The 56645-nt window shown below is 44.0% G+C and carries 60 protein-coding genes, 9 tRNA genes, 5 rRNA genes, 2 pseudogenes and 2 other annotated features (2 of these 78 running past the window's edge); all 76 genes and pseudogenes read right to left on the bottom strand.

All coding sequences use genetic code 11. The annotated features are described in order from the left end of the window. On the bottom strand, window positions 1–791 hold the 5' portion of the coding sequence (locus P3L57_RS00865; protein WP_059291699.1) for a DNA-directed RNA polymerase subunit alpha. The gene continues 154 nt to the left of window position 1, outside the view; 791 of the gene's 945 nt are visible here — the first part of the coding sequence; it begins with the start codon at window positions 789–791; its stop codon lies beyond the left edge, outside the window. Window positions 792–967: 176 nt separating this feature from the next. Continuing rightward, window positions 968–1363, bottom strand: coding sequence for a 30S ribosomal protein S11 (gene rpsK / locus P3L57_RS00860; protein ID WP_010332782.1), 396 nt, complete (start codon window positions 1361–1363; stop codon window positions 968–970). Window positions 1364–1383: 20 nt separating this feature from the next. Continuing rightward, window positions 1384–1749 (bottom strand): 30S ribosomal protein S13, encoded by a 366-nt coding sequence (gene rpsM / locus P3L57_RS00855; protein WP_003156545.1) that lies wholly within the window; start codon window positions 1747–1749, stop codon window positions 1384–1386. 22 nt (window positions 1750–1771) lie between these two features. After that, window positions 1772–1885 (bottom strand): 50S ribosomal protein L36, encoded by a 114-nt coding sequence (gene rpmJ, locus P3L57_RS00850; protein WP_003156543.1) that lies wholly within the window; start codon window positions 1883–1885, stop codon window positions 1772–1774. 33 nt (window positions 1886–1918) lie between these two features. After that, on the bottom strand, window positions 1919–2137 hold the full coding sequence (gene infA / locus P3L57_RS00845; RefSeq protein ID WP_003156508.1) for a translation initiation factor IF-1: 219 nt from the start codon (window positions 2135–2137) through the stop codon (window positions 1919–1921). Then, a pseudogene (locus P3L57_RS00840) lies at window positions 2115–2394 on the bottom strand (KOW domain-containing RNA-binding protein). The gene infA and the pseudogene P3L57_RS00840 overlap by 23 nt, the downstream one beginning before the upstream one ends. A 64-nt stretch (window positions 2395–2458) precedes the next feature. Beyond that, complete coding sequence (gene map, locus P3L57_RS00835) at window positions 2459–3205, bottom strand: type I methionyl aminopeptidase (protein WP_044153406.1); 747 nt, start codon at window positions 3203–3205, stop codon at window positions 2459–2461. After that, the gene (locus P3L57_RS00830) at window positions 3202–3855 is read right to left on the bottom strand and encodes an adenylate kinase (RefSeq protein ID WP_010332780.1); all 654 of its coding nucleotides are present in this window, start codon (window positions 3853–3855) and stop codon (window positions 3202–3204) included. Before P3L57_RS00830 ends, map begins: the two co-directional genes overlap by 4 nt. Before the next feature lie 54 nt (window positions 3856–3909). Further along, window positions 3910–5205, bottom strand: a complete 1296-nt coding sequence (gene secY, locus P3L57_RS00825) for a preprotein translocase subunit SecY (protein ID WP_059352665.1) — start codon at window positions 5203–5205, stop codon at window positions 3910–3912. Between the two features lies 1 nt (window position 5206). Beyond that, window positions 5207–5647 (bottom strand): 50S ribosomal protein L15, encoded by a 441-nt coding sequence (gene rplO, locus P3L57_RS00820; protein ID WP_003225819.1) that lies wholly within the window; start codon window positions 5645–5647, stop codon window positions 5207–5209. 30 nt (window positions 5648–5677) lie between these two features. Then, the gene (rpmD, locus tag P3L57_RS00815) at window positions 5678–5857 is read right to left on the bottom strand and encodes a 50S ribosomal protein L30 (RefSeq protein WP_003156497.1); all 180 of its coding nucleotides are present in this window, start codon (window positions 5855–5857) and stop codon (window positions 5678–5680) included. Between the two features lie 13 nt (window positions 5858–5870). Then, window positions 5871–6371: a 30S ribosomal protein S5 gene (gene rpsE / locus P3L57_RS00810; RefSeq protein WP_003156493.1), complete on the bottom strand. Its 501-nt coding sequence runs from the start codon at window positions 6369–6371 to the stop codon at window positions 5871–5873. 24 nt (window positions 6372–6395) lie between these two features. Beyond that, window positions 6396–6758 (bottom strand): 50S ribosomal protein L18, encoded by a 363-nt coding sequence (rplR, locus tag P3L57_RS00805; protein WP_044153410.1) that lies wholly within the window; start codon window positions 6756–6758, stop codon window positions 6396–6398. Between the two features lie 32 nt (window positions 6759–6790). Beyond that, the gene (rplF, locus tag P3L57_RS00800; protein WP_010332777.1) at window positions 6791–7330 is read right to left on the bottom strand and encodes a 50S ribosomal protein L6; all 540 of its coding nucleotides are present in this window, start codon (window positions 7328–7330) and stop codon (window positions 6791–6793) included. A gap of 29 nt (window positions 7331–7359) precedes the next feature. Next, window positions 7360–7758 carry a 30S ribosomal protein S8 gene (gene rpsH / locus P3L57_RS00795; protein ID WP_010332776.1) on the bottom strand — a complete coding sequence of 133 codons (399 nt, stop codon included), beginning with the start codon at window positions 7756–7758 and terminating at the stop codon, window positions 7360–7362. 30 nt (window positions 7759–7788) lie between these two features. Then, window positions 7789–7974: a 30S ribosomal protein S14 gene (rpsN, locus tag P3L57_RS00790; RefSeq protein WP_003156488.1), complete on the bottom strand. Its 186-nt coding sequence runs from the start codon at window positions 7972–7974 to the stop codon at window positions 7789–7791. Between the two features lie 22 nt (window positions 7975–7996). After that, window positions 7997–8536 (bottom strand): 50S ribosomal protein L5, encoded by a 540-nt coding sequence (gene rplE, locus P3L57_RS00785; protein WP_044153413.1) that lies wholly within the window; start codon window positions 8534–8536, stop codon window positions 7997–7999. A gap of 25 nt (window positions 8537–8561) precedes the next feature. Continuing rightward, window positions 8562–8873 (bottom strand): 50S ribosomal protein L24, encoded by a 312-nt coding sequence (gene rplX, locus P3L57_RS00780; RefSeq protein WP_003156486.1) that lies wholly within the window; start codon window positions 8871–8873, stop codon window positions 8562–8564. A gap of 36 nt (window positions 8874–8909) precedes the next feature. Beyond that, window positions 8910–9278, bottom strand: coding sequence for a 50S ribosomal protein L14 (gene rplN, locus P3L57_RS00775; RefSeq protein WP_003225805.1), 369 nt, complete (start codon window positions 9276–9278; stop codon window positions 8910–8912). Window positions 9279–9318: 40 nt separating this feature from the next. Continuing rightward, window positions 9319–9582: a 30S ribosomal protein S17 gene (rpsQ, locus tag P3L57_RS00770; RefSeq protein ID WP_003178345.1), complete on the bottom strand. Its 264-nt coding sequence runs from the start codon at window positions 9580–9582 to the stop codon at window positions 9319–9321. Between the two features lie 22 nt (window positions 9583–9604). Further along, window positions 9605–9805, bottom strand: coding sequence for a 50S ribosomal protein L29 (gene rpmC, locus P3L57_RS00765; RefSeq protein ID WP_003156482.1), 201 nt, complete (start codon window positions 9803–9805; stop codon window positions 9605–9607). Then, a complete protein-coding gene (gene rplP, locus P3L57_RS00760) occupies window positions 9795–10229 on the bottom strand; it encodes a 50S ribosomal protein L16 (RefSeq protein ID WP_003225801.1) in 435 nt (144 codons plus the stop codon). Before rplP ends, rpmC begins: the two co-directional genes overlap by 11 nt. A gap of 1 nt (window position 10230) precedes the next feature. Next, entirely contained in the window at window positions 10231–10887 is a 657-nt protein-coding gene (gene rpsC / locus P3L57_RS00755; protein WP_010332773.1) for a 30S ribosomal protein S3, read from the bottom strand. Window positions 10888–10890: 3 nt separating this feature from the next. Further along, window positions 10891–11232, bottom strand: a complete 342-nt coding sequence (gene rplV / locus P3L57_RS00750) for a 50S ribosomal protein L22 (protein WP_003156475.1) — start codon at window positions 11230–11232, stop codon at window positions 10891–10893. Window positions 11233–11248: 16 nt separating this feature from the next. Beyond that, a complete protein-coding gene (gene rpsS, locus P3L57_RS00745; RefSeq protein WP_003156472.1) occupies window positions 11249–11527 on the bottom strand; it encodes a 30S ribosomal protein S19 in 279 nt (92 codons plus the stop codon). A gap of 57 nt (window positions 11528–11584) precedes the next feature. Further along, entirely contained in the window at window positions 11585–12418 is an 834-nt protein-coding gene (gene rplB, locus P3L57_RS00740) for a 50S ribosomal protein L2 (protein ID WP_003225795.1), read from the bottom strand. A gap of 31 nt (window positions 12419–12449) precedes the next feature. Further along, window positions 12450–12737, bottom strand: a complete 288-nt coding sequence (gene rplW, locus P3L57_RS00735; RefSeq protein WP_003225793.1) for a 50S ribosomal protein L23 — start codon at window positions 12735–12737, stop codon at window positions 12450–12452. Continuing rightward, the gene (rplD, locus tag P3L57_RS00730) at window positions 12737–13360 is read right to left on the bottom strand and encodes a 50S ribosomal protein L4 (protein ID WP_003242004.1); all 624 of its coding nucleotides are present in this window, start codon (window positions 13358–13360) and stop codon (window positions 12737–12739) included. Before rplD ends, rplW begins: the two co-directional genes overlap by 1 nt. Before the next feature lie 27 nt (window positions 13361–13387). Continuing rightward, window positions 13388–14017, bottom strand: coding sequence for a 50S ribosomal protein L3 (gene rplC, locus P3L57_RS00725; RefSeq protein ID WP_059291697.1), 630 nt, complete (start codon window positions 14015–14017; stop codon window positions 13388–13390). Between the two features lie 39 nt (window positions 14018–14056). Beyond that, the gene (rpsJ, locus tag P3L57_RS00720; protein ID WP_003156464.1) at window positions 14057–14365 is read right to left on the bottom strand and encodes a 30S ribosomal protein S10; all 309 of its coding nucleotides are present in this window, start codon (window positions 14363–14365) and stop codon (window positions 14057–14059) included. A gap of 259 nt (window positions 14366–14624) precedes the next feature. Then, window positions 14625–15563, bottom strand: coding sequence for an alpha/beta fold hydrolase (locus tag P3L57_RS00715; RefSeq protein ID WP_069487687.1), 939 nt, complete (start codon window positions 15561–15563; stop codon window positions 14625–14627). 98 nt (window positions 15564–15661) lie between these two features. After that, window positions 15662–16852, bottom strand: a complete 1191-nt coding sequence (gene tuf / locus P3L57_RS00710) for an elongation factor Tu (protein WP_010332768.1) — start codon at window positions 16850–16852, stop codon at window positions 15662–15664. 119 nt (window positions 16853–16971) lie between these two features. Then, window positions 16972–19050: an elongation factor G gene (gene fusA / locus P3L57_RS00705; RefSeq protein ID WP_044153418.1), complete on the bottom strand. Its 2079-nt coding sequence runs from the start codon at window positions 19048–19050 to the stop codon at window positions 16972–16974. A 52-nt stretch (window positions 19051–19102) separates the two neighbouring features. Continuing rightward, window positions 19103–19573, bottom strand: coding sequence for a 30S ribosomal protein S7 (rpsG, locus tag P3L57_RS00700; protein WP_003225784.1), 471 nt, complete (start codon window positions 19571–19573; stop codon window positions 19103–19105). Between the two features lie 41 nt (window positions 19574–19614). Further along, complete coding sequence (rpsL, locus tag P3L57_RS00695; protein WP_003156445.1) at window positions 19615–20031, bottom strand: 30S ribosomal protein S12; 417 nt, start codon at window positions 20029–20031, stop codon at window positions 19615–19617. 114 nt (window positions 20032–20145) lie between these two features. Beyond that, window positions 20146–20394 carry a 50S ribosomal protein L7ae-like protein gene (locus P3L57_RS00690; RefSeq protein ID WP_059291694.1) on the bottom strand — a complete coding sequence of 83 codons (249 nt, stop codon included), beginning with the start codon at window positions 20392–20394 and terminating at the stop codon, window positions 20146–20148. 179 nt (window positions 20395–20573) lie between these two features. Next, window positions 20574–24173, bottom strand: a complete 3600-nt coding sequence (gene rpoC, locus P3L57_RS00685; RefSeq protein ID WP_044153421.1) for a DNA-directed RNA polymerase subunit beta' — start codon at window positions 24171–24173, stop codon at window positions 20574–20576. Window positions 24174–24234: 61 nt separating this feature from the next. Continuing rightward, window positions 24235–27816, bottom strand: coding sequence for a DNA-directed RNA polymerase subunit beta (gene rpoB / locus P3L57_RS00680; RefSeq protein WP_044153423.1), 3582 nt, complete (start codon window positions 27814–27816; stop codon window positions 24235–24237). Between the two features lie 249 nt (window positions 27817–28065). Next, a complete protein-coding gene (locus P3L57_RS00675) occupies window positions 28066–28671 on the bottom strand; it encodes a class I SAM-dependent methyltransferase (RefSeq protein ID WP_044153424.1) in 606 nt (201 codons plus the stop codon). Between the two features lie 90 nt (window positions 28672–28761). Beyond that, a complete protein-coding gene (rplL, locus tag P3L57_RS00670) occupies window positions 28762–29133 on the bottom strand; it encodes a 50S ribosomal protein L7/L12 (RefSeq protein ID WP_003156436.1) in 372 nt (123 codons plus the stop codon). Window positions 29134–29176: 43 nt separating this feature from the next. Beyond that, window positions 29177–29677 (bottom strand): 50S ribosomal protein L10, encoded by a 501-nt coding sequence (gene rplJ / locus P3L57_RS00665; RefSeq protein WP_044153425.1) that lies wholly within the window; start codon window positions 29675–29677, stop codon window positions 29177–29179. A 64-nt stretch (window positions 29678–29741) separates the two neighbouring features. After that, window positions 29742–29881: a sequence feature (ribosomal protein L10 leader region), on the bottom strand. 47 nt (window positions 29882–29928) lie between these two features. Next, entirely contained in the window at window positions 29929–30627 is a 699-nt protein-coding gene (rplA, locus tag P3L57_RS00660; protein WP_003225765.1) for a 50S ribosomal protein L1, read from the bottom strand. Between the two features lie 94 nt (window positions 30628–30721). Beyond that, window positions 30722–31147, bottom strand: coding sequence for a 50S ribosomal protein L11 (rplK, locus tag P3L57_RS00655; protein ID WP_003156430.1), 426 nt, complete (start codon window positions 31145–31147; stop codon window positions 30722–30724). A 167-nt stretch (window positions 31148–31314) separates the two neighbouring features. Next, the gene (nusG, locus tag P3L57_RS00650; RefSeq protein WP_010332761.1) at window positions 31315–31848 is read right to left on the bottom strand and encodes a transcription termination/antitermination protein NusG; all 534 of its coding nucleotides are present in this window, start codon (window positions 31846–31848) and stop codon (window positions 31315–31317) included. Between the two features lie 183 nt (window positions 31849–32031). After that, on the bottom strand, window positions 32032–32211 hold the full coding sequence (gene secE / locus P3L57_RS00645) for a preprotein translocase subunit SecE (RefSeq protein ID WP_010327716.1): 180 nt from the start codon (window positions 32209–32211) through the stop codon (window positions 32032–32034). 33 nt (window positions 32212–32244) lie between these two features. Continuing rightward, entirely contained in the window at window positions 32245–32394 is a 150-nt protein-coding gene (gene rpmG / locus P3L57_RS00640; protein WP_044153430.1) for a 50S ribosomal protein L33, read from the bottom strand. A gap of 92 nt (window positions 32395–32486) precedes the next feature. Continuing rightward, entirely contained in the window at window positions 32487–33143 is a 657-nt protein-coding gene (gene sigH, locus P3L57_RS00635; protein ID WP_003225758.1) for an RNA polymerase sporulation sigma factor SigH, read from the bottom strand. 62 nt (window positions 33144–33205) lie between these two features. Beyond that, on the bottom strand, window positions 33206–33718 hold the full coding sequence (gene rae1, locus P3L57_RS00630) for a ribosome-dependent mRNA decay endonuclease Rae1/YacP (protein ID WP_044153431.1): 513 nt from the start codon (window positions 33716–33718) through the stop codon (window positions 33206–33208). A gap of 6 nt (window positions 33719–33724) precedes the next feature. After that, window positions 33725–34474 carry a 23S rRNA (guanosine(2251)-2'-O)-methyltransferase RlmB gene (gene rlmB, locus P3L57_RS00625; RefSeq protein WP_059336713.1) on the bottom strand — a complete coding sequence of 250 codons (750 nt, stop codon included), beginning with the start codon at window positions 34472–34474 and terminating at the stop codon, window positions 33725–33727. Then, window positions 34458–34890 (bottom strand): annotated as a pseudogene (locus P3L57_RS00620) (mini-ribonuclease 3). The gene rlmB and the pseudogene P3L57_RS00620 overlap by 17 nt, the downstream one beginning before the upstream one ends. A 3-nt stretch (window positions 34891–34893) precedes the next feature. Then, window positions 34894–36294, bottom strand: a complete 1401-nt coding sequence (gene cysS, locus P3L57_RS00615; RefSeq protein WP_044153436.1) for a cysteine--tRNA ligase — start codon at window positions 36292–36294, stop codon at window positions 34894–34896. Continuing rightward, the gene (gene cysE, locus P3L57_RS00610; RefSeq protein WP_044153438.1) at window positions 36291–36944 is read right to left on the bottom strand and encodes a serine O-acetyltransferase; all 654 of its coding nucleotides are present in this window, start codon (window positions 36942–36944) and stop codon (window positions 36291–36293) included. Before cysE ends, cysS begins: the two co-directional genes overlap by 4 nt. An 80-nt stretch (window positions 36945–37024) precedes the next feature. Further along, window positions 37025–37255 (bottom strand) — a binding site (T-box leader). A gap of 2 nt (window positions 37256–37257) precedes the next feature. Further along, window positions 37258–38709 carry a glutamate--tRNA ligase gene (gltX, locus tag P3L57_RS00605; protein ID WP_044153440.1) on the bottom strand — a complete coding sequence of 484 codons (1452 nt, stop codon included), beginning with the start codon at window positions 38707–38709 and terminating at the stop codon, window positions 37258–37260. 88 nt (window positions 38710–38797) lie between these two features. Then, window positions 38798–39274: a 2-C-methyl-D-erythritol 2,4-cyclodiphosphate synthase gene (gene ispF, locus P3L57_RS00600; protein WP_059291690.1), complete on the bottom strand. Its 477-nt coding sequence runs from the start codon at window positions 39272–39274 to the stop codon at window positions 38798–38800. Further along, window positions 39267–39965, bottom strand: a complete 699-nt coding sequence (ispD, locus tag P3L57_RS00595; RefSeq protein ID WP_059336719.1) for a 2-C-methyl-D-erythritol 4-phosphate cytidylyltransferase — start codon at window positions 39963–39965, stop codon at window positions 39267–39269. The genes ispF and ispD overlap by 8 nt, the downstream gene beginning before the upstream one ends. A gap of 14 nt (window positions 39966–39979) precedes the next feature. Beyond that, entirely contained in the window at window positions 39980–41080 is a 1101-nt protein-coding gene (locus P3L57_RS00590; protein WP_059291688.1) for a PIN/TRAM domain-containing protein, read from the bottom strand. A gap of 119 nt (window positions 41081–41199) precedes the next feature. Continuing rightward, window positions 41200–42282 carry a DNA integrity scanning diadenylate cyclase DisA gene (gene disA / locus P3L57_RS00585; protein ID WP_003242042.1) on the bottom strand — a complete coding sequence of 361 codons (1083 nt, stop codon included), beginning with the start codon at window positions 42280–42282 and terminating at the stop codon, window positions 41200–41202. 3 nt (window positions 42283–42285) lie between these two features. Continuing rightward, window positions 42286–43662, bottom strand: a complete 1377-nt coding sequence (gene radA / locus P3L57_RS00580) for a DNA repair protein RadA (protein ID WP_044153447.1) — start codon at window positions 43660–43662, stop codon at window positions 42286–42288. 91 nt (window positions 43663–43753) lie between these two features. Then, window positions 43754–46186: an ATP-dependent protease ATP-binding subunit ClpC gene (gene clpC / locus P3L57_RS00575; RefSeq protein WP_010332750.1), complete on the bottom strand. Its 2433-nt coding sequence runs from the start codon at window positions 46184–46186 to the stop codon at window positions 43754–43756. Next, window positions 46183–47274, bottom strand: a complete 1092-nt coding sequence (gene mcsB, locus P3L57_RS00570; RefSeq protein ID WP_044153449.1) for a protein-arginine kinase McsB — start codon at window positions 47272–47274, stop codon at window positions 46183–46185. Before mcsB ends, clpC begins: the two co-directional genes overlap by 4 nt. Next, complete coding sequence (gene mcsA / locus P3L57_RS00565; RefSeq protein WP_059352657.1) at window positions 47274–47831, bottom strand: protein-arginine kinase activator protein McsA; 558 nt, start codon at window positions 47829–47831, stop codon at window positions 47274–47276. Before mcsA ends, mcsB begins: the two co-directional genes overlap by 1 nt. A gap of 13 nt (window positions 47832–47844) precedes the next feature. Continuing rightward, window positions 47845–48309 (bottom strand): transcriptional regulator CtsR, encoded by a 465-nt coding sequence (gene ctsR, locus P3L57_RS00560; protein WP_010332747.1) that lies wholly within the window; start codon window positions 48307–48309, stop codon window positions 47845–47847. 244 nt (window positions 48310–48553) lie between these two features. Beyond that, window positions 48554–48669 (bottom strand): 5S ribosomal RNA (gene rrf, locus P3L57_RS00555). A gap of 53 nt (window positions 48670–48722) precedes the next feature. Continuing rightward, window positions 48723–51650: ribosomal RNA gene (locus tag P3L57_RS00550) — 23S ribosomal RNA — on the bottom strand. 169 nt (window positions 51651–51819) lie between these two features. Beyond that, window positions 51820–53369 (bottom strand): 16S ribosomal RNA (locus P3L57_RS00545). Window positions 53370–53544: 175 nt separating this feature from the next. Then, window positions 53545–53620 (bottom strand) — tRNA-Ala (locus tag P3L57_RS00540). A gap of 7 nt (window positions 53621–53627) precedes the next feature. After that, window positions 53628–53704: transfer RNA gene (locus P3L57_RS00535), tRNA-Pro, on the bottom strand. A 23-nt stretch (window positions 53705–53727) separates the two neighbouring features. Next, window positions 53728–53804, bottom strand: a tRNA-Arg gene (locus P3L57_RS00530). Between the two features lie 9 nt (window positions 53805–53813). Continuing rightward, window positions 53814–53899 (bottom strand) — tRNA-Leu (locus P3L57_RS00525). Window positions 53900–53913: 14 nt separating this feature from the next. After that, window positions 53914–53988 (bottom strand) — tRNA-Gly (locus tag P3L57_RS00520). A gap of 40 nt (window positions 53989–54028) precedes the next feature. Then, window positions 54029–54111 (bottom strand) — tRNA-Leu (locus P3L57_RS00515). A gap of 7 nt (window positions 54112–54118) precedes the next feature. Beyond that, window positions 54119–54194 (bottom strand) — tRNA-Lys (locus P3L57_RS00510). A gap of 37 nt (window positions 54195–54231) precedes the next feature. Beyond that, window positions 54232–54307, bottom strand: a tRNA-Thr gene (locus P3L57_RS00505). A 3-nt stretch (window positions 54308–54310) separates the two neighbouring features. Next, window positions 54311–54386 (bottom strand) — tRNA-Val (locus P3L57_RS00500). A gap of 22 nt (window positions 54387–54408) precedes the next feature. Next, window positions 54409–54524, bottom strand: a 5S ribosomal RNA gene (gene rrf, locus P3L57_RS00495). Between the two features lie 53 nt (window positions 54525–54577). Beyond that, window positions 54578–56645: ribosomal RNA gene (locus P3L57_RS00490) — 23S ribosomal RNA — on the bottom strand (it continues 860 nt past the right edge of the window). The 16S, 23S and 5S rRNA genes sit together here with 9 tRNA genes alongside, the layout of an rRNA operon.

The raw sequence follows: 56645 nt of genomic DNA, 5'->3' as shown, positions 1-56645 counted from the left end.
TTGTAAGAACGAACAGAAAGATCCAATTCTTCAATCGTCATTTCAAGAACTTTCTCTTTTTGATCTTCTTCTTTTTCAACCATGATTTCAGCATGCTGAGCTTCGTCAGTTAAACCAACGAATATATTAAGGTGTTCAGTTAAAATCTTTGAACCAAGCGCAATCGCTTCTTTAGGTCCAGTGCTTCCATCAGTCCAAACATCAAGTGTAAGTTTGTCATAGTTTGCAACCTGGCCTACACGAGTGTTCTCTACTTGATAAGATACACGAGAAACTGGCGTATAGATTGAATCGATCGGAATCACGCCGATAGGCTGATCGTCTCTTTTGTTTGCGTCAGCAGGCGTATACCCACGTCCTCTTTGAGCAGTAAGGCGAACTCGGAAACTCGCATTCTCACCAAGAGTCGCGATATGAAGATCAGGATTTAAGATCTCTACATCACTATCGTGTGTAATATCAGCTGCTGTTACAGTTCCATTACCCTGTACATCAATTTCTAGCGTCTTCTCTTCATCAGAGTAGATTTTCAATGCAAGCTTTTTAATGTTTAAGATAATCGTTGTAACATCTTCCACAACGCCTTCAATTGTCGAGAATTCGTGCAGTACACCATCTATCTGGATTGATGTTACAGCGGCACCAGGGAGTGAGGATAAGAGGATACGACGTAAGGAGTTACCCAGAGTTGTACCATATCCACGCTCAAGTGGCTCTACGACAAACTTACCAAATTTGGCATCGTCGCTGATTTCAACCGTTTCGATTTTTGGTTTTTCAATCTCGATCATTACTTAAAACCCTCCTTCAAAACGTCGAAACCTCGAATAGAATCATATGAGATTCCATCCGAAATTCCCCATTGTTTAGTCCCGTATGTGCTCAGGCAACGAGTCGGTGCATTCGTTTAATAAATAACTGTATCATAACCCATTATTGACAGGGACACAAAATCTATACAAACAAATTACACGCGGCGACGTTTTGGTGGACGGCATCCGTTATGAGGAACAGGAGTTACGTCTCTGATAGCAGTGACTTCTAATCCAGCAGCTTGAAGCGCACGGATAGCAGCTTCACGACCTGAACCAGGGCCTTTTACAGTAACCTCAAGAGTTTTAAGTCCATGTTCGATTGAACCTTTAGCAGCTGTTTCTGCAGCCATTTGTGCAGCAAAAGGAGTAGATTTACGAGAACCTCTGAATCCTAGAGCTCCGGCACTAGACCAAGAAAGAGCATTACCATGAGTGTCAGTGATCGTAACGATCGTGTTATTGAAAGTTGAACGAATATGAGCAATTCCAGACTCAATATTCTTTTTCACGCGACGTTTACGCGTGTTAGATTTACGAGCAGCAGCCATTGTTTAGGTACCTCCCTTACTTATTTTTTCTTGTTAGCTACAGTACGACGCGGACCTTTACGAGTACGCGCATTGTTTTTAGAGTTTTGTCCGCGAACAGGCAAACCTCTGCGATGACGGATTCCGCGGTAGCTTCCGATTTCGATCAGACGCTTAATGTTAAGAGAAACTTCACGGCGAAGGTCACCTTCTACTTTCAGTTTGTCAATAACATCACGGATTTTACCAAGTTCTTCTTCAGTAAGATCACGCACACGAGTATCTTCTGAAACACCAGCCTCTTTCAAGACTTGCTGAGCCGTTGTGCGGCCAATTCCGAAGACATATGTTAAAGAAATAACAACACGTTTGTCACGTGGGATATCTACACCAGCAATACGAGCCATTCTCTGGGCACCTCCTTATAAATTATCCTTGTTTTTGTTTATGCTTTGGATTTTCACAGATCACCATTACTTTTCCTTTTCTGCGAATAACTTTGCATTTTTCACAGATTGGTTTAACTGATGGTCTCACTTTCATGTGTTTCCAACCTCCTTCAGTTTCCGGAGTGCTTTATTTGTAACGGTACGTAATCCTGCCACGAGTTAAGTCATATGGAGATAATTCTACCGTAACTTTGTCTCCAGGTAAAATGCGAATGAAGTGCATGCGGATTTTACCAGATACGTGAGCCAAAACAGTGTGTCCATTTTCGAGTTCAACTTTGAACATCGCGTTTGGCAATGTTTCGACTATCGTACCTTCCACTTCAATTACATCGTCTTTCGCCATTCAAGTGTTCTCCCTTCTTCAAATCAGTAACTTGCTTTCTGACAAATTTCAAAAGAGAAAATCTCAGTTTTCCGTTTGTCACACGCCCTGTTTCGTTTATACTGTTCTGAACTTCCGGAGATACGCAATCATAAAGGGTTAAATGATTGATATTCTATTTCTTAGGAGAATGAAATGTACGCTTTTCTCCGTCTGCTATTAGTACATGATGATTACAATACCACCGACAACGGCAAGATGAATTCGCTCCTGCCAATGTTAAACCGAACCTTCTGCCCTATCAAGCCGGAATTACATCTGCCTTCGGAATTAAGTCATCATCTAGACTTTTGTCAGTATATCAAAACCCGTTTCCGTAATCGCAATTGTATGTTCAAAATGAGCACACTTTTTCCCATCTACCGTTACAACCGTCCAGTTATCAGCCAAAGTTTTCACATAGCGGCTGCCAGCGTTCACCATAGGTTCAATAGCGAGAACCATGCCAGGTTTGAGTCGTGGTCCTTTGTTCGGCGGACCGTAATGAGGAATTTGCGGGTCCTCATGCAAGTCTTGACCAACACCATGTCCGACATACTCCCTAACAACTGAAAACTGCTCATTTTCGACATACGTTTGTATTGCGTGGGAAATATTCGACAAACGTTCACCTGGTTTTGCTTCCTGCAAGCCTTTATATAAAGATTCCTCTGTCACTTCCAGAAGTTTTTTATCATCATCACTGATGTTTCCTACCGGATATGTCCATGCAGAGTCACCATGATAACCATTTAATTTAGCACCGATATCAATACTGATGATGTCACCGTCACGCAGCACCCTGCTGCCAGGAATGCCGTGAACGAGTTCTTCATTCACTGATACGCAAATGCTCCCGCGAAACCCATTATACCCCTTAAAAGATGGGATTGCACCCTGCTTCTTAATAAAACGTTCGGCAATTTGATCCAATTCTTTTGTCGAGATTCCTGGTTTAATGTGCTTTTTTAACTCTTCGTGAGTCAAAGCCACGATTCGCCCTGCTTCCCGCATGATACCAAGTTCACGTGGGGTTTTACAGATAATCATTTTTTTAATCCTCCAAGAAGATCCTTCACATCTGCATAAACATCTTGAATGTCCTGCTGGCCATTCACGTTTACAAGATAACCTTTCTCAGAATAGAAATCGAGTAAAGGCTGAGTCTGCTTCATGTTTACCTCAAGCCGTTTAGAGACTGTTTCCTCATTATCATCTGCCCGTTGATAGAGTTCGCCTCCGTCTTTATCACAAACACCCGGCGTTTTCGGCGGATTAAAGACTAAATGATAGGTTGTGCCGCAAACACTGCAAATTCTGCGTCCAGTCAGACGTTCCATTAAAGAATCTTTATCAACTTTAATGTTAATGACATAATCAATCGGCTTGCCGTATTCTTCAAGAATTTCTTCAAGAGCTTCGGCTTGAGCGACTGTTCGCGGAAATCCGTCCAGAAGAAAACCTCTTTCACAATCATCTTTGCCAAGTCTTTCTTTGACAATTCCAATTGTGACTTCATCAGGTACGAGCTCACCCTTATCAATATAAGATTTTGCTTCGAGTCCGAGTGATGTTTCCTCTTTCATAGCAGCACGGAACATATCTCCTGTTGAGATGTGAGGTATTCCATAATCCTCAACAATTCGTTCGCCCTGTGTGCCTTTACCGGCACCAGGAAGCCCCATTAAGACTAAGTTCATTCGGATTTCCCCCGTCCTCTCTTAATTAAGAGGGAATGGATAAATCCATTTCCTCTAGTTTTTCATAAATCCACGGTAGTTTCGTTTCACCAACTGGCTTTCTAGTTGTTTCATTGTCTCCAAGGCTACCCCGACAACAATTAACAAAGATGTTCCGCCAATTTGTGCACTTTGAGGCAATCCAGCGAATTGAATGAAAAAGATAGGAAGAATGGAAATCACGGCTAAGAATACAGCACCCACAAACGTAAGTCGATACAAAATGCTCGTAATTCTATCTTGAGTCATTTTCCCTGGACGAACCCCCGGGATATAGCCACCCTGTTTTTTAAGGTTATCAGCCATTTGTTCAGGATTAACCTGGACAAAAGCATAAAAGTACGTAAAGGCAATAATTAACGCAACATATATAGTCATCCCCACCGGATGTGTATTATCAAAGTTGGCTTGAATCCACTTTGTCACATCGTTTGTTCCAAAGAATGACGCGATCGTACGCGGTGTTATTAAAAACGCAACCGCAAAGATTACTGGAATAACACCGGCAGGATTCACTTTCAATGGAAGGTGAGTAGACTGACCTCCGCCAGCAGGTGAACGACCTGTGCCTTTAGCATATTGAATCGCAATTTTCCGTACAGCTTGCTGAATGAAAATAACTCCAACAATAACTGCTAAAATTGCAATCACAAGAAGAGCGACTTTCACAATATGAATAAACAGCTGATCGTTGCTGCCGACAAATTGAGTCTCATATATTTGTCCAACCGTTTTCGGAATACTAGACACAATCCCCGCGAAGATAATGATCGATATTCCGTTGCCTACTCCATGAGATGTGATTTGTTCTCCAAGCCACATTAAAAAGGCAGTTCCGCCAGTGAGTACTAAAGCGATGATCAGATATGTGGATACGCCGGATTTTTCAATCAGCAATCCGTTAGCCAAATTGTTAAATCCGTATGACATACCCAACGCTTGGATAAATCCAAGGACAATCGTAAAGTATCTTGTGAACTGAGCCAATTTACGGCGGCCGACTTCACCCTGCTTAGACCACTCAGTAAACTTCGGCACAACATCCATCTGAAGCAGCTGGATGATGATTGAAGCTGTGATATAAGGAGTAATCCCCATTGCGAAAATAGAGAATTGGTAAAGCGCACCGCCGCCAAATGTATTAAGAAGATCAAATACTCCCATTTGAGACTGTGCCTGTAACACATCAGCGTTAACATACGGCACAGGAATAAACGCACCTATGCGAAAGACGATAAGCATGAGTAAAGTGAATATGATTTTATTCCGGATATCACTCACACGCATAAAGTTGGAGATTGTTTTAAACAAGTTAGATCACCTCAGCTGTACCGCCAGCAGCTTCAACAGCTTCTTTCGCAGAAGCAGAGAATTTATTGGCTTTTACAGTTAATTTTTTCTCTAATTTACCGTTGCCAAGAATCTTTACTCCTGCATTAAGTTTGCTTATAACACCAGTCTCAAGAAGAAGTTCAGGAGTGACTTCCGTTCCTTCTGCAAAACCGTTCAATTTGTCTAGGTTGACTACAGCGTATTCCTTACGGTTAATGTTAGTAAAACCGCGTTTAGGAAGACGTTGGAATAAAGGCATTTGTCCCCCCTCGAACCCTGGGCGTACACCGCCGCCAGAACGAGCGTTTTGACCTTTGTGACCTTTACCAGCTGTTTTACCGTTGCCAGAACCAATACCACGACCTACGCGATTACGCGTTTTGCGTGAACCTTCTGAAGGTTTTAATTCATGAAGTTTCATTAGGACACCTCCTTATCCGATCAATTATTTTTATTGTTCTTTAACAGAAACTAAATGAGATACTTTATTAATCATACCACGAATCGCAGCGTTGTCTTCATGAACAACAGTTTGGTTTGTTTTCTTTAAACCAAGTGTTCTCACAGTAACGCGTTGATCTTCCGGGCGACCGATTACACTTCGTTTGAGGGTAATTTCTAATTTAGCCATTAATATTCCCTCCTTATCCTAACAGTTCTTCTACAGATTTTCCACGAAGCTTCGCAACCTCTTCAGCACGCTTAAGTTCACTTAAGCCTTGAAGTGTTGCACGAATCATGTTGATCGGTGTGTTAGAACCTAAAGACTTAGAAAGGATGTCAGCTACACCAGCAAGCTCAAGTACCGCACGTACAGGGCCTCCAGCGATAACTCCAGTACCTTCAGAAGCAGGTTTTAACAAGATGTTACCTGCACCGAAACGTCCGATGATTTCATGTGGAATTGTAGTTCCAACCATTGGTACTTCAATTAAATTCTTTTTCGCATCTTCAACAGCTTTGCGGATCGCTTCTGGTACTTCTTGTGCTTTACCAGTACCGAATCCTACGTGTCCGTTTTTGTCACCGACAACGACTAGAGCTGCGAAGCGGAAACGACGACCACCTTTAACAACTTTCGCTACGCGGTTAACCGTAACTAAGCGTTCTTCTAACTCTAATTTGCTTGGGTCAATACGACGCATAATCATGTGTCCCTCCTTCTTTTATTAAAATTTAAGTCCAGCTTCACGAGCGGCATCAGCCAAAGCTTTTACACGTCCATGGTATAAGTATCCGCCACGGTCAAATACTACGTCAGAAACGCCTTTTTCAGCAGCGCGTTTTGCAACTAATTCTCCAACTTTAGCAGCAGCTGAAGTATCTCCAGTGCTTTCAACGTTCAAGTCTTTATCGAGAGTAGATGCACTAGCAAGTGTTACACCATTTACATCATCGATGATTTGAGCGTAAATGTGCTTGTTTGAACGGAAAACGTTAAGACGCGGTCTTTCAGCAGTACCAGAAAGTTTAGCGCGAACACGAGCGTGTCTTTTAAGACGAGCAGCATTTTTGCTAGTTTTCGTAATCATCTAGGTCACTCCTTTCTTCACTTTAAGCGATCTTACTTAGCAGATTTACCTTCTTTACGGCGAACAACTTCACCTTCGTAGCGGATTCCTTTACCTTTGTAAGGCTCTGGAGAACGGACAGCGCGAATGTTAGCAGCAATAGCTCCTACACGTTCTTTGTCTGTACCTTTAACGACTACTTTAGTTTGAGAAGGAACTTCGATATCGATGCCTTCTTCAGGGACGATCTCAACAGGGTGAGAGTATCCAACGTTTAAAACAAGTTTATTTCCGGATTTAGACGCACGGTAACCGACACCGACTAATTCCAAACCTCTTTCAAATCCTTTAGATACGCCTTCCACCATGTTGCCAAGCAGACTGCGAGTCGTACCATGCAGGGCACGGTGCTCTTTTTGATCAGAAGGACGAGCGACTGTAAGCACATTGTCCTCTATTTTAATCTCCATATCAGGGTGAAACGTACGAGTTAATTCTCCTTTTGGTCCTTTCACAGCTACAGTATTGTTATCGTTTAACGTTACTGTAACATCAGAAGGAATCTCAAGTAGCTTCTTACCTACACGAGACATACCAAACACCTCCATTCATGTTAAACTTTTTACCAAACGTATGCTAATACTTCTCCACCAGCTTGTTTTGCACGGGCTTCTTTGTCCGTTAAAACGCCATGTGATGTAGAAAGAATTGCGATTCCTAGACCGTTAAGTACACGCGGTACTTCATTAGATTTAGCATAAACACGCAAACCAGGTTTGCTGATTCTTTTAAGACCAGTGATTACGCGCTCGTTATTTTGTCCGTATTTCAAGAAAACGCGGATGATACCTTGTTTACTGTCTTCTACGAACTCAACGTCACGAATGAAACCTTCACGCTTTAAAATTTCAGCAATTTCTCTTTTCAATTTAGAAGCAGGAATTTCAAGCTTCTCATGACGTACCATGTTTGCATTACGAATACGAGTCAGCATATCTGCAATTGGATCTGTCATAACCATTAATAATTACCTCCTTCCCTTTCTTGGGGATTACCAGCTGGCTTTTTTCACGCCAGGAATTTGTCCTTTATATGCAAGCTCACGGAAACAAATACGGCAAAGTTTAAATTTACGAATGACTGAATGCGGACGTCCGCAGCGTTCACAGCGAGTGTACTCTTGTACTTTAAACTTTGGTGTACGTTGTTGTTTCGCAATCATTGACTTCTTAGCCACGATTTCGCCTCCCTTTCATTGATTATTTCTGGAACGGCATACCTACTTGAGTTAATAGCTCACGAGCCTCTTCATCAGAATTAGCAGTCGTTACAATAACGATGTCCATTCCGCGAACCTTTGTTACTTTATCGTAGTCAATTTCAGGGAAGATTAACTGTTCTTTGATACCAAGTGTGTAGTTACCGCGACCGTCGAAAGATTTTTTAGAAACCCCGCGGAAGTCACGTACACGCGGTAAAGATACAGAAATAAGTTTATCAAGGAAATCATACATGCGCTCTCCGCGAAGAGTTACTTTCGCACCGATAGGCATTCCTTCACGAAGACGGAATCCAGCAATTGATTTCTTCGCACGAGTAACGACAGGTTTTTGACCTGCGATAAACGTTAATTCTTCAACAGCACTGTCGATTGCTTTTGCGTTTTGAACAGCGTCACCAACACCCATGTTGATTACGATTTTTTCAATTTTAGGCACTTGCATAACTGAGTCATAGTTGAACTTAGTCATTAAAGCAGGTGCAATTTCTTTATTGTACTTTTCTTTAAGGCGGTTCATGAGATAGACCTCCCTTCCTTTAATACTATTTATCTAGAACTTGCCCAGATTTTTTTGCTACACGAACTTTTTTGCCATCTTCCACTTTGTATCCTACGCGAGTCACTTCACCTGTTTTAGGATCGAGCGGCATAACGTTTGATACATGAATTGGCGCCTCTTGATTAGAAATACCGCCTTGAGGGTTAGCTTGAGTTGGTTTAGAGTGTTTCTTTACCATGTTAACACCTTCAACTAAAACGCGGTCCTTTTTAGGGAAAGCAGCAAGGATTGTTCCTTGTTTGCCTTTATCTTTACCAGAGATAACCATAACTTTATCGCCTTTTTTTACATGCATCCTGATCGCACCTCCTTGAATAAGGCATTTATTTCATTAGATAACTTCTGGAGCTAGAGAAACAATTTTCATAAAGTTGTTTTCACGCAATTCACGAGCAACTGGTCCGAAGATACGAGTTCCACGCGGGCTCTTGTCGTCACGGATGATAACACATGCATTCTCATCGAAGCTGATGTATGAACCGTCACTTCTGCGCGCTCCGCTTTTAGTGCGAACGATAACAGCTTTTACGACTTCACCTTTTTTGACAACGCCTCCTGGTGTTGCTTGTTTAACCGTGCAAACAATTACATCACCAATGTTAGCTGTTTTACGACCAGAACCACCAAGAACTTTAATAGTAAGTACTTCACGTGCGCCAGAGTTGTCAGCTACTTTTAAACGAGTCTCTTGTTGAATCATTATTTGTTACCTCCCTTCGGAAAAAGAATTCCGAACTTTATTAGATAATAACAGCTTCTTCGACAACTTCAACTAGACGGAAACGCTTAGTTGCAGACAATGGACGAGTTTCCATGATCTTTACGATGTCACCGATTTTCGCTTGATTATTTTCATCATGTGCTTTGAATTTCTTTGAGTATTTTACGCGTTTACCGTAAAGTGAATGTTTCTTGTATGTTTCAACAACAACAGTGATGGTTTTATCCATTTTGTCAGAAACAACACGGCCTTGGTAAACTTTGCGTTGGTTACGTTCGCTCATGCTCACGACCTCCCCTCAGTGATTATTTATTAGCAGCAATTTCTCTTTCACGAATCACAGTTTTCATGCGCGCGATAGCTTTGCGCACTTCACGAATGCGAGCAGTATTTTCAAGTTGTCCTGTCGCTAATTGAAAGCGAAGATTGAAAAGTTCTTCTTTAAGAGACTTTACTTTTTGTTCAATTTCAGCAGTGGTAAGGTCACGAATTTCATTAGCTTTCATTTGATTCACCACCAATTTCTTCACGTTTTACGAACTTCGTTTTAATTGGCAATTTGTGAGATGCAAGACGAAGTGCTTCACGAGCAACCTCTTCAGACACACCAGAAATCTCAAATAAAACTTTGCCCGGTTTTACAACAGCTACCCAACCTTCAGGAGCCCCTTTACCGGATCCCATACGTACCTCAAGTGGTTTAGCAGTGTAAGGTTTAGAAGGGAAAATTTTGATCCAAACTTTACCGCCACGTTTCATGTAACGAGTCATCGCAATACGGGCAGCTTCGATTTGACGGTTAGTGATCCAAGAAGCTTCTAGAGCTTGGATACCGAACTCACCGAAATGTACTTCAGTACCGCCTTTCGCACGGCCACGCATTTTTCCGCGATGCTCTCTGCGATATTTAACGCGTTTAGGTAATAACATATTATTTTCCTCCTTCCTCAGTTTTCTTCTTAGTAGGAAGAACCTCTCCACGATAGATCCAGACTTTTACACCAAGCTTACCGTAAGTAGTGTCAGCTTCAGATGTTGCATAGTCAATGTCCGCACGTAATGTGTGCAATGGAACAGTTCCTTCACTGTAGTATTCAGAACGAGCGATATCTGCACCGCCAAGACGACCAGAAACCATTGTTTTCACACCTTGTGCTCCAGCACGCATTGTGCGTTGGATTTGTTGTTTCTGCGCACGGCGGAAAGAAACACGGTTTTCTAATTGACGAGCGATGTTGTCAGCAACTAGCTGTGCATCAAGATCTGCTCTTTTGATTTCAAGAATGTTAATGTGTACACGCTTGCCAGTAAGGCTGTTAAGGGCTTTACGAAGTGCTTCAACTTCAGAACCGCCTTTACCGATAACCATACCAGGCTTAGCTGTGTGGATCGTAATGTTAACACGATTTGCTGCGCGCTCGATTTCAACTTTAGAAACAGAAGCGTCAGAAAGTCGTTTGCTAATGTATTCACGAATTCTTAAATCTTCGTGCAGGAAGTCAGCGTAATCTTTACCAGCGTACCACTTAGATTCCCAATCACGAATGACTCCGATACGAAGACCGACTGGATTTACCTTTTGACCCACTACTTATCCCTCCTTCTTTTCTGATACAACGATTGTAATGTGGCTCGTACGTTTGTTGATTTGGCTCGCACGTCCCATAGCACGTGGGCGGAATCTTTTTAACGTAGGGCCTTCGTCAACGAATGCTTGAGAAATAACCAGGTTATTAGCGTCCATTTCATAGTTATGCTCAGCATTTGCAATAGCGGATTTTAATACTTTCTCGATAATTGGAGAAGCAGCTCTCGGTGTTAGGTTCAAGATTGACACTGCTTCACCTACTTGCTTGCCTCGAATCAGGTCCATTACTAGACGTGCTTTACGAGGAGCAATACGGACTGTTCTTGCAACAGCTTTAGCTTGCATTTAAAAGCCTCCTCTCTTAGCGTCTTGTTTTTTTGTCATCACTAGCATGGCCTTTGTACGTACGAGTTGGAGCGAATTCACCCAACTTATGCCCTACCATATCTTCAGAGATGAATACAGGCACGTGTTTACGTCCGTCATAGACTGCGATTGTGTGACCAATAAACTGTGGGAAAATAGTAGAACGACGAGACCAAGTTTTTACGACTTGTTTCTTGTCTGTTTCATTTAATTTCTCGATTTTTGTCATCAAGTGTCCATCGACAAATGGTCCTTTTTTTAAGCTGCGAGCCATTTTGGAACCTCCCTTCGTGATTGCACTACGGTCCGAAGTGAACCGTAGACAACCCCGTTATTTATTTTTGCGACGACGTACGATAAATTTATCAGATTTGTTCTTTTTCTTACGTGTCTTGAATCCAAGAGTTGGTTTGCCCCATGGAGACATTGGTGATTTACGTCCGATTGGCGCACGTCCTTCACCACCACCGTGTGGGTGATCGTTAGGGTTCATTACAGAACCACGAACTGTTGGACGGATGCCTTTCCAGCGAGAACGTCCAGCTTTACCAATGTTGATAAGTTCGTGCTGTTCGTTACCTACTTGACCGATAGAAGCACGGCAAGCAGAAAGAATCATGCGAACTTCTCCAGAGTTAAGACGTACAAGAACGTATTTACCTTCTTTACCAAGAACCTGAGCAGATGTACCAGCTGAACGTACAAGCTGTCCGCCTTTGCCAGGTTTTAATTCAATGTTATGCACAACTGTACCAACAGGGATGTTGATAAGTGGAAGTGCATTACCTACTTTGATGTCAGCTTCTGGACCTGACATGATTTCAGTACCCACTTGAATTCCTTTTGGAGCAAGAATGTAACGTTTTTCTCCGTCTGCATAGTTGATTAGAGCGATGTTAGCTGAACGGTTTGGATCGTATTCAACTGTAGCAACGCGTCCAGGTATACCATCTTTATCGCGTTTGAAGTCGATAACACGGTATTGGCGTTTATGTCCGCCACCTTGGTGACGTACAGTCAATTTACCTTGGTTGTTACGTCCGCCTTTTTTGTGAAGGGGAGCAAGCAAGGATTTTTCCGGCTTGTCAGTCGTGATTTCAGCAAAGTCTGAAGTTGTCATGCCACGACGTCCATTAGAGGTCGGTTTATACTTTTTAATCGCCATTTTGAATTTCCCTCCTTCTTTTTACAGATAATTAAGCTTCAAAAATTTCGATTTCTTTGCTGTCTGCAGTAAGTTTTACGATCGCTTTTCTGCGACGGCTAGTCATACCAGTATAGCGTCCGACACGTTTTGATTTACCTTTGTAGTTCATGATGTTGACTTTGTCAACCTTCACTCCAAAGATGCTTTCAACCGCGTCTTTCACTTCTGTTTTATTAGCTCTTACATCAACTTCAAAAGTATATTTCTTTTCAGCCATTAAATCGGCAGAACGTTCAGTAATGACGGGGCGCTTTAGAACATCACGAGGATCTTTCATTATGCAAGCACCTCCTCTACTTTTTCAACCGCTGCTTTTGTAATCAGAAGCTTCTCATGGTTGACAACGTCTAAAACGTTGATTCCGTTAGCTTCAACTACAGTAACTCCAGGAATGTTGCGAGCAGATAAAGCTACTGCTTCGTTAGCATCTGCAGTTACGATTAAAGCTTTTTTCTCAACAGATAATCCTTTAAGGATAGCTGCCATTTCTTTTGTTTTAGCCGTATCAAGAGTAAGATCTTCAAGAACGATGATGTTGTTGTCGTTCACTTTAGAAGACAATACTGATTTGATTGCCAAGCGGCGAACTTTTTTAGGTAATTTATAAGAATAGCTGCGTGGTGTTGGGCCGAATACGACACCACCTCCGCGCCATTGCGGTGAACGGATAGAACCTTGACGGGCACGTCCAGTACCTTTTTGACGCCATGGTTTACGACCTCCGCCGCGTACTTCAGAACGATTTTTTACTTTGTGAGATCCTTGACGTAAGGAAGCTCTTTGCATAAGAATAGCGTCGAATACAACACTCTCATTTGGCTCGATACCAAATACAGAAGCGTTTAATTCGATGTCACCAGCAGTAGAACCGTTTTGGTTGTATAATGCTACTTTTGGCATGATCAATTTCCTCCTTTCCTAAGAGAGTTATTTAGATTTAACAGCACTTTTAACAGTGATTAAAGATTTTCTCGCACCAGGTACGTTACCTTTGATCAAAAGAAGATTGCGTTCCGCATCAACTTTTACGACTTCAAGGTTTTGAACAGTGATCTGCTCTCCGCCCATACGTCCAGGCAATAATTTACCTTTGAATACACGGTTAGGATCTACAGGTCCCATTGAACCAGGACGACGGTGGTAGCGTGAACCGTGAGACATAGGTCCGCGAGATTGTCCGTGGCGCTTGATCGCACCTTGGAAACCTTTACCTTTAGATACTCCTGTTACATCTACGATTTCTCCAGCAGAGAAAATTTCAACCTTGACTTCCTGACCAACTTCATACGCATCCATTTCCACTCCGCGTAATTCTTTTACGAAGCGCTTAGGAGCAGTTTCCGCTTTAGCAACGTGTCCTTGTTCAGGTTTGTTAGAAAGCTTTTCGCGCTTGTCGTCAAAACCAAGCTGGATTGCTTCGTAGCCGTCGTTTTCAGCTGTTTTCTTTTGGAGAACAACGTTCGGAGCAGCTTCAATAACAGTTACCGGAATAAGATCACCGTTTTCTGCGAATACTTGCGTCATACCAATTTTTCTTCCTAAGATTCCTTTGGTCATTCGTCACACCTCCTATTAAGATCATTCTATATTTTAGAATTAAAGTTTAATTTCGATATCGACACCAGATGGTAAGTCTAATCGCATGAGCGCATCAACAGTTTGTGGTGTTGGGTTCACAATGTCGATTAAACGTTTATGTGTACGCATTTCAAATTGCTCACGAGAATCTTTGTATTTGTGCACCGCACGAAGGATTGTGTAAACTGATTTTTCAGTTGGCAACGGAATCGGACCAGATACGCTGGCACCAGAACGTTTTGCCGTTTCAACAATCTTCTCTGCAGATTGATCAAGGATTCTATGATCATATGCTTTCAAACGAATACGAATTTTTTGTTTTGCCATTATTTTCCCTCCTTTTCGCCTACTTCACGTTAGACAGTTCTCCGTGAGAAAAACCTGAACACCTTGCCATGGCAAAGCGGCCGGGTGTGTCAGCAACCTCTCACTTCATCGCAGTCAAAGACCAACATACACCATTATACAGAAAATAGACGTATGTTGCAAGACTTATTTAGAATATGCATGATTTGCACACTTTTAGTATTATACAGGTGTTTTTCTTATTTATCAAGAAGCGAGTGAATAAGGGAATTTTCTTCTATCACAAGTGGTACACTGCGTGTTTACTCAGAGTATTGGCAAATAATGAAGGCTCCTCGATATGCGGCGTGTGAGCGGAGTTTTTAAAATAATGCCAGCGTTTTTCAGGAGCATCCACAAACTGATAATACTGTTTCGATGTTTCTGCAGGAACAATCAAATCATGTCTCCCCGAAATAAAAAAGCTCGGTACTTTAATAGAAGAAACTGAATTAAATGCATCAAAACGAAATAAATCATCTGTTAAATACTTTGCGCTGAAACGCTGTCCTCTGATGAAACGAGAGATGTTTTTTATTCCATACTCATTTCCAGCAAGCAACTGATACAATACTGTAAGAATGTGCCGGCGATGATGAGTAAATCCTCCCCTGCTCAGTTCAATACAGACTCGAAAGATGAAGTGCTGAATTTTCTTGTTCCAAGGTGGAGGGCCGAGTAAGCCTAAGGCTACTGAAAGAAAGCGATTTGTCTTGCGCAGAGAATCATAGGCCGTTTTTTCTTCCAGCTGAGTATTAGTGACCTGACTGATTCCATAATAAGCGTGAAAAAGATCAGGCCTCTCTTGCAGTACATGAAGAGCCAGCAGCGAACCCCAAGAGTGACCTGCAAGGTACACTTTTGGGGTTGAGAAATGGTCTAAAAGCCATTCGGTTACTTGAATTGTATCTTTAATGATTTGACTGATTGTCATTGAACTCTGCGGAATCTGTTTAGTATAGGAAAGACCCGAACCCCTTTGATCCCAATTTACAACTGTAAAGTGCTGTTCCAGTTCCTTTTGATAGCTCCTGATAAATCCGATTTGGGAAGTTCCGGGACCACCATGTAAAAAAAGCAGCAATGGGTTTGCTTTATCATTTCCATTGATCATGAGCATTTGCTTCGTATTTTCGATCCTCAGTTTTTTCATGAAAGAAATTGATGTGTTTTCACTCATAACCCATAGCTCCTCAAATAAGATAAACCTTATTATACAAGCAAACAAAAAAGTACACAAAAAAACGAGACCCAAAGGGTCTCGTTTTCAATATACTATTACTCAGTGATTGTAGAAACAACGCCTGAACCAACAGTACGTCCGCCTTCACGAATAGAGAAACGAGTTCCTTCTTCGATAGCGATTGTAGAGATAAGCTCAACGTTCATTTCAGTGTTGTCTCCAGGCATAACCATTTCTACGCCTTCTGGAAGATGGATGATACCAGTTACGTCAGTTGTACGGAAGTAGAACTGAGGACGGTAGTTAGAGAAGAATGGAGTATGACGTCCACCCTCTTCTTTAGAAAGAACGTAAACTTCAGCTTTGAATTTGCTGTGTGGAGTGATTGTACCTGGTTTAGCAAGTACTTGACCACGTTGGATATCTTCACGAGCTACACCGCGAAGAAGGGCTCCAATGTTGTCTCCAGCTTCAGCGTAATCAAGAAGCTTACGGAACATTTCAACACCAGTAACAGTTGTTTTGCTGTTTTCTTCTTGAAGACCGATGATTTCAACTTCGTCACCGACTTTAACTTGTCCACGCTCAACACGTCCAGTAGCAACTGTACCACGACCAGTGATTGAGAATACGTCCTCAACTGGCATCATGAATGGTTTTTCAGTGTCACGTTCTGGAGTTGGGATGTACTCATCAACTGCATCCATAAGTTCGAAGATTTTAGCTTCGTACTCAGCATCTCCTTCAAGAGCTTTAAGAGCAGAACCTTTGATAACTGGTACATCATCACCAGGGAAGTCGTATTCGCTAAGAAGATCGCGAACTTCCATTTCAACTAGTTCAAGAAGCTCTTCGTCGTCTACCATGTCGCATTTGTTTAAGAATACAACGATGTATGGTACACCAACGTTTTTAGAAAGAAGGATGTGCTCACGAGTTTGTGGCATTGGGCCATCAGCAGCAGATACTACTAGGATAGCTCCGTCCATTTGCGCAGCACCAGTGATCATGTTTTTAACATAGTCAGCGTGTCCTGGGCAGTCAACGTGTGCATAGTGACGAGTTTCAGTTTCATACTCAACGTGTGCAGTAGAGATTGTGATACCGCGCTCACGTTCTTCTGGTGCACCATCAATTTGATCGTACGCCATAGCTGTACCTTTACCAGATTTCTTATGAAGTACTGTTGTGATAGCAGCAGTTAAAGTTGTTTTACCATGGTCAACGTGTCCAATTGTACCGATATTGGCATGTGATTTGGAACGGTCGAATTTTTCTTTAGCCATTCTAAAATCCTCCTTAAGAGCTTTTAATTAGTAATGTATAGAGTGATAGGAAGTGAAAGAAAGCTTTCACTTCCTCATCTTACAATAGTAGTTATACTTGAGTTAAGAGGCAAAATCAATTATTCGCCTTTATTTTTTTTGATAATTTCTTCAGCAATGCTCTTCGGCACTTCTTCGTAGTGATCCATGTGCATAGTGAACGTACCGCGACCTTGCGTGTTAGAACGAAGGGCAGTAGCGTAACCGAACATTTCAGCAAGAGGAACCATCGCACGAACAACTTGCGCGTTACCGCGAGCTTCCATACCTTCTACGCGTCCGCGACGAGAAGTAACATCACCCATGATGTCTCCCATGTATTCTTCAGGAATAACCACTTCTACTTTCATGATTGGTTCAAGAAGAACTGGGTTACATTTGCTGACTGCATTTTTCAATGCCATAGAAGCAGCAACTTTAAACGCCATTTCGTTTGAGTCAACATCATGGTAAGAGCCATCAAAAAGTTTTGCTTTAATGTCGATAAGCGGGAATCCAGCTAATACACCATTTTCAAGTGAATCTTCTAGACCTGCTTGAACAGCTGGGATGTATTCACGAGGAACAACCCCACCGACAATCGCATTTTCGAATTCAAAGCCAGCGCCTTCTTCGTTTGGTTCGAATTCAATCCAAACGTGACCGAACTGACCGCGTCCACCAGACTGACGTACGAATTTACCTTCAACTTTTGCACCGGAACGGAATGTTTCACGGTACGCAACTTGAGGAGCACCAACGTTAGCTTCTACTTTGAATTCACGCTTCATACGATCAACAATGATATCAAGGTGAAGCTCACCCATACCAGAGATGATTGTCTGACCAGTTTCCGGGTTTGTTTGAGTACGGAATGTTGGATCCTCTTCAGCAAGTTTTGCTAAAGCGATACCCATTTTATCTTGGTCAGCTTTTGATTTAGGCTCAATTGCAACGTCGATAACTGGTTCTGGGAATTCCATTGATTCAAGGATAACTAGATCCTTTTCATCACATAGAGTATCTCCAGTAGAAGTATCTTTTAGACCTACAGCAGCTGCGATATCGCCCGCATATACAGTAGCGATTTCTTCACGGCTGTTGGCGTGCATTTGAAGGATACGTCCAACACGCTCACGTTTGCCTTTAGTTGAGTTTTTCACGTATGAACCAGAATCAAGTGTTCCAGAGTACACACGGAAGAACGTCAGCTTACCAACGTAAGGGTCAGTCATAACTTTAAATGCTAGTGCAGAGAATGGCTCGTCATCAGAAGAATGACGCTCAATCTCTTCATTTGTATCAGGACGTATACCTTTGATTGCAGCAACGTCTGTTGGTGCAGGAAGGTAGTCAAGAACAGCATCAAGTACTAGTTGAACACCTTTGTTTTTGAAGGCAGAACCAACAAGAACTGGGTAGAATTCAACATTTAAAGTACCTTTACGGATACCTGCTTTTAACTCGTCAATAGTGATCTCTTCACCCTCAAGGTATTTGTCCATAAGATCTTCATCAAGCTCACATACAGCTTCAATGAGGCTGTTGCGAAGCTCTTCAGCTTGCTCTTTGTACTCTTCAGGGATTTCTTTCGCATCAGAACGAGTTCCGAGATCATCTTCGTAGAAATACGCAACGTTTTCTACTAGGTCAATGATACCTTCGAAGTTGTCTTCAGCACCGATCGGCAATTGAATTGCATGAGCGTTAGCTTGAAGACGATCTCTTAAAGTTCCTACAGAGTAAAGGAAGTCTGCACCGATTTTGTCCATTTTGTTGACGAAAACGATACGCGGTACTCCGTAAGTTGTTGCTTGACGCCAAACAGTTTCTGTTTGAGGCTCAACGCCAGACTGTGCGTCAAGTACAGCAACAGCACCATCAAGTACACGAAGAGAACGTTCAACTTCAACTGTGAAGTCTACGTGTCCTGGAGTATCGATGATGTTTACGCGGTATCCTTTCCACTGTGCAGTTGTCGCAGCGGAAGTGATTGTGATACCACGTTCTTGTTCCTGCTCCATCCAGTCCATTTGTGAAGCTCCTTCATGAGTTTCACCAATTTTGTGGATACGACCAGTATAGAACAAGATACGTTCTGTAGTAGTCGTTTTACCGGCATCAATGTGAGCCATGATCCCGATATTACGAGTTTTGTCTAAGGAGAACTCTCTTGCCATTGGGTAATTTCTCCTTCCTTATTGGGAAATTGTGTTTTTTAGTATATAAATCCTACCAACGATAGTGAGCAAATGCTTTGTTTGCTTCAGCCATCTTATGAGTATCTTCACGTTTCTTAACAGCAGCACCAGTGTTGTTAGCTGCGTCAAGGATTTCGTTAGCTAAACGCTCTTCCATCGTTTTTTCTCCGCGAAGACGAGCATAGTTAACTAACCAGCGAAGTCCAAGAGTAGTACGACGTTCAGGACGAACTTCTACAGGAACTTGGTAGTTCGCACCACCTACACGGCGTGCTTTTACTTCAAGTACAGGCATGATGTTTTTCAATGCTTGTTCGAAAACCTCCATTGCATCATTGCCAGTACGTTCTTTAATGATATCGAATGACTTGTATAGGATTGTTTGAGACTTACCTTTTTTACCGTCGATCATCATTTTGTTGATTAGACGAGATACAAGCTTAGAGTTGTAAATCGGATCAGGTAAAACGTCTCTTTTTGCTACAGGACCTTTACGTGGCATCTGAATATCCTCCCTTCATCAATTATACGTTTATACGTTTATTATTTTGCTTTAGGACGTTTAGTACCGTATTTAGAACGGCCTTGTGCACGGTTTTCAACTCCAGCAGTGTCAAGCGCACCACGAACGATGTGGTAACGTACCCCTGGTAAGTCTTTTACACGTCCGCCGCGGATAAGTACAACACTGTGCTCTTGCAGGTTGTGACCGATACCAGGAATGTAAGCAGTAACCTCAATTCCGTTAGTTAAACGAACACGAGCATATTTACGAAGTGCTGAGTTCGGTTTTTTCGGTGTCATTGTACCAACACGAGTACATACCCCGCGTTTTTGTGGAGAAGATACATTAGTGTGCTCTTTTTTAAAGCTGTTGTATCCTTTGTTAAGTGCAGGAGACTTTGAGTTTTCTACTTTACTCACGCGTCCTTTACGAATTAGCTGATTAATTGTAGGCATGTTTTGTTCCTCCCTTCATTACGTTTTATAACCCACATACCCAGGTGGTTCATCAATAGGCAAAAAACAATGTCTTTACACGAGAATAAATCTCACGCAAAAACAAAAAGTACGTTATAACATAATGGCAACAGCTGCTGCTCCTACTTCAATTCCGCAGGCTTTGCCGAGCTTTTTCATGGATTCAACCATTGAGACAGCAATCCCATTATCTTTCGCAAGTGTTATCACACTTGACGTAAGAATAGGATCCGCGTCTTTTGCAACGACTACTTCCTTTACTGAACCTCGTTTTAGAGCTTTCACTGTTTGCTTCGTACCAATAATAATTGATTTGGCCTGTGATACTTTATCATAAGACATAAACATATCCTCCAAAGTAACAGGTTTATTTCGAGCACCTTGGTTATATTATCATTCTAGGAGACGAATGTCAACAAGGTATGACATTTTTTAGTTTCTATCTTCTCATAGAGTGATTTTTTTATTTAAATATGACTGCTGAAAGACTGTTTTGCAGTCTCTCAGCAGCATGATATCAGTTATTCAACCGGAACCATGTCCTCAGTCGGCTGAACATTTGAAACAGGTTTTACTTTTCGGTATTTCATCATTCCAGTACCAGCCGGAACAAGCTTACCGATGATAACATTCTCTTTCAGGCCGAGAAGTTCGTCACGCTTACCTTTGATCGCTGCGTCTGTAAGGACACGTGTTGTTTCCTGGAAGGAAGCAGCAGATAAGAATGAATCAGTTTCAAGAGAAGCTTTGGTAATACCGAGTAAGACAGGACGGCCTGTAGCAGGACGTTTGCCTTCCAGCAATACCTTTTTGTTCGCTTCAGTAAATTGGTGAATATCAAGTAATGAGCCAGGAAGCACATCAGTCTCACCAGCATCAATCACACGTACTTTGCGAAGCATTTGGCGAACCATTACTTCTACGTGTTTATCGCCGATTTCAACACCCTGCATACGGTAAACCTTTTGAACCTCATGAAGAAGATACTCTTGAACAGTAGTCAGGTCAGTCACTTTAAGAAGTTCTTTCGGATCGATTGAACCTTCTGTCAGCACTTGGCCTCGAGTAATTTTATCTCCTTCCGCTACTTTTAAGCGGGAGTTATATGGTGCCGTATAAGAGCGTGTTTCAACTGCGCCTTGAACCACAATTTCCTGCTGTTTGTCGCGAACTTCATTGATTTCAACGACTGTACCGTCGATTTCGGTAATTGTTGCCTGACCTTTTGGATTACGCGCTTCGAAAAGCTCTTGGATACGCGGAAGACCCTGTGTGATATCGTCTCCTGCAACCCCGCCTGTATGGAATGTACGCATTGTTAACTGTGTACCAGGCTCACCGATTGATTGGGCAGCGATGATTCCAACTGCTTCTCCGACTTCTACATCGGTACCAGTCGCAAGGTTTCGGCCATAGCATCGTTTACATACACCATGAGGCGTATTACATGTGAAGGCAGAACGGATCCACACTTCTTCAATGCCGGCTTCAACGATTTCAATCGCTTTATCTTCATCGATCAGTTCGTTTTCGTTTACAAGCACTTCACCAGTTTCAGGATGTTTCACTTGTTTTCTTGCAAAACGGCCGATTAATCGTTCTTCTAAGCGCTCAATGATTTCAGTGCCTTCTCTAAGCGGTTGAGCAAGGATGCCTCGGTCAGTTCCGCAATCAGTTTCACGGATGATAACATCCTGTGCAACGTCAACAAGACGGCGTGTAAGGTAACCTGAGTCAGCAGTTTTAAGGGCGGTATCGGCAAGACCTTTACGCGCACCGTGAGTGGAGATAAAGTACTCCAATACTGTCAGACCTTCACGGAAACTAGATTTGATCGGTAACTCAATGATACGTCCAGCCGGGTTGGCCATCAGACCGCGCATTCCGGCAAGCTGAGTAAAGTTAGACGCGTTACCACGGGCACCAGAGTCACTCATCATGTAGATCGGGTTGAGCTCATCAAGTGATTTCATCAGTTTGCCTTGGATAACGTCTTTTGCAGAACTCCAGATAGAGATAACTCTCTCATAGCGTTCTTCTTCAGTGATCAGACCGCGGCGGAACTGCTTCATAACGTTATCAACTTTGCCTTGTGCTTCTTCAAGAATTTCTTGTTTATCATCGAGAACGACGATATCAGAAACCCCAACTGTAATACCAGCTTTTGTTGAATATCTGAAACCTAGGTTTTTCATGCGGTCAAGCATTTTAGACGTTTCCGTAATGTGGAATCGTTTAAAGATTTCCGCGATGATTTTACCCAGAATACCTTTTTTAAATGGTGCATTGATTGGCTGCTGTGCGATGGCAGCTTTTACATCGGCACCTTTTTCTAAGAAGAAACGGTCAGGTGTTTTCTCTTCAATGTTGCTCTTCGTTGGTTCATTCATGTAAGGGAATGATTCTGGAAGAATTTCATTGAAGACCAGTTTACCGACAGTTGTAATTAACAATTTTGAGCGCTGCTCTTCGGTAAATGTCACGTTCTTAAGGGAGTTAGCTGCAACAGCCACTCTCGTATGAAGGTGAACATATCCGTTTTGATAAGCAAGAAGCGCTTCATCCGTATTCTTGAAGACCATACCTTCACCGACAGCACCAGCACGCTCCAGAGTCAGGTAATAGTTACCCAGTACCATATCCTGAGACGGTGTTACAACCGGTTTACCATCTTTAGGGTTCAAGATGTTTTGAGCGGCAAGCATCAAGATGCGTGCTTCAGCTTGAGCTTCTGCAGATAACGGTACGTGAACCGCCATTTGGTCACCGTCAAAGTCAGCGTTATAAGCTGTACATACGAGCGGGTGAAGACGGATTGCGCGTCCTTCAACAAGTGTCGGTTCAAACGCTTGGATACCTAATCTGTGAAGCGTAGGGGCACGGTTCAGAAGGACCGGATGCTCCTTGATAACTGATTCTAGTACATCCCATACTTCAGGCTGTACGCGCTCAATTTTACGTTTCGCACTCTTAATGTTGTGAGCAAGACCCTTTTCAACAAGCTCTTTCATAACGAAAGGTTTGAAAAGTTCGAGCGCCATTTCCTTCGGTAATCCGCATTGGTACATTTTCAAATGAGGACCAACGACGATTACAGAACGTCCGGAGTAATCGACACGTTTACCAAGAAGGTTTTGACGGAAACGGCCTTGCTTCCCTTTCAGCATGTGAGAAAGAGATTTTAATGGTCTGTTACCAGGACCTGTTACAGGGCGTCCGCGACGGCCGTTGTCAATTAAAGCATCGACAGCCTCTTGAAGCATACGCTTTTCGTTTTGAACGATAATGCTAGGCGCACCAAGGTCTAAAAGGCGTTTCAAACGATTGTTACGGTTGATGACACGACGATAAAGGTCGTTCAAATCAGAAGTCGCAAAACGTCCGCCATCAAGCTGAACCATCGGTCTGAGCTCAGGAGGAATAACAGGAAGCACATCAAGGATCATCCAAGAAGGCTTGTTTCCTGAGTTACGGAAGGCTTCCAAAACTTCAAGGCGTTTGATCGCACGAGTACGACGCTGTCCTTGAGATGTTTTCAGCTCTTCTTTTAACATATCAACTTCTTTTACAAGATCGATATCTTGAAGAAGTTTATGAATCGCTTCCGCACCCATAGATGCTTGGAACTTATTACCGTACTTATCAAGATACGCACGGTATTCCTTTTCTGATAGAAGCTGTTTCTTTTCAAGCGGTGTGTTTGCCGGATCAGTTACAACGTAAGAAGCAAAGTAAATAACTTCTTCCAGTGCACGAGGCGACATATCTAACACTAGACCCATACGGCTTGGGATACCTTTGAAATACCAAATGTGGGAAACTGGGGCAGCCAGTTCAATGTGCCCCATTCTCTCACGACGGACTTTAGCCCGTGTTACTTCAACTCCGCAGCGGTCACAAACTACGCCTTTATAACGAACTCGCTTGTACTTCCCGCAATGACATTCCCAGTCCTTAGTCGGTCCGAAAATGCGTTCGCAGAATAGACCGTCCTTTTCAGGTTTTAACGTACGATAGTTTATCGTTTCAGGCTTTTTCACTTCACCAAAAGACCATGAACGGATTTTATCCGGTGAAGCAAGACCGATGTTCATATACTCAAAATTGTTCACATCTAGCAAGGGGCCTACCTCCCTTTTTATCTTCGGATTAACCGATGTCACTTGCCTTTATAACTAGAGATTATTCTTTTGTTACTACATCGCGTTCAACGTCTGCAGATGCTGTTTCTTCCGGCTCTTCATCACCTGATAACGCCAGGCCGTCAGCTTGTTTTGCATCTTCTTCGTCTTCTAAATCTCTCATTTCTATTTCTTCTTCATCGCTAGAAAGGATTTTCACATCCATACCTAAACTTTGAAGTTCTTTAATTAATACTTTGAATGATTCCGGAACACCAGGTTCAGGAACGTTGTCGCCTTTAACGATGGCTTCGTATGTTTTCACACGTCCAACCACGTCATCAGACTTAACAGTCAGAATCTCTTGAAGAGTGTAAGCTGCACCGTAAGCTTCAAGTGCCCAAACCTCCATCTCACCAAAACGCTGTCCGCCAAATTGAGCTTTACCGCCAAGAGGCTGCTGCGTAACAAGTGAGTAAGGACCTGTAGAGCGTGCATGAAGTTTATCGTCAACCATGTGAGCCAGTTTAATCATGTACATGATGCCGACAGATACACGGTTATCAAACGGCTCTCCGGTACGTCCGTCGTAAAGAACGGTTTTAGCGTCACGAGACATTCCGGCTTCTTCAAGTGTTTCCCAAACATCCTCTTCACGCGCTCCGTCAAATACCGGTGACGCAATATGGATGCCAAGGTAACGAGCGGCCATACCCATATGAAGCTCTAATACCTGCCCGATATTCATACGTGATGGTACGCCCAGCGGGTTAAGCATGATATCAATTGGTGTGCCGTCAGGAAGATAAGGCATATCCTCTTCAGGAAGAATCTTAGAGATAACACCTTTGTTACCGTGACGACCGGCCATTTTATCCCCTTCAGAAATTTTACGTTTCTGAACGATATATACGCGTACTAACTGGTTTACACCTGGAGGAAGTTCGTCTCCGTCCTCACGGTTGAAGACTTTAACATCGTGAATAATTCCGCCGCCGCCGTGAGGCACACGAAGAGAAGTATCACGAACCTCGCGGGCTTTTTCACCAAAGATGGCGTGAAGAAGGCGTTCTTCTGCAGTAAGTTCTGTTACACCCTTAGGCGTTACTTTACCAACAAGAAGATCTCCGTCTTTTACTTCTGCCCCGATACGGATAATTCCGCGGTCATCAAGATTGCGAAGCGCATCTTCACCGACGTTCGGAATATCGCGAGTGATTTCTTCAGGCCCGAGTTTAGTATCACGTGCTTCTGATTCATATTCTTCAATGTGAATAGATGTATAAACATCATCTTTCACAAGACGTTCACTCATGATGATGGCATCCTCATAGTTGTAGCCATCCCATGTCATGAAGCCGACCATTACGTTACGGCCAAGCGCAAGTTCACCAAGCTCCATAGAAGGACCGTCAGCAAGGATTTCTCCTTTTACCACTTCATCGCCGACACTTACGATCGGACGCTGGTTGTAGCAAGTACCTTGGTTAGAGCGGACAAATTTCAGCAAGCTGTATTTATCCAGGTTTCCTTTTACTTTTTGACCGTCTACTTCTTCATAGCGGCGAACCCAAACGTTTTTCGCTTCTACGCGTTCAACGATACCAGGGTGTTTACAAATCACAGCGGCACCAGAGTCTTTACCTGATACGTATTCCATACCAGTTCCTACAAATGGCGCTTCCGGCTGCATCAAAGGCACAGCCTGACGCTGCATGTTCGCTCCCATTAGGGCACGGTTCGAGTCATCGTTTTCCAAGAACGGGATACATGCTGTCGCAGCAGATACTACCTGCTTAGGCGATACATCCATGTAATCAACACGGTTTCTAGGAACAACAGTGTTCTCTCCGCGGAAACGGGCTACAATGCTGTCATCCACAAACGCACCTTCGTCATCGAGTCGTGCATTTGCCTGAGCGACAACGTAGTTATCTTCTTCATCAGCAGTTAAGTAATCAATTCTTGGCGTCACTTTTCCTGTTTCAGGATCAACGCGGCGATATGGCGTTTCAATAAAGCCAAAACGGTTTACTTTTGCATATGATGATAGTGAGTTGATCAAACCGATGTTCGGTCCCTCTGGCGTTTCAATCGGACACATACGGCCATAGTGAGAGTAGTGAACGTCACGCACTTCCATTCCGGCACGCTCACGTGTCAATCCGCCCGGTCCAAGAGCCGACAGACGGCGCTTATGTGTTAATTCAGCAAGCGGGTTCGTCTGGTCCATGAATTGAGATAGCTGAGAGCTTCCAAAGAACTCTTTAATGGACGCAATAACTGGACGAATATTGATCAGCTGCTGAGGTGTAATTGTATTCGTATCTTGAATTGACATTCTCTCACGAACCACACGCTCCATACGGCTTAAACCGATACGGAATTGGTTCTGGAGAAGTTCACCTACAGAACGTAAACGGCGGTTTCCAAGATGGTCAATATCATCTGTGTCGCCTACTCCGTGCAGCAAGTTGAAGAAGTAGCTGATAGAAGAAATGATATCAGCAGGTGTAATGTTTTTAATCTCTTCTTCAACGTAAGCATTGCCGATGACATTAATAACCTGTTCTCCTTCTTGATCAGTAGGAGCAAAGATTTTAATGGATTGAAGCGTTACTTCGTCCTCAACAACACCGCCGTTCGGATACAGCTTTCTGAAACCGATTCCGTTTTCTAAGTATGGCAGTACTTTATCAAGTGTTCTTCTATCAAGAATCTGACCTTTTTCAGCCAGGATTTCTCCTGTTTCAGGATCAACAAGCGTTTCAGCAAGTCTCTGATTAAAGAGGCGATTTTTAATATGAAGCTTTTTATTAATTTTATAGCGTCCTACATTGGCAAGATCGTATCGTTTCGGATCAAAGAAACGAGAATCAAGCAAGCTTTTCGCATTTTCCACTGTAGGCGGCTCTCCAGGACGGAGGCGCTCGTAGATTTCGAGCAGCGCTTTATCGCTGTTTTCTGTGTTATCTTTATCAAGCGTATTTCGCAGGTATTCGTTTTCTCCTACAAGATCAAGAATCTCTTGATCGGAGCCGAAGCCGAGAGCACGCAAAAGAACCGTAACCGGCAACTTACGTGTGCGATCAATGCGTACATAAACAACATCTTTCGCATCAGTTTCGTATTCTAACCATGCGCCACGGTTTGGAATGACAGTTGCGGTAAAACCTTTTTTACCGTTTTTGTCTACTTTACCACTGAAATATACACTTGGAGACCGAACAAGCTGGGAAACGATAACGCGTTCCGCACCGTTAATGATAAAAGTACCTGTATCTGTCATAATAGGGAAATCCCCCATGAAGACATCTTGGTCTTTTACCTCTCCAGTTTCTTTGTTAATTAAACGAACCTTCACTCTTAGCGGAGCTGAGTAAGTCACATCACGTTCTTTTGATTCCTCTACAGGATATTTAGGCTCCCCTAAACTGTAATCAATGAACTCAAGAGAGAGGTTACCAGTGAAATCCTCAATTGGCGATATGTCTTGAAACATCTCTCTAAGACCCTCATCAAGAAACCACTGATAAGAAGAGGTTTGAATTTCAATGAGATTTGGTAATTCTAACACTTCGCTAATGCGAGCATAGCTTCTGCGCTGGCGGTGTCGTCCATACTGAACTAGTTGACCTGTCAACTGATTCACCCCTCAAATCATGCGTATTATATGTGTAATAAGCATTTCTTCCAAAGAAAGAAAGAAAACACTTTTACAAGACAAAAGAAAAAAGGGTTTCTAATTAAGAAAACCACATCCAAAAACAAATACCGATTTTATTAGCATTTCCATACTTGTATAAATTATACATAGATATTGACATTTCATCATATCAATCTAAATATATACATTGGCATTTTATAATATTAACATAGCCAAAATACCGAGTCAAACTTTTTTTGCTTTTATGATATAATAGCCTTTCTTTTTTTGAACGACAGAAACTTCTTCGAACAGTTCCTCAAGCTTTTCAATGGCAGAAGGCGCACCTTGTTTTTTCTGTATGACGATCCACAATTCACCTGAAGCTTTTAAGTGTTCAGCGCTTTTCTCAAAGATAGCATGGACAACTTTTTTTCCGGCTCGGATTGGGGGATTTGTAAGAATAGAAGCAAATGTTTGAGCAGAGTCAACGTTTGAAAACAAATCGCTTTGGTAAATCTCAGCGTTTGTTATTCCGTTTTGTTCTGCATTTTCATTTGATAACTCTACGGCTCTTTCATTAACATCAATCATGTGGATGGTCCGGTCTTTAAAGTCACTGGCCAGCGATAATCCAATCGGGCCATAGCCGCAGCCTACATCTAGAAAGCTGCCCTCAACTTCAGGCTCTTCAAAAGATTCGACCAGCAGGCGCGAGCCAAAATCGACTTCCTTTTTAGAAAAAACACCGCTGTCGCTGGTAAACGTAAACTCCTTGTTTCGAAGCCTAAAAGACCATGTTTGTTTGTTGCTTTTTACTGAAGGTTTTTCTGAATAATAGTGCTCACTCATTATTAGAACCTCCTTTTTTTCATAACTTAAAGAATGGCAAAGAAAAAGCCCGCCTCATAAAAGCGAGCTTCCCCTACAGGCAAGTGAAGATTACTTAACTTCTACAGAAGCGCCAACTTCTTCAAGTTTAGCTTTAAGCTCTTCAGCTTCTTCTTTAGCAATACCTTCTTTAAGTGGTTTTGGAGTGTTGTCAACAAGTTCTTTAGCTTCTTTCAAGCCAAGACCAGTGATTTCACGTACAACTTTGATAACTTTGATTTTTTGAGAACCTGCACCAGCAAGGATAAGGTCGAATTCGCTTTGCTCTTCAGCAGCTCCGCCTGCAGCAGCTCCGCCAGCTACAGCTACAGGAGCAGCAGCAGTTACGCCAAATTCTTCTTCGATTGCTTTTACTAGGTCGTTCAATTCAAGTACAGTTGCTTCTTTAACGGAAGCAATGATTTCTTCGATATTTAAAGCCATTTGTAATTCCTCCATTTGTTTTGATTTTTAAAAACTGATTAGATTAAGCGCCTTGTTCTTCCTTTTGATCTGCCACAGCTTTTGCAGCAAGAGCAAGGTTGCGAACTGGAGCTTGAAGTACGCTAAGCAACATAGAAAGCAAGCCTTCGCGTGATGGAAGTTCAGCAAGAGCTTTCACTTCTTCAACAGTAGAAACTTTACCTTCGATAACGCCAGCTTTGATTTCAAGAGCTTCATGCTGTTTAGCAAACTCGTTAAGAACTTTAGCTGGAGCGACAACATCCTCAGTACTGAATGCAATTGCATTCGGTCCAGTTAAGACATCATTCAAACCATCAAGTTCAGCTTGTTCAACCGCACGGCGAGTCATTGTGTTTTTGTAAACTTTGAACTCAACGTTAGCTTCACGAAGCTGTTTACGAAGTTCTGTTACTTCAGAAACGTTAAGTCCGCGGTAATCAACGATGATCGTTGATTTGCTTTCTTTTAATTTAGAAGCAATTTCTTCAACAACAACTTTTTTTGTTTCAATTGCGCTGCTCATGGTTACACCTCCTGTAGATTCTTGTGTAACACTTATACCGTCAGGTGATCACGACTGAGAAACGGATTCCATATAAAAAGCCTCCATGAGACATGGAGGCTGTATATACAAGCATACGTAACGTAATAGCTGTGATAATATACACCTCGGTAGGATATTAAGCCGTTAAGCCCCTACTGTCTACGGTATAAATGATATATTATATTTTACAACATTTTGAATCATATCAGAATGTTGAATTCATGTCAATATTATTTTACGTTGAAAGTTGAAGCGTCTACTTTGACACCAGGTCCCATAGTAGAAGTGACAGCAACGTTTTTCACGTAAACACCTTTTGCTGCAGCAGGTTTTGCTTTCAGGATTGTATCATACATTGTTGTGAAGTTCTCAACAAGTTTTTCATCCTCGAAAGAAACTTTACCGATAGGAACATGGATGTTTCCAGCTTTATCAACGCGGTATTCAACTTTACCAGCTTTGATTTCGCCGATTGCTTTTTCAACTTCGAAAGTAACTGTACCAGTTTTAGGGTTAGGCATTAAACCTTTTGGTCCAAGCACACGACCGATTTTACCAACTTCACCCATCATGTCAGGTGTAGCTACGATTACATCGAAATCGAACCAGCCTTGTTGAATTTTGTTGATGTAGTCAGTATCTCCAACGTAATCTGCACCAGCAGCTTCAGCTTCTTTCGCTTTTTCGCCTTTCGCGAAAACGAGAACGCGCTGAGTTTTACCAGTTCCGTTTGGAAGCACAACTGCTCCGCGGATTTGCTGGTCGTTTTTACGAGGGTCAACCCCTAGACGGAATGCAACTTCAACTGTAGCGTCGAATTTAGCTGTATTTGTTTTTTTAACGAGAGCTACTGCTTCAGAAACATCGTAAGCTTTCGCACGATCTACAAGCTTAGCAGCTTCTGCGTACTTTTTACCTTTTTTAGCCATTTTAAAATTTCCTCCTTATGTGGTTATAGCGGAATAACCTCCCACGAATAAGGGTTGCGAACTTGTGAAAACTCGCAACCCGACAAGAAACAAATTAATCCTCGATTACAATACCCATACTGCGTGCAGTACCTTCAACCATGCGCATTGCCGCTTCAACGTCTGCTGCGTTTAAGTCAGGCATTTTCGTTTCAGCGATTTCGCGTACTTTATCGCGCTTAACGGTTGCCACTTTATTACGGTTTGGTTCACCAGAACCAGACTCAATTCCAGCTGCTTTTTTAAGCAATACTGCAGCAGGCGGAGTTTTTGTAATAAATGTAAATGAACGGTCTTCGTAAACCGAAATTTCAACAGGAATGATTAAACCAGCTTGGTCAGCTGTACGAGCGTTAAACTCCTTACAGAATCCCATGATATTAACACCGGCTTGACCTAGTGCAGGTCCAACTGGCGGCGCTGGGTTAGCTTTTCCAGCAGGAATTTGCAATTTTACAACTTTTACTACTTTTTTAGCCACGAGACACACCTCCTTAAGTCCGTGATGTGGTAATAGGGTAAACCCTCCCACTCAAGGTTTCATTCTTTATATGAATGACGAAATATCAAGCTAGCTGCCTTGGATAAGTCCAAGACGTACCTTTGCTATATTATCATTTATATATAGCAATTTCAAGTTTTTTCACATTACAATTTGTCGATCTGGGTAAATTCCAGCTCAACCGGCGTTTCACGGCCGAACATATTAACGAAAACTTTAACCTTGCTTTTATCGTAGTCAATCTCTTCAATTGATCCAGTAAAGTTGGCAAAAGGTCCGTCTATCACTTTCACTGTCTCTTTTAATTCAAAGTCAATGTCAGTTTTGCGTTCGTCCATACCCATTCTCTTCAGAATGGTTTCTGCTTCGCCAGGAAGAAGCGCCGTCGGTTTTGAACCAGAGCCGGCAGAACCTACGAATCCAGTAACACCTGGTGTATTGCGGACAACATACCAAGAATCATCCGTCATTACGATTTCAACAAGGACGTAACCAGGGAATACTTTCTTTTTAACGACTTTTTTCTTGCCGTTTTTGATATCCGTCTCTTCTTCTTCAGGTACGACTACACGAAAAATCTTATCCTGCATCCCCATTGATTCAACACGTTTTTCCAAGTTGGCTTTTACTTTGTTCTCATAACCAGAGTACGTGTGAACAACATACCAATTCTTTTCCATTCTCTTCAGGACTGTCCAGTCCTTCCCTCCCCGCATTTGGTTTTAGTGTACTACCATAACGCTTCATGCAAAAAATAGGCGGTAAGCCTATGATAACTTTCATTTTTAACCCACAATAAAAAACCCGCTGAACGGGTTTTGGCAAGTGATATTATGATCTATTATAGCACGTATTGCTGATCATTATTCAACTATTAAACGAATTAATTGAGAAATTCCTGTGTCAAGGAGGGCAAAAAAGATAATAAAAAAGATAACTGTTGAAATAACCGTGATGGTATAGCGAGTTAACTCTTTTCCTTTAGGCCAGCTTACCTTTTTCATTTCTTTCCCAACATCTTTAAAGAATCTCATAATACGCATGTAAAAGACCTCCACAATTTAAAAGCGCAAACACTATTTTGTTTCAAGATGAGATGTATGTGAATTGCAAGTACTGCAGTATTTCTTTACTTCTAATCGCTCAGCCGCTGATGCAGAGCTCTTCATTGTCGTGTAGTTACGGTTTCCGCATGTTTTGCATGCTAACGTAATCTTTTTTCTCATGTCATTACACCTTTTTCTAAATAGACATTAGTTCTTATCTTAAGTAACATATCATAGTCAGAAAAATACTGTCAATATACCATAAATCCCTATTACAAACTGATCTCGCGAATTTCCAGGTACTTCTCCAGCTTGCGTTTGACTCGCTGAAGGGCGTTATCGATCGATTTGACATGGCGGTTCAGCTCATCTGAAATCTCTTGGTAGCTTCTTCCGTCTAGATATAATACAAGTACTTTTCTCTCTAAATCACTTAAAAGTTCTCCCATTTTCATTTCAATATCATCAAATTCTTCCTGATTGATAATCATTTCTTCTGGGTTTAACGTTTTCGCTCCCGAAATGACATCAAGCAGCGTTCGATCTGATTCTTCATCAAAAATCGGTTTATCTAATGAGACGTAGGAATTCAAAGGAATGTGTTTCTGGCGAGTAGCTGTCTTTATTGCGGTAATAATTTGGCGGGTAATACATAATTCTGCGAAAGCTTTGAAAGAGGTAAGCTTGTCCTCTTTGAAGTCACGAATAGACTTATAGAGGCCTATCATTCCTTCCTGAACAATATCTTCTCTGTCCGCACCTATTAAAAAATAGGATCTTGCTTTTGCACGAACAAAGTTTCGGTACTTCGTAATCAAGTAATCTAACGCATCACTGTCCCCAACATGAACCTTTTCAATGACCTGCTCGTCCTCCAACTGGCAAAACTGCTCTTTGTTGAATTTTCCCTTGTTGTTCTGTAGATTCACTCCGATCCCCCCGGCGCACGTAGATAGAAATATTATACATTACTGGACAAAAAAGCGTCAACTTAATCTAAGTCGCCCCTCCGCCATTTTTCAAACGTTTTCAAAACCTCTTCCGATAAAGCAATTTTACCCGCTGGCTTTTCAGAAGTGATCTTTCTTACCCGCCTTTCGATTCGCCTTTCTATCGCTTCTACCTCTCTCAAGAGCTCCCGGGCCGATTTTCGCAATGCCCCCTGTCCGAAAATCGCCCACTGCTCAGTGTAGTCAGAGGTCGCAACGTGAATTTGAGTCGCAATGTTATTCAGATCCTGTGCCAGCTTTTCTATCCGCTCATCCGCAGTCTCATTTTCTTTAGTGAAAATCACTTCAACTCTGTGGTTGGTCTGTTTTTTCTCAATTCCCTTCACAAGATGCGCGTCAAATACGACAATAACCCTGTTTCCTGTATACGATTGATATTCCGCCATTTTCTGAATCAGTACGTCTCTCGCCTCTTCAAAACTGTTCGCTTTTAAATCCTTCAGCTGCGGCCAGGCTCCAATCATGTTGTATCCGTCTACTAACAGGATATCCATTGATCATTATTCTCCCAGAGGGTTTCGCTTCCGGTAGACTTCATACATCAAAAGCCCCGCCGCTACAGATGCATTGAGTGAAGTAACTTTACCTGCCATCGGGAGTTTAATAAGAAAATCACATTTTTCTTTAATCAGGCGTCCCATTCCTTTTCCTTCACTTCCGATGACGAGAGCCAAAGGCATGCTGCCGTCCATTGTGCGGTAATCCTCCCGCGCGGATGCATCCGTTCCGACAACCCAGATTCCCCGCTCTTTCATTTCCTCTAGCGTTCTCGCCAAATTGGTGACCTTCGCCACTGGAATATGCTCAATTGCGCCTGTTGAAGCCTTTGCCACTGTAGTTGTCAGACCGACAGCTCTGCGTTTTGGAATTACAATGCCATGGGCGCCGACTGCATCAGCTGTTCTCATAATTGAACCGAGATTATGAGGGTCCTCAAGCTCGTCCAGAATGAGAAAGAAAGGCTGTTCATTTCTTTCCTCTGCCGCTTTATATAAGTCGTCCAGTTCCGCGTACTCATACGCTGCGACCTGCGCCACTACACCTTGGTGCTGCCCCGTCACCATTTGGTCGAGTTTTTTTCTAGGGACGTATTGAATGGTGATGCCCTGCTTTTTCGCGAGCTCAATCACCTGCTGTGCTTGTCCCTTTACGGTGTTTTCCGCCATCCACAGCTTATACAGCTTGCGATCTGATTTTAACGTCTCGATCACTGCATTTTTTCCTATGACGTAATCATGTTGCTGACTCATTTGTTTTCCTCCCTGACCGTTCCGAATTGTATAGCTTCAGCAACAAGCTGATTCAGTCTTTCTTCTTTTTTCTCAAGAAAAAGATAGCCCAGCAGTGCTTCAAATGCTGTACTGTAGCGGTACGTCTGCACATCTGTATTTTTAGGTATCGTTCCCGACTTGGCATTTCTGCCTCTTTTCAGCACCGCTTCCTCTTCTTCCGTGAAAAATGATTGATTCCGCAGAAAGAAAAGGATCTCAGCCTGTGACTTTGCCGATACGATCCGGCTTGATTTCTTGTGAAGATCATTTGGTTTGGTAAATCCCTGCTTAAGCAGGTGATGCCTCACATAAACTTCAAAAATGGCATCACCTATATAAGCAAGCGCAAGGCCGTTAAGCTGCTTTGAATCTTTTATCGTTTCAAAATCAAGCATCCGTTATTCTCCTCGTTTCCAGCGAGTGCCTTGAGCCGTATCTTCAAGAATGATATCCATGCTTTTCAGCTGGTCGCGGATCTGATCAGACAGAGCAAAATCACGATTGCGGCGCGCTTCATTTCTTTTTTCAATCAAATCTTCAATCTCTTGATCCAGAAGCTCCTGCTCACCCAGTGAGAAACCGAGGACAGAAACAATTCGGTCAAACATGTCAATAAACGCTGTAATAACGTGATCTGCCGTATGATCTTCCTGAAGATAATAGTTCGCATTCTTCGCCAAATCGAATAAAACAGAAATGGCATTCGCTGTATTAAAATCATCATCCATTGCTTCTTCAAATGCTGTTCGATGTTCTTCAATCTTTGCAAGCCATTTATCATCATCTTCTGTTAAATTCGTGCTGCTGTTTAAACGGTGCTGAAGGTTGCTGTACGCTGTTTTCAACCGGTTAAACGCGCTCTTTGTGTTCTCCAGAAGCTCTTCTGAATAGTTAATTGGGTGACGATAGTGAACAGACAGCATAAAGAATCTGAGCAGCTGCGGATCATGCTGTTTAATAATGTCATGCACAAGCACAAAGTTGCCGAGTGATTTTGACATTTTTTCATTATCGATATTGATATAGCCGTTATGAAGCCAGTATTTCGCAAATGTTTTGCCAGTCAGCGCTTCTGATTGAGCAATTTCATTTTCATGGTGAGGGAATGTTAAATCCTGGCCGCCTGCATGGATATCAATTTGATCACCTAAGTACTTTTTCACCATCGCAGAGCATTCGATGTGCCAGCCCGGACGTCCTTTCCCCCAAGGGCTATCCCAAGAGATTTCTCCTTCTTTAGCCGCTTTCCACAGAGCGAAATCAAGAGCATCTTCTTTTTTCTCGCCAACTCGGATGCGCGCGCCAGATCTCAATTCATCAATCGATTGCTGCGAGAGCTTTCCGTATCCCTCAAATGCTCTTGTTTTGAAATAAACGTCACCTTCAGATTCATAAGCATAGCCCTTTTTTACCAGCTGATTTATGAAATCAATAATCGCGTCCATGTTTTCCATGACGCGCGGATGAAGGTCCGCTTTTCTGCAGCCAAGAGCGCCCACATCTTCAAAGTATGCCTTAATAAAACGCTCAGAAATGGTCGGAACATCTTCACCAAGTTCATTTGCCGCTTTAATTAATTTATCATCTACATCTGTGAAGTTAGAGACATATTGGACATCGTAGCCTTTATACTCCAAATAGTTTCGAACCGTGTCATAAACGATGGCCGGACGGGCATTTCCAATATGAATATAATTGTAAACCGTCGGTCCGCACACGTACATTTTCACTTTTCCCTCTTCAAGAGGAACAAACGTTTCCTTCTGTCTAGTCAATGTATTATAAAGAGTGATTGTCATTTTTGATTAATCCTTTCTTTTCTGTCTTCAAGTTCCGTCTTCAGCTCTAAAATCTGCTGTTCCAAAGACTTAAACCGGTCAGCAACCGGATCGGGTAAATCCTGATGGTTTAAATCCCGTTTGATTTTCTTGCCGTTTTGCACAACAACCCTTCCCGGGATGCCGACAACTGTAGAGTAGTCCGGAACATCGTGCAGCACAACTGAACCAGCCCCTATTTTAGAGCCTTCACCGACAGTTATTGAACCGAGCACTTTAGCACCTGTCGCTATCAATGCGTCATCTTTAATTGTCGGATGCCTTTTGCCCCTTTCTTTCCCCGTTCCTCCGAGGGTAACCCCCTGAAAAACGGTTACGTTATTGCCGATTTCACATGTCTCCCCAATGACAACCCCCATCCCATGGTCTATGAAAAATCTTCTTCCGATCGTAGCCCCTGGATGGATTTCAATTCCTGTAAAAAATCGGCTCACCTGAGATATAAGGCGTGCAAGGAAATAAAATTTTCGTTTATATAAAGCATGTGCAATCCGATGCGCCCATATAGCATGTAAACCGGAATAAGTTAAAATCACTTCAAAATAACCTCGTGCTGCAGGATCTTGATCGAACACCGTATCAATGTCTTCTTTGAGCATTTTAAAAAACACATGCTTCCCCCCATTCTACCCGCTATCATCTATCTATTTCCTCTAAACCCAATAAAAAAAGCGCCTCTGCATGTAAACATGACAGAGACGCTTTGACCGCGCGGTTCCACTCTGTTTGAAAAGCAGACTCCTGCTCTCCCAACTTCAGCCTGTAACGGCGGCGGCCGCCTTTGAATACTGGTTTCGAAAAACGTTCTTCAAAGGTCTTAAGGGCGCACTTCTAAAACCCGACTCCTGGATCTCTCTCAGCCAATGAAGATCCTTTCTGTATTGGTCTAAAGCTTTATACTCTTCCCTGTCAACAATCATCTATTTAGATATTTTTCAACCGCTGAATTGCAGATTCTTTTCCAATCAGTTCAATTGATTGCGGAAGCTCAGGACCGTGAGTTTGGCCTGTTACAGCAACACGGATCGGCATAAACAGTTTTTTCCCTTTATGACCTGTTTCTTTCTGCACTGCTTTGATAGAAGCTTTGATCTGGTCCGGAGTGAACTCCTCCAGCTCTTCAAGCTTCGCAGCGAATGTGCTGAGCACTTCAGGCACCTGTTCTTCTTCTAAAACAGCTTTTGCTTCTTGATTATACTCGATCTCATCCGTAAAGAACAAATCAGTCAGCTCAACAATTTCCGCACCGTAGCTCAATTGTTCATGATATAGAGAAATCAGTTTGCGAACCCATTCTTGTTCTTCAGGAGAAAGCTCATTGCCAACTTTTCCGGCTTTTTGAAGATGCGGAAGCGTAAGCTCAACAACCTGATCAAGATCCAATTTTTTCACATATTGGTTGTTGACCCATTTCAGCTTATGCATATCAAACAAAGCTGGTGATTTAGATAAACGATTTACATCAAAAATTTCAATAAACTCTTCTTTTGTGAAAAGCTCTTCTTCTCCCACCGGCGACCAGCCCAGCAGGCCGATAAAGTTGAACAGCGCCTCCGGCAAGTAGCCAAGCTCTTTATATTGCTCAATGAATTGAATAATTGATTCATCACGTTTGCTGAGCTTTTTACGGCTTTCGTTTACAATCAGCGTCATGTGGCCGAACTGAGGGATATCCCAGCCGAACGCTTGAAAGATCATGATCTGTTTTGGTGTATTCGAAATATGGTCCTCACCGCGCAGCACGTGCGTCATTTTCATTAGATAGTCATCCACAGCTACTGCAAAGTTATAAGTCGGCGTTCCGTCTTTTTTCACAATAACAAAGTCGCCGATGCCATCAGATTCGAAAGAAATTTCACCTTTTACAATATCATTAAACGCAATGATTTTTCCTTCAGGGACACGGAAACGAATACTCGGCTTTCTGCCCTCTGCAAGGAATTTTTCCTGTTCTTCCTGAGTCAGATCTCTGTGCTTTCCGGAATAACGCGGCATCTCTCCGCGGGCAATCTGCTCTTCACGTTCTTTTTCAAGTTCTTCTTCCGTACAGAAACATTTATAAGCAAGCCCTTTTTCAAGCAGCTCTTCATAGTAAACCTTATAGATATCGTTACGCTCTGACTGACGGTATGGGCCGTACTCTCCGCCGACATCCACACTCTCATCCCAGTCGATGCCAAGCCATTTTAAATAGTTGAGCTGGCTTTGTTCTCCGCCCTCAATGTTGCGTTTTTTATCAGTGTCCTCAACACGGATAATAAACTTGCCGCCTTGGTTGCGGGCAAATAAATAATTAAAAAGCGCCGTTCTGGCATTTCCAATATGCAAATGTCCTGTTGGACTCGGTGCATAACGGACGCGTACTTCGTTTCCCATTTCATATACTTCCTTTCATCTCATGTATGGCCTCAGGCTAAATGTATGCATCTATTCTACCACCAAATAGACCGGGCATCAAAACAAGTTAGCCTTTTTGTATCAGCACTGTGGCTTGAGCGGCTATTCCTTCCGCCCTTCCTGTAAATCCAAGCTTTTCGGTTGTGGTCGCTTTAACATTCACTTGGGAAACCTCTGCCTCAAGCCCTTCGGCGATTCTTTTTCTCATGCCTTCTATGTACGGCGCCATCTTCGGCTTCTGTGCAATGATCGTACAGTCAATATTTCCAAGTACATACCCTTTCTGTTTCACAATCCCCCAGACATGCTGAAGTAATTTAAACGAATCAGCATCCTTGAACTCCGGATCTGTATCAGGGAAATGCTTGCCGATGTCGCCCTCCCCGACAGCTCCGAGGCATGCGTCAGCAACGGTGTGCAATAATACATCCGCGTCAGAATGTCCGAGCAATCCTTTTTCATACGGGATTTCTACTCCGCCGATAATGAGAGGCCGGCCCTCTACTAATTGGTGCACATCAAAACCTTGTCCGATTCTAAACATGATTATTCCCACTTTCTGCTTCCATGATAGCTTCAGCTGACGTTAAATCATCAGGAGTCGTCAGCTTAATATTTGTATAGTTACCTTCTACAACACGAACCGAACGGCCCTCAAGCTGTTCGACGAGACTGGCGTCATCCGTTCCTAAAAACCCTCTGCGCTCTGCCTCAGCGTGAGCCTCCATCAATAAAGAAAGACGAAAAGCTTGTGGCGTTTGGACAGCCCACAAGCTTGAACGTTCAATCGTCTCACTGACTTCTAAATCTTGAACGCGTTTAATCGTATCTTTTACCGGAACAGCCAGGATGGCCGCTCCGATCTGCTCCGCTTCAGCAATCAGTTCGTCAATCTGGTCATGCTTTATAAAAGGGCGAGCGCCGTCGTGAACGAGGACAATCTTTTCTTGTTTAACGGCTTTGAGCCCTTTATAAACACTGTGCTGGCGTTCATCTCCGCCTGCTACAAGCTCGATAGCGGTTTGAAACGGATATTGATTCAGCAATTGCTGAAAGTCGTCCCGTTCGCGCTCGTTAATCACCAAAATGATTCTGCCGCACGGACGATGGCTGTCAAACACCCGTAAAGTGTGAATGATCACCGGGTCTCCTTTCAGCTCGATAAACAGTTTATTTCTCCCTGCCTTCATCCGTTTCCCCTGTCCGGCCGCAAGAATTACCACATCATAATTCATTGTTCTTTCTCCCTTTACAGCGCCTTCTCCAACAGCTTAGGCTTGGCAAAAATCATTCGTCCCGCTGCTGTCTGCAGCACGCTTGTGACGAGAACATCAATGTGTTTTCCGATATAATTCCGTCCTTCTTCAACGACAATCATAGTGCCGTCATCCAAGTAAGCGACTCCCTGATTATGCTCTTTGCCGTCTTTAATGACCTGAACATTCATTTCCTCACCCGGAAGCACAACAGGCTTGACCGCGTTGGCAAGGTCATTAATGTTTAACACTGCTACCTTCTGAAGCTCGCACACTTTATTTAAATTAAAATCATTCGTCACAACGACTCCGGATGTCAGTTTAGCGAGTTTGACCAGCTTGCTGTCAACCTCCTGAATATCTTCAAAGTCACCTTCATAAATTTCAACTTTAATATCTAATTCTTTCTGAATGCGGTTCAGGATATCAAGACCGCGGCGCCCTCTGTTGCGTTTTAACACATCTGAGGAGTCAGCGATATGCTGCAATTCCTCAAGGACAAACTGCGGAATCACGATAATTCCCTCTAAAAAACCAGTCTGGCAAATATCCGCAATTCTCCCATCAATAATAACACTTGTGTCCAGGATTTTCAGCTTTTTGTCTTGGACCTCGTGCTCTTCATCGGCTGTTCCTTTTTTCTTTTGCATTCTGGCGGAAATGGAGAATAGGCTGATCAATTCATCCTTTTTCTTAAAGCCCACCTGAAAGCCAAGATAACCGAGAAAGAAAGCTAAAAACACAGGGATGATTGTGCTGAGTATGCGGTAAGGTATATTGTCTAAAGGAATAACGTTTACGATAAGATAAGCAATTATAAGTCCAAATACTAAGCCAAGACTTCCAAATAACAAATCTGGAACCGGCGCTTTTAATAATGAATCCTCTATCCACTTCACCCAGTTCACAACGTAATCTGTACCCCATATACTGATGAGAAAAAAGATAATTGCACCTATTGCCGCAGACGTATATGCGTTTGTTATTAAAGGTATGTCCTGTAAACTTAACAGTACAAACAATTCAGGTATTAAAAATATACCAACAACGCCGCCGAAGATAATGAAGAACGCCTGAACTATTCGTTTTAACATACCCCCACCTCCTTTAAAGAAATTTGTTGTATTTCACAAGATTTTACGCAACCTACGAATATCAGAATAAACAAAAACCAACAATAATATACCCGTAAAGATATGGTTTTAATCGAAAATCATAGCTGCCTGTCTAAATAATGCTTCTCTTGAAGGCGTTTTAAGCCCTTTTTGATTTTTTGGGCTCGTACTTCACCGATACCCTCTACTTCATCTAATTCTTCTGCACTGGCCTCAATAATTCTCGGCAGGACGCCAAATGCCTCCACCACATTCTCCACAATCGGCATCGGAAGGCGCGGAATCTTATTTAGCAGCCTGTATCCTCTAGGCAGAACATAGTCATCAAGATTTGTAGAAGCCGGATAACCAAGCAGCTTATAAACAATGGAATCATCAAGCAAATCGTAGCTGGACATATCCTGCAGCTCTTTTAAAAGGACAAATGGATCTTTAATCTTTTCTTTCACATAATCCTTAATAAATAAAGCAGCCTCTTCTTCCATATCAGTAATCAGTTCGATGACCTGCAGCTTAATCAAATGACCTTCTGTTCCCAGTTCCCTGATATACATGTTGATTTCATTTTTGATTCGCAGCACCATTTCATAACGGTGCATCACAGACAGAACATCGCTGAATGTAACGAGTTCCTCAAACTCCAATGCGTTTAGTGCATTAATCGTTTTGTCCAGAATTGTTTTATATTTTTCTAGAGTTTGAATGGCTTGGTTCGCTTTTGTTAAAATAAACCCTATGTCTTTTAGTGTATACTTCATACTTTCCTGATATAACGTTATGACATTTCTTCTCTCAGAAATTGCGATAACGAGACAGCCGGTTTGCTTAGCTACTCTTTCGGCGGTGCGGTGCCGCATTCCTGTTTCTGACGAAGAAATTGTGGCTTCTGGCATCAATTGTGTATTGGCATATAGGATCTTTTGACCAGAATCACTTAAAATAATCGCACCATCCATTTTAGCCAGTTCATATAAATGCGCCGGAGAAAAAGCAGTGTTAATGTGGAAACCGCCATCCACCACTTCTTTTACTTTATCATTATATCCAACAACAATCAGACCGCCTGTATTTGCTCTCAGTACATTTTCTATCCCCGCTCTGAGCGGTGTTCCAGGAGCAACAAACTGCAAAATAGAAGACAGGTCTAACTCATGTTTCGCCCCTTTTTTCTCTTTTTCCATCTATTATCCTCCTAATGAAGTACGAAGTGCCTCTGCAACATTTGCTACTCCGATGACCTCAATCCCTTTTGGTTTCGTCCATCCATCCAGATTTGCCGCAGGTATGATCATGCGTTTAAAACCAAGCTTTGCCGCTTCTTTTACACGCTGTTCAATCCTTGATACCCGACGGACTTCTCCGGTTAATCCCACTTCTCCTATAAAGCAATCTGCAGGATTTGGAGGTGTGTCTCTAAAGCTTGATGCGATACTGACCGCTATAGCAAGATCAATCGCAGGTTCATCAAGTTTGACGCCGCCCGCTACCTTCAAATATGCATCCTGGTTTTGCAGCAGCAGACCTACTCTTTTTTCTAACACAGCCATTAACAGTGACACCCTGTTATGATCTATCCCTGTTGCCATGCGCCGCGGATTGCCAAAGCTTGTTGGCGAGATGAGCGCCTGAATTTCAACAAGAATCGGCCTTGTACCTTCCATAGAAGCCGTTATGCTCGACCCCGCAGATCCCGCCGAACGCTCTTCTAAGAAGATCTCTGAAGGATTCAGTACCTCAGTGAGCCCTTCTTCCCGCATTTCAAAAATACCCATTTCGTTTGTAGAACCAAAGCGGTTTTTTACAGCCCGTAAGATTCGGAAAGTATGGTGACGTTCTCCTTCAAAATATAAAACAGTGTCAACCATATGCTCCAGCAGTCTCGGCCCCGCTATGGATCCTTCTTTCGTTACGTGACCTACAATAAATATCGGAATACCTTTTGTCTTTGCAATTTTCATCAGCTCGGCTGTACATTCTCTTACCTGTGACACACTGCCGGGAGCCGAGGTGATATCGCTTTGATAGACCGTTTGAATAGAGTCAACAACCACAAACGCTGGATTCATCTCTTCTATAGCAGACGAAATATACTCCATATCGGTTTCGGATAAAACATGCAGTGAGGGATTATTTATGCCCAGGCGGTCTGCTCTTAATTTCGTTTGTTTTACCGATTCTTCTCCTGAAATGTACAGAACATGACGTGTTGAACCAGATAACTGGGCGGATACTTGCAGTAATAAGGTCGATTTTCCGATGCCGGGGTCCCCGCCAATTAAAACAAGTGAGCCCTTCACCACACCGCCGCCGAGCACTCTGTTAAACTCGCCGAGCTGTGTTTTAACCCGGGGTTCTTCTGATGTTTCGATTGATGTTATGGGGGAAGGTTTCTGTACGGTTTGAACAGAATGAGAAAAAGCCGCTCTCCGATTGGCCGGTGCTTTTTTAATCATTTCTTCCACCATTGTATTCCAAGCACCGCAGCCCGGACATTTCCCCATCCATTTTGGAGACTCGTAGCCGCAGGATTGGCAGATGAATTTGGATTTTGTTTTAGCCATAAATAGTGTAAGACCTCTCCCTTGTTCTATTTCTTGATACGAAATTGAGGCATACACTTACATGCTGTATGCCTCATTTTCGTCTTCTATATTAATTCGTTTTAGCTGTCGTTTTTACGACAAATTCGCCATCTTCTACATCAAGAACGATATGGTGCCCTTTATGAATGTTACCTCTGAGCAGCTCTTCAGATAATCGGTCCTCCACATGTTTTTGAATGGCTCTTCTGAGCGGGCGGGCACCGTATTCAAGATCTACGCCCTCTTCCGCGACTTTTGCTTTCGCAGCTTCCGTCAATTCAATAGAAAGGTCCTGTTCTTTAAGACGTTTCGTTAATTGATCAGACATTAATGACACGATTTCAGCCAGATGTTTTTTCTCAAGTGAATGGAAGACGATAATTTCATCAATACGGTTGATGAATTCCGGTCTGAACGCACGTTTCAATTCACCCATCACTTTATCTTTCATGTCTTTATGATTTTGAGTCTCATCCTGAACGTTAAATCCGACGTATTTATTGCGTTTCAGTTCACTTGCTCCGACGTTTGATGTCATGATCAGAATGGTATTGCGGAAATCGACTGTGCGACCTTTAGAATCAGTCAATCGTCCGTCTTCAAGAACTTGCAGAAGGATATTGAAGACGTCAGGGTGCGCTTTCTCAATCTCATCAAGAAGCACAACAGAGTATGGTTTTCTTCTTACCTTCTCTGTTAATTGGCCGCCCTCATCGTATCCCACATACCCTGGAGGTGAACCTACAAGTCTAGAAGTCGAGTGTTTTTCCATGTATTCAGACATATCAATTCTGATCATGGCTTCTTCATCACCGAAGATAGACTCAGCAAGTGCCCGTGCAAGCTCCGTTTTACCTACACCTGTAGGGCCTAAGAAAATGAATGAGCCGATTGGGCGTTTAGGATCTTTTAGCCCTGCTCTTGCACGTCTGACCGCTTTAGCAACGGCTACAACAGCTTCATCTTGGCCGATGACACGGGAATGAAGAATGCTCTCCATATTAAGAAGCTTATCGGTTTCAGTTTGGGCGATTTTAGATACAGGCACCCCGGTCCAGCTGGATACAACCATCGCAATATCATCCACAGAAACCTCTGAGTTTTCCTGTCCCTGCTTCTCTTTCCATGATTTTTTCGTATCTTCCACTTGTTCACGCAAACGCTGTTCTGTATCACGCAAGGAAGCCGCTTTTTCAAATTCTTGGCTTTGCACCGCAGCATCCTTCTCTTTACGAACTTCATCAAGTTTCTGTTCCAGCTCTTTTAAATTAGGAGGCGTTGTAAAGGAACGCAGTCTGACCTTTGAACCCGCTTCATCGATCAAGTCAATAGCTTTATCCGGAAGGAAACGGTCAGAGATATATCTGTCAGAAAGCTTAACCGCAGCCTCAATGGCTTCGTCAGTGATAGAAACGCGGTGGTGGGCTTCATATCGGTCACGCAAGCCTTTTAGGATTTGAATGCTTTCGTCTACAGACGGCTGATCAACCTGGATTGGCTGAAAACGGCGTTCCAGAGCTGCATCTTTTTCAATATATTTACGGTACTCATCAAGAGTTGTCGCACCGATGCACTGAAGTTCTCCGCGAGCAAGTGAAGGCTTTAAAATGTTAGAAGCATCTATTGCACCTTCTGCTCCGCCCGCTCCAATTAAAGTATGGAGCTCATCAATGAATAGAATGATGTTTCCTGCCTGACGGATTTCATCCATAACTTTTTTCAAGCGGTCCTCAAATTCACCGCGATATTTCGTACCGGCAACAACTGTTCCCATGTCTAATGTCATAACGCGTTTATCCCGTAAAATTTCGGGAACTTCATTATTGATAATTTGCTGTGCAAGACCTTCTGCGATAGCCGTTTTACCTACGCCCGGTTCTCCAATCAGAACAGGATTGTTTTTCGTTCTGCGGCTCAGCACTTCAATGACACGCTGAATTTCTTTGCTTCTGCCGATAACCGGATCAAGGCTGTCTTCCTTCGCAATCGCTGTTAAATCCCTTGCCAGGCTATCTAGTGTAGGCGTATTCGCATTGCTGTTTGTTCCAGCCGCTGATGAACCTGTTTCATTACTTCCAAGAAGCTGAAGCACTTGCTGTCTTGCTTTATTTAAGCTGACTCCGAGATTGTTAAGCACTCTCGCAGCCACACCTTCACCTTCGCGAATAAGTCCAAGAAGAATATGCTCTGTTCCCACATAAGAATGGCCGAGTTTTCTGGCCTCATCCATTGAAAGCTCAATGACTTTTTTAGCTCTCGGAGTATAATGAATCGTTTGAGACATTTCCTGTCCGCGCCCAATTAAGCTCTCAACTTCTTTTTGGATTTTATCTGAACCAAGTCCAAGCGCTTGAAGTGCTTTAGCAGCGATGCCCTCTCCTTCTCGCACCAGTCCTAATAAAATATGCTCAGTGCCGATATTGTTATGACCTAAACGAAGTGCTTCTTCTTGTGCAAGCGCCAGTACCTTTTGAGCTCGTTCTGTAAATCTTCCAAACATCATATCGATTCATCCTCCTGTCTATTCCCATTCATTTCTAAGTGAAGCCGTTCTCTGATAAGAGCCGCTCTTCGTATATCTCTTTCGTTCGGACGCAAAGCGCCTCCCGAGTACTGCTGTAAAAATCCCGGCTGTGTTAAAATCATCAGTTCATTAAGTATATTGCTTGAAAGTCCTTTTATAATGCCTAAGTCTATACCTAGCCGAACATCTGAAAGGCACTTTGCAGTTTCTTTCGATTCTATCATCCGGCAATTGGACAAGACTCCATAGGATCGATACACACGATCCTCAAGCTCAATCTTAGAGGTTTGGTAAAGCGCTTCTCGAGCAGATCGTTCCTGTTCAATCAGCTGGGCAGCTACGCTGTTAAGATCATCGACAATATCCTGCTCCGACTTTCCAAGCGTGATTTGATTTGAAATTTGAAAGATATTTCCTACTGCTTCGCTGCCTTCCCCATAAATTCCTCTAACAACTAAGCCTAATTGATTAATAGCCGGTATAATTCGATTTATTTGCCTAGTTAAAACCAGTGCCGGAAGATGCATCATGACTGAAGCCCTTAAGCCCGTACCTACATTTGTAGGACAGCTGGTTAAGTAACCTCTTTGCTCACTAAATGCATAATCAACCTTTTCCTCAATCCAGTCATCAACTTGGTTTGCGGCTTTCATTGCTTGCGGAAGCTGAAAACCTGGGAAAAGACACTGAATTCTAATGTGGTCCTCCTCATTCAACATGACGCTTACTTCCTCATTTTCAGAAAGCAAACAGCCGCCAAAAGGAGACTCTGTCAAATTAGGGCTGATGAGATGCTTTTCAACGAGCACCCGTTTTTCTAAAGGCTGTGCGTCGTTCATTCTGATCAAAAGGAATTTGCCGACACCGGGAATTTCTTGTTCTGAAAACTGTTCTTCAAACTGTTGTAAGATGGATGAGGCTTCTTCATTGGAATATCGCGTAGGGAACCGAATATTTTCAAAGTTCCTAGCTAAACGTATGCGGCTGCTGAGTACAATGTCACTTTCAGGGCCTTTCTGCTTCATCCAACTGCTTAATGCGTCCTGAATAAAATGCTCTAGCGACATTACCCCTGTTCCTCCTCACTATCTGTACTTTTGAGTGACTGTTCTAATGAACGAATTTGATCTCTCACATGGGCTGCATTTTCAAATTCTTCTTGTAGTATTAAAGATTCTAATTCTTTTTTCAGCATATCGATCTGTCGTCTGACATGCAGATTGCCGCCTATACGTTTCGGTATTTTCCCGCCATGCACAGTGTTTCCGCTGTGAACTTTGCGTAAGATCGGTGTAATGTTGCTATGAAATGTTTTATAACATTCGGCACAGCCAAATCGGCCGGTTTTTCTAAATTGCTGAAATGTCATTCCGCACTTCGGACAAGCAGATATTTGCTCGGAATGGCTGAACATTTGAGTTCCAGCATTCTGAAATGAAGAATCCATGTTCAGTAAACCTGATAGTAAATTATGAATAGAGAAACCATGACTTGCACTTATACCATATGAATCGCTATGTTCTTTTGCACATTGTTCGCAGATGTGAACCTCTTTTTTCTCTCCGTTAACAACCTTTGTAAAGTGAAAAGTGGCCGGTCTCTCATTGCACTCTTGACAAATCAATCTTTTCACCCGCTTATTTTAATTTTAAAGCGGTCAGCATAGCTTTCATCATTCTCGCTCTTAATTCATCACGTTCAGGCAAATCAATGTACAGTACTGAGCGATCCATCACGCTGACCATCATTTTTGCTTCTCTTTCAGAAATCACCTTGTCTTCTAATAGCCTTAAAATAATGTCATCAGAGGCTGCTTGAGACAAATGGGTATTAATTTGAGAAATAATATTATTGATTAGGACAACTTCATTATTCATTTTAATTTTAATGATTCTGATGTAACCGCCGCCCCCGCGTTTGCTCTCAACAATATATCCTCTCTCGCTTGTAAATCTGGTGTTGATGACATAATTTATTTGGGAAGGAACACATTGAAATTTATCTGCAATTTCACTACGTTTAATTTCTAAAATTTCCTTGCCATTTTGATCTAACACTTGTTTCAAGTACTGTTCAATGATGTCAGAAATATTATGTCCCACTCAACCCCCTCCTTTATTGACTTTGACTATATTTGACTTTAATCTTACTATAAGGTGTTTTTCGAGAATTTTCAACTTTCTCGCTCTATCTTAAGTATTTCCATTTTCTAAATCCATAAAACCTGATTATTCACTTAAAATTTCTCTGTGAAGTTATTATATTATATAACTAAATGAAATTTTATGATACCAATAAGCAGAACGCAAAAAAGGGCAGCTCATATGAGCTGCCCTTTCGTTAATTGCTTGGCGGCGTCCTACTCTCACAGGGGGAAACCCCCGACTACCATCGGCGCTGAAGAGCTTAACTTCCGTGTTCGGCATGGGAACGGGTGTGACCTCTTCGCTATCGCCACCAAACAATTGAGAGTGTTCTCTCAAAACTAGATAACAGGTGTGACATCATTAGACATTAGGTTAAGTCCTCGATCGATTAGTATCTGTCAGCTCCATGTGTCGCCACACTTCCACCTCAGACCTATCAACCTGATCATCTTTCAGGGATCTTACTTCCTTGCGGAATGGGAAATCTCATCTTGAGGGGGGCTTCATGCTTAGATGCTTTCAGCACTTATCCCGTCCGCACATAGCTACCCAGCGATGCCCTTGGCAGAACAACTGGTACACCAGCGGTGCGTCCATCCCGGTCCTCTCGTACTAAGGACAGCTCCTCTCAAATTTCCTGCGCCCGCGACGGATAGGGACCGAACTGTCTCACGACGTTCTGAACCCAGCTCGCGTACCGCTTTAATGGGCGAACAGCCCAACCCTTGGGACCGACTACAGCCCCAGGATGCGATGAGCCGACATCGAGGTGCCAAACCTCCCCGTCGATGTGGACTCTTGGGGGAGATAAGCCTGTTATCCCCGGGGTAGCTTTTATCCGTTGAGCGATGGCCCTTCCATGCGGAACCACCGGATCACTAAGCCCGACTTTCGTCCCTGCTCGACTTGTAGGTCTCGCAGTCAAGCTCCCTTGTGCCTTTACACTCTGCGAATGATTTCCAACCATTCTGAGGGAACCTTTGGGCGCCTCCGTTACCTTTTAGGAGGCGACCGCCCCAGTCAAACTGCCCACCTGACACTGTCTCCCCGCCCGATAAGGGCGGCGGGTTAGAAGGTCAATACAGCCAGGGTAGTATCCCACCGATGCCTCCACCGAAGCTGGCGCTCCGGTTTCCAAGGCTCCTACCTATCCTGTACAAGCTGTACCAACATTCAATATCAGGCTGCAGTAAAGCTCCACGGGGTCTTTCCGTCCTGTCGCGGGTAACCTGCATCTTCACAGGTACTATAATTTCACCGAGTCTCTCGTTGAGACAGTGCCCAGATCGTTGCGCCTTTCGTGCGGGTCGGAACTTACCCGACAAGGAATTTCGCTACCTTAGGACCGTTATAGTTACGGCCGCCGTTTACTGGGGCTTCAATTCGCACCTTCGCTTACGCTAAGCGCTCCTCTTAACCTTCCAGCACCGGGCAGGCGTCAGCCCCTATACTTCGCCTTACGGCTTCGCAGAGACCTGTGTTTTTGCTAAACAGTCGCCTGGGCCTATTCACTGCGGCTCTCTCGGGCTTGCACCCTAACAGAGCACCCCTTCTCCCGAAGTTACGGGGTCATTTTGCCGAGTTCCTTAACGAGAGTTCTCTCGATCACCTTAGGATTCTCTCCTCGCCTACCTGTGTCGGTTTGCGGTACGGGCACCTCTCACCTCGCTAGAGGCTTTTCTTGGCAGTGTGGAATCAGGAACTTCGCTACTATATTTCGCTCGCCATCACAGCTCAGCCTTATGGGAAACGGATTTGCCTATTTCCCAGCCTAACTGCTTGGACGCGGATATCCAATACCGCGCTTACCCTATCCTCCTGCGTCCCCCCATTGCTCAAATGGTGAGGAGGTGGTACAGGAATATCAACCTGTTGTCCATCGCCTACGCCTTTCGGCCTCGGCTTAGGTCCCGACTAACCCTGAGCGGACGAGCCTTCCTCAGGAAACCTTAGGCATTCGGTGGAGGGGATTCTCACCCCTCTTTCGCTACTCATACCGGCATTCTCACTTCTAAGCGCTCCACCAGTCCTTCCGGTCTGGCTTCACAGCCCTTAGAACGCTCTCCTACCACTGTTCGAAGAACAGTCCGCAGCTTCGGTGATACGTTTAGCCCCGGTACATTTTCGGCGCAGAGTCACTCGACCAGTGAGCTATTACGCACTCTTTAAATGGTGGCTGCTTCTAAGCCAACATCCTGGTTGTCTAAGCAACTCCACATCCTTTTCCACTTAACGTATACTTTGGGACCTTAGCTGGCGGTCTGGGCTGTTTCCCTTTCGACTACGGATCTTATCACTCGCAGTCTGACTCCCAAGGATAAGTCATTGGCATTCGGAGTTTGACTGAATTCGGTAACCCGGTAGGGGCCCCTAGTCCAATCAGTGCTCTACCTCCAAGACTCTTACCTTGAGGCTAGCCCTAAAGCTATTTCGGAGAGAACCAGCTATCTCCAGGTTCGATTGGCATTTCACCCCTACCCACACCTCATCCCCGCACTTTTCAACGTGCGTGGGTTCGGGCCTCCATTCAGTGTTACCTGAACTTCACCCTGGACATGGGTAGATCACCTGGTTTCGGGTCTACGACCACGTACTCATGCGCCCTATTCAGACTCGCTTTCGCTGCGGCTCCGCATCTTCTGCTTAACCTTGCACGGGATCGTAACTCGCCGGTTCATTCTACAAAAGGCACGCCATCACCCGTTAACGGGCTCTGACTACTTGTAGGCACACGGTTTCAGGATCTCTTTCACTCCCCTTCCGGGGTGCTTTTCACCTTTCCCTCACGGTACTGGTTCACTATCGGTCACTAGGGAGTATTTAGCCTTGGGAGATGGTCCTCCCGGATTCCGACGGAATTTCACGTGTTCCGCCGTACTCAGGATCCACTCTGGAGAGAACGAAGTTTTGACTACAGGGCTGTTACCTCCTATGGCGGGCCTTTCCAGACCTCTTCATCTACCTCGTTCCTTTGTAACTCCGTACAGAGTGTCCTACAACCCCAAGAGGCAAGCCTCTTGGTTTGGGCTAATCCCGTTTCGCTCGCCGCTACTCAGGGAATCGCATTTGCTTTCTCTTCCTCCGGGTACTTAGATGTTTCAGTTCCCCGGGTCTGCCTTCTCATATCCTATGAATTCAGATATGGATACCACTCCATTACGAGTGGTGGGTTTCCCCATTCGGAAATCTCCGGATCAAAGCTTGCTTACAGCTCCCCGAAGCATATCGGTGTTCGTCCCGTCCTTCATCGGCTCCTAGTGCCAAGGCATCCACCGTGCGCCCTTTCTAACTTAACCGTTAAAAAGAATCACTATGTGATATCTTGTGTTACTAATTGAATGTGATGTCTACTGTTATCTAGTTTTCAAAGAACACGTTTCGAAGGAATGATCCTTCAAAACTAAACAAGACAGGGAACGTTCTGTTTATAAGACCCAAGGTCTTATATTCCGTAAATATCCTTAGAAAGGAGGTGATCCAGCCGCACCTTCCGATACGGCTACCTTGTTACGACTTCACCCCAATCATCTGTCCCACCTTCGGCGGCTGGCTCCATAAAGGTTACCTCACCGACTTCGGGTGTTACAAACTCTCGTGGTGTGACGGGCGGTGTGTACAAGGCCCGGGAACGTATTCACCGCGGCATGCTGATCCGCGATTACTAGCGATTCCAGCTTCACGCAGTCGAGTTGCAGACTGCGATCCGAACTGAGAACAGATTTGTGGGATTGGCTTAACCTCGCGGTTTCGCTGCCCTTTGTTCTGTCCATTGTAGCACGTGTGTAGCCCAGGTCATAAGGGGCATGATGATTTGACGTCATCCCCACCTTCCTCCGGTTTGTCACCGGCAGTCACCTTAGAGTGCCCAACTGAATGCTGGCAACTAAGATCAAGGGTTGCGCTCGTTGCGGGACTTAACCCAACATCTCACGACACGAGCTGACGACAACCATGCACCACCTGTCACTCTGCCCCCGAAGGGGACGTCCTATCTCTAGGATTGTCAGAGGATGTCAAGACCTGGTAAGGTTCTTCGCGTTGCTTCGAATTAAACCACATGCTCCACCGCTTGTGCGGGCCCCCGTCAATTCCTTTGAGTTTCAGTCTTGCGACCGTACTCCCCAGGCGGAGTGCTTAATGCGTTAGCTGCAGCACTAAGGGGCGGAAACCCCCTAACACTTAGCACTCATCGTTTACGGCGTGGACTACCAGGGTATCTAATCCTGTTCGCTCCCCACGCTTTCGCTCCTCAGCGTCAGTTACAGACCAGAGAGTCGCCTTCGCCACTGGTGTTCCTCCACATCTCTACGCATTTCACCGCTACACGTGGAATTCCACTCTCCTCTTCTGCACTCAAGTTCCCCAGTTTCCAATGACCCTCCCCGGTTGAGCCGGGGGCTTTCACATCAGACTTAAGGAACCGCCTGCGAGCCCTTTACGCCCAATAATTCCGGACAACGCTTGCCACCTACGTATTACCGCGGCTGCTGGCACGTAGTTAGCCGTGGCTTTCTGGTTAGGTACCGTCAAGGTACCGCCCTATTCGAACGGTACTTGTTCTTCCCTAACAACAGAGCTTTACGATCCGAAAACCTTCATCACTCACGCGGCGTTGCTCCGTCAGACTTTCGTCCATTGCGGAAGATTCCCTACTGCTGCCTCCCGTAGGAGTCTGGGCCGTGTCTCAGTCCCAGTGTGGCCGATCACCCTCTCAGGTCGGCTACGCATCGTTGCCTTGGTGAGCCATTACCTCACCAACTAGCTAATGCGCCGCGGGTCCATCTGTAAGTGGTAGCCGAAGCCACCTTTTATGTTTGAACCATGCGGTTCAAACAAGCATCCGGTATTAGCCCCGGTTTCCCGGAGTTATCCCAGTCTTACAGGCAGGTTACCCACGTGTTACTCACCCGTCCGCCGCTAACATCAGGGAGCAAGCTCCCATCTGTCCGCTCGACTTGCATGTATTAGGCACGCCGCCAGCGTTCGTCCTGAGCCAGGATCAAACTCTCCGATAAAGTAGTTTGACTGACTACGCACATCACTGTGCGATTTTATAATAAAACTTGAATTAACAGGTACGTTTTGTCTTGTTTAGTTTTCAAAGATCATTTTGTTTATCGCTTTGTTAAAGCAACTTTATTATTATATAATATCGCTTTCTCAAAGTCAACAACTTTTTTAAATCTTTTTTGGTGGAGCCTAGCGGGATCGAACCGCTGACCTCCTGCGTGCAAAGCAGGCGCTCTCCCAGCTGAGCTAAGGCCCCTTAAAAATGGTCGGGAAGACAGGATTCGAACCTGCGACCCCATGGTCCCAAACCATGTGCTCTACCAAGCTGAGCTACTTCCCGATTTCCCATATCGATAAAATATATGGCGCGCCCGAGAGGAGTCGAACCCCTAACCTTTTGATCCGTAGTCAAACGCTCTATCCAATTGAGCTACGGGCGCAAATTATAATGCCGAGGGCCGGACTTGAACCGGCACGGTAGTCACCTACCGCAGGATTTTAAGTCCTGTGTGTCTGCCAATTCCACCACCCCGGCGTGGATGGTATAGTTGGAGCGGAAGACGGGATTCGAACCCGCGACCCCCACCTTGGCAAGGTGGTGTTCTACCACTGAACTACTTCCGCAGACAGGATGTCCAGTTTTTATAACTGTCATCCTATATAATGCGGGTGAAGGGACTTGAACCCCCACGTCATAAAGACACTAGATCCTAAGTCTAGCGCGTCTGCCAATTCCGCCACACCCGCTTAAAAATGGTGAGCCATGAAGGACTCGAACCTTCGACCCTCTGATTAAAAGTCAGATGCTCTACCAACTGAGCTAATGGCTCTTCTTACAAGAGACTTGAATATTATATCATATAAAAGTGGTGCCGGCAAGAGGACTTGAACCCCCAACCTACTGATTACAAGTCAGTTGCTCTACCAATTGAGCTACACCGGCAAATGGTGGAGGATGACGGGCTCGAACCGCCGACCCTCTGCTTGTAAGGCAGATGCTCTCCCAGCTGAGCTAATCCTCCATAATTGCACTAACGTGCAATTGCTTGGCGGCGTCCTACTCTCACAGGGGGAAACCCCCGACTACCATCGGCGCTGAAGAGCTTAACTTCCGTGTTCGGCATGGGAACGGGTGTGACCTCTTCGCTATCGCCACCAAACAATTGAGAGTGTTCTCTCAAAACTAGATAACAGGTGTGACATCATTAGAAATTAGGTTAAGTCCTCGATCGATTAGTATCTGTCAGCTCCATGTGTCGCCACACTTCCACCTCAGACCTATCAACCTGATCATCTTTCAGGGATCTTACTTCCTTGCGGAATGGGAAATCTCATCTTGAGGGGGGCTTCATGCTTAGATGCTTTCAGCACTTATCCCGTCCGCACATAGCTACCCAGCGATGCCCTTGGCAGAACAACTGGTACACCAGCGGTGCGTCCATCCCGGTCCTCTCGTACTAAGGACAGCTCCTCTCAAATTTCCTGCGCCCGCGACGGATAGGGACCGAACTGTCTCACGACGTTCTGAACCCAGCTCGCGTACCGCTTTAATGGGCGAACAGCCCAACCCTTGGGACCGACTACAGCCCCAGGATGCGATGAGCCGACATCGAGGTGCCAAACCTCCCCGTCGATGTGGACTCTTGGGGGAGATAAGCCTGTTATCCCCGGGGTAGCTTTTATCCGTTGAGCGATGGCCCTTCCATGCGGAACCACCGGATCACTAAGCCCGACTTTCGTCCCTGCTCGACTTGTAGGTCTCGCAGTCAAGCTCCCTTGTGCCTTTACACTCTGCGAATGATTTCCAACCATTCTGAGGGAACCTTTGGGCGCCTCCGTTACCTTTTAGGAGGCGACCGCCCCAGTCAAACTGCCCACCTGACACTGTCTCCCCGCCCGATAAGGGCGGCGGGTTAGAAGGTCAATACAGCCAGGGTAGTATCCCACCGATGCCTCCACCGAAGCTGGCGCTCCGGTTTCCAAGGCTCCTACCTATCCTGTACAAGCTGTACCAACATTCAATATCAGGCTGCAGTAAAGCTCCACGGGGTCTTTCCGTCCTGTCGCGGGTAACCTGCATCTTCACAGGTACTATAATTTCACCGAGTCTCTCGTTGAGACAGTGCCCAGATCGTTGCGCCTTTCGTGCGGGTCGGAACTTACCCGACAAGGAATTTCGCTACCTTAGGACCGTTATAGTTACGGCCGCCGTTTACTGGGGCTTCAATTCGCACCTTCGCTTACGCTAAGCGCTCCTCTTAACCTTCCAGCACCGGGCAGGCGTCAGCCCCTATACTTCGCCTTACGGCTTCGCAGAGACCTGTGTTTTTGCTAAACAGTCGCCTGGGCCTATTCACTGCGGCTCTCTCGGGCTTGCACCCTAACAGAGCACCCCTTCTCCCGAAGTTACGGGGTCATTTTGCCGAGTTCCTTAACGAGAGTTCTCTCGATCACCTTAGGATTCTCTCCTCGCCTACCTGTGTCGGTTTGCGGTACGGGCACCTCTCACCTCGCTAGAGGCTTTTCTTGGCAGTGTGGAATCAGGAACTTCGCTACTATATTTCGCTCGCCATCACAGCTCAGCCTTATGGGAAACGGATTTGCCTATTTCCCAGCCTAACTGCTTGGACGCGGATATCCAATACCGCGCTTACCCTATCCTCCTGCGTCCCCCCATTGCTCAAATGGTGAGGAGGTGGTACAGGAATATCAACCTGTTGTCCATCGCCTACGCCTTTCGGCCTCGGCTTAGGTCCCGACTAACCCTGAGCGGACGAGCCTTCCTCAGGAAACCTTAGGCATTCGGTGGAGGGGATTCTCACCCCTCTTTCGCTACTCATACCGGCATTCTCACTTCTAAGCGCTCCACCAGTCCTTCCGGTCTGGCTTCACAGCCCTTAGAACGCTCTCCTACCACTGTTCGAAGAACAGTCCGCAGCTTCGGTGATACGTTTAGCCCCGGTACATTTTCGGCGCAGAGTCACTCGACCAGTGAGCTATTACGCACTCTTTAAATGGTGGCTGCTTCTAAGCCAACATCCTGGTTGTCTAAGCAACTCCACATCCTTTTCCACTTAACGTATACTTTGGGACCTTAGCTGGCGGTCTGGGCTGTTTCCCTTTCGACTACGGATCTTATCACTCGCAGTCTGACTCCCAAGGATAAGTCATTGGCATTCGGAGTTTGACTGAATTCGGTAACCCGGTAGGGGCCCCTAGTCCAATCAGTGCTCTACCTCCAAGACTCTTACCTTGAGGCTAGCCCTAAAGCTATTTCGGAG

The organism is Bacillus sp. B28 (assembly GCF_029536185.1).
Classification (GTDB): domain Bacteria; phylum Bacillota; class Bacilli; order Bacillales; family Bacillaceae; genus Bacillus; species Bacillus halotolerans.
Note: the sequence above shows the minus strand (reverse complement) of the source record. Positions and strands in the feature narration are given on the sequence as shown.

Bases quoted from the DNA above. Each gene is read 5' to 3' on its own strand.
- rpsK (WP_010332782.1), bottom strand. From the start codon at position 1,363: ATGGCTGCTGCTCGTAAATCTAACACGCGTAAACGTCGCGTGAAAAAG.
- rpsM (WP_003156545.1), bottom strand. From the start codon at position 1,749: ATGGCTCGTATTGCTGGTGTAGATATCCCACGTGACAAACGTGTTGTT.
- rpmJ (WP_003156543.1), bottom strand. From the start codon at position 1,885: ATGAAAGTGAGACCATCAGTTAAACCAATCTGTGAAAAATGCAAAGTT.
- infA (WP_003156508.1), bottom strand. From the start codon at position 2,137: ATGGCGAAAGACGATGTAATTGAAGTGGAAGGTACGATAGTCGAAACA.
- map (WP_044153406.1), bottom strand. From the start codon at position 3,205: ATGATTATCTGTAAAACCCCACGTGAACTTGGTATCATGCGGGAAGCA.
- P3L57_RS00830 (WP_010332780.1), bottom strand. From the start codon at position 3,855: ATGAACTTAGTCTTAATGGGGCTTCCTGGTGCCGGTAAAGGCACACAG.
- rplO (WP_003225819.1), bottom strand. From the start codon at position 5,647: ATGAAACTTCATGAATTAAAACCTTCAGAAGGTTCACGCAAAACGCGT.
- rpmD (WP_003156497.1), bottom strand. From the start codon at position 5,857: ATGGCTAAATTAGAAATTACCCTCAAACGAAGTGTAATCGGTCGCCCG.
- rpsE (WP_003156493.1), bottom strand. From the start codon at position 6,371: ATGCGTCGTATTGACCCAAGCAAATTAGAGTTAGAAGAACGCTTAGTT.
- rplR (WP_044153410.1), bottom strand. From the start codon at position 6,758: ATGATTACGAAAACTAGCAAAAATGCTGCTCGTCTTAAAAGACACGCT.
- rplF (WP_010332777.1), bottom strand. From the start codon at position 7,330: ATGTCTCGTGTAGGTAAGAAGCTACTTGAGATTCCTTCTGATGTTACA.
- rpsH (WP_010332776.1), bottom strand. From the start codon at position 7,758: ATGGTTATGACAGATCCAATTGCAGATATGCTGACTCGTATTCGTAAT.
- rplE (WP_044153413.1), bottom strand. From the start codon at position 8,536: ATGAACCGCCTTAAAGAAAAGTACAATAAAGAAATTGCACCTGCTTTA.
- rplX (WP_003156486.1), bottom strand. From the start codon at position 8,873: ATGCATGTAAAAAAAGGCGATAAAGTTATGGTTATCTCTGGTAAAGAT.
- rplN (WP_003225805.1), bottom strand. From the start codon at position 9,278: ATGATTCAACAAGAGACTCGTTTAAAAGTAGCTGACAACTCTGGCGCA.
- rpsQ (WP_003178345.1), bottom strand. From the start codon at position 9,582: ATGAGCGAACGTAACCAACGCAAAGTTTACCAAGGCCGTGTTGTTTCT.
- rpmC (WP_003156482.1), bottom strand. From the start codon at position 9,805: ATGAAAGCTAATGAAATTCGTGACCTTACCACTGCTGAAATTGAACAA.
- rplP (WP_003225801.1), bottom strand. From the start codon at position 10,229: ATGTTATTACCTAAACGCGTTAAATATCGCAGAGAGCATCGCGGAAAA.
- rplV (WP_003156475.1), bottom strand. From the start codon at position 11,232: ATGCAAGCTAAAGCTGTTGCAAGAACAGTCCGTATTGCTCCTCGTAAA.
- rpsS (WP_003156472.1), bottom strand. From the start codon at position 11,527: ATGGCTCGCAGCTTAAAAAAAGGACCATTTGTCGATGGACACTTGATG.
- rplB (WP_003225795.1), bottom strand. From the start codon at position 12,418: ATGGCGATTAAAAAGTATAAACCGACCTCTAATGGACGTCGTGGCATG.
- rplW (WP_003225793.1), bottom strand. From the start codon at position 12,737: ATGAAAGATCCTCGTGATGTTCTAAAGCGCCCCGTCATTACTGAACGT.
- rplD (WP_003242004.1), bottom strand. From the start codon at position 13,360: ATGCCAAAAGTAGCATTATACAACCAAAACGGTTCTACTGCTGGTGAC.
- rplC (WP_059291697.1), bottom strand. From the start codon at position 14,017: ATGACCAAAGGAATCTTAGGAAGAAAAATTGGTATGACGCAAGTATTC.
- rpsJ (WP_003156464.1), bottom strand. From the start codon at position 14,365: ATGGCAAAACAAAAAATTCGTATTCGTTTGAAAGCATATGATCATAGA.
- P3L57_RS00715 (WP_069487687.1), bottom strand. From the start codon at position 15,563: ATGAGTGAAAACACATCAATTTCTTTCATGAAAAAACTGAGGATCGAA.
- tuf (WP_010332768.1), bottom strand. From the start codon at position 16,852: ATGGCTAAAGAAAAATTCGACCGTTCCAAATCACATGCCAATATCGGT.
- fusA (WP_044153418.1), bottom strand. From the start codon at position 19,050: ATGGCAAGAGAGTTCTCCTTAGACAAAACTCGTAATATCGGGATCATG.
- rpsG (WP_003225784.1), bottom strand. From the start codon at position 19,573: ATGCCACGTAAAGGTCCTGTAGCAAAAAGAGACGTTTTACCTGATCCG.
- rpsL (WP_003156445.1), bottom strand. From the start codon at position 20,031: ATGCCTACAATTAATCAGCTAATTCGTAAAGGACGCGTGAGTAAAGTA.
- P3L57_RS00690 (WP_059291694.1), bottom strand. From the start codon at position 20,394: ATGTCTTATGATAAAGTATCACAGGCCAAATCAATTATTATTGGTACG.
- P3L57_RS00675 (WP_044153424.1), bottom strand. From the start codon at position 28,671: ATGAGTGAGCACTATTATTCAGAAAAACCTTCAGTAAAAAGCAACAAA.
- rplL (WP_003156436.1), bottom strand. From the start codon at position 29,133: ATGGCTTTAAATATCGAAGAAATCATTGCTTCCGTTAAAGAAGCAACT.
- rplJ (WP_044153425.1), bottom strand. From the start codon at position 29,677: ATGAGCAGCGCAATTGAAACAAAAAAAGTTGTTGTTGAAGAAATTGCT.
- rplA (WP_003225765.1), bottom strand. From the start codon at position 30,627: ATGGCTAAAAAAGGTAAAAAGTACGCAGAAGCTGCTAAGCTTGTAGAT.
- nusG (WP_010332761.1), bottom strand. From the start codon at position 31,848: ATGGAAAAGAATTGGTATGTTGTTCACACGTACTCTGGTTATGAGAAC.
- secE (WP_010327716.1), bottom strand. From the start codon at position 32,211: ATGCGTATTATGAGATTCTTTAAAGATGTTGGGAAAGAAATGAAAAAG.
- rpmG (WP_044153430.1), bottom strand. From the start codon at position 32,394: ATGAGAAAAAAGATTACGTTAGCATGCAAAACATGCGGAAACCGTAAC.
- rae1 (WP_044153431.1), bottom strand. From the start codon at position 33,718: ATGGATATCCTGTTAGTAGACGGATACAACATGATTGGAGCCTGGCCG.
- rlmB (WP_059336713.1), bottom strand. From the start codon at position 34,474: ATGAGTCAGCAACATGATTACGTCATAGGAAAAAATGCAGTGATCGAG.
- cysS (WP_044153436.1), bottom strand. From the start codon at position 36,294: ATGACAATCACTCTTTATAATACATTGACTAGACAGAAGGAAACGTTT.
- gltX (WP_044153440.1), bottom strand. From the start codon at position 38,709: ATGGGAAACGAAGTACGCGTCCGTTATGCACCGAGTCCAACAGGACAT.
- ispF (WP_059291690.1), bottom strand. From the start codon at position 39,274: ATGTTTAGAATCGGACAAGGTTTTGATGTGCACCAATTAGTAGAGGGC.
- ispD (WP_059336719.1), bottom strand. From the start codon at position 39,965: ATGAATTATGATGTGGTAATTCTTGCGGCCGGACAGGGGAAACGGATG.
- P3L57_RS00590 (WP_059291688.1), bottom strand. From the start codon at position 41,080: ATGTTAAAACGAATAGTTCAGGCGTTCTTCATTATCTTCGGCGGCGTT.
- disA (WP_003242042.1), bottom strand. From the start codon at position 42,282: ATGGAAAAAGAGAAAAAAGGGGCGAAACATGAGTTAGACCTGTCTTCT.
- radA (WP_044153447.1), bottom strand. From the start codon at position 43,662: ATGGCTAAAACAAAATCCAAATTCATCTGCCAATCCTGCGGCTACGAG.
- clpC (WP_010332750.1), bottom strand. From the start codon at position 46,186: ATGATGTTTGGAAGATTTACAGAACGAGCTCAAAAGGTACTGGCGCTT.
- mcsB (WP_044153449.1), bottom strand. From the start codon at position 47,274: ATGTCGCTAGAGCATTTTATTCAGGACGCATTAAGCAGTTGGATGAAG.